The sequence below is a fragment of the Shimia litoralis genome, assembly GCF_005518135.1.
Classification (GTDB): Bacteria; Pseudomonadota; Alphaproteobacteria; order Rhodobacterales; family Rhodobacteraceae; genus Shimia_E; species Shimia_E litoralis.
The window spans coordinates 1-46,106 of the sequence record NZ_SULI01000023.1 but is presented as its reverse complement, the minus strand read 5'-3'; the positions used below and the strand labels follow the sequence as shown (position 1 = coordinate 46,106).

The window sequence follows — 46,106 nt, the reverse complement described above, 5'->3', positions numbered from 1 at the left end:
AATAATCACCGCACACGCGGAGATTTGAAAAGGGCCACCTTAGGGTGGCCCTTTTGCGTTAAACGGGTGGCTTACGAGTTGCGTGGGCTGGCCGCTCTCTCATTGCTGACCAAAATCTATAGATGGGCTTGGCGAGGTGGCACAATCTCAGGTGGGGGTGGTGAATCCCTGGGCCTTAGACTGCGGTCATTCGGTGTGGTGCTTACGTATTTGCCCGCGTGCGGCCCTCAGAAGGCCGATAACACGTCGTGACGCATCGATATGGGTGCGCAGGTCATGGATTTGTTGTCCGATGATCTGGAGGCTCTCCGTGGGATCGCTGTTGAGATCCATTGCCGCAAGCAACTTCTTGAGCTCTGCAATTGGCATGCCGGCCGCTCGAGCATGCGTGACGACGTCAAGTTGCGACACGAGATCTTCTGGATAGTCCCGATAGTTGTTGGTTTCGCTGTCTCCGGGCTGCGATGAAATAAGCCCCTGACGTTCATAAAAGCGGATTGTATCGCGGCTGAGACCGGTGCGCTGTGCAAGTGTTCCAATTTTCATACCAGTTCCTCATGACCATTGACTTATGTCCACTGTACTAAGCTACGAATTGGAATCGGTAAAGTCTCGGATGCCGGTAGGTGGTTGGGTTCATCACCGTTTGGGCGGTCGCGCCGATCAGGCTTTCATGCCAAAATCCCAAATGGGGCAGCGCAATAGAGCTGGTTACGGCAAGTTGTAGAGAGGGAGGGAGAGTGGGAAACAAGATGTCTCATCAAGTGGTATTGGTGGAGCCTAGCGGGATCGAACCGCTGACCTCCTGCATGCCATGCAGGCGCTCTCCCAGCTGAGCTAAGGCCCCAAAACCAACAAGCCTTTCAGCCTGTGCGCGCCTATCTAGGCGTTCGCTGAGGCGGGATCAAGCGAAAAATCCCGCCTCAGAAAAATTAGTTGTCGTCGTCTTCTGATGCGACGTCTGCGATCTCTTCCAACGAGACATTTTCATCGTCATCGTCTTCTAGAACGTCATCGCCAAGGTCCAGATCGACGTCATCGTCGTCCAGTACATCAGCGTCGTCGCCAACGTCTGCTGCTTTTGCCTTGAGCGTTGCCGCATCTTCAGCGTCTGCCGCAATCATCCGGCTCTTGCCAGCTTCCATTTCGATCACTTCGCCTGTGTATGGGCTGACGATCGGGTTCTTGTTCAGGTCGTAGAAACGTTTGCCTGTTGTTGGGCACACGCGCTTGACGCCCCATTCTTCTTTGGGCATGGGTAATCCCCTTTAGATTCTCATGAGTCATGTCGACGGTTCGGGCCAACTGCCATAAGAGTAGCGGTATGTCAAAGGGTATAACGTCAGAGAACCTGCAGGAGCGTGTATGACGCAACATTTTCTCCCCGGTGAGCCGGAAATATTGCTGGTTCTACGTCGGTCGACCCGTGCGCGGCGCATTAGCCTGCGCGTGTCTCGGTTGGACGGGCGCGTCACGTTGACGATGCCGAATGGTCTTCGCGAGAGAGAGGCCTTGGACTTCGCATACGAAAAGCAAAACTGGATTCGTGCGCAGCTTGAGCGGCGTCCCGATCAGGTGTTGGTCACGCTTGGTGCAGAGGTGATGGTCGAGGGGCGCCAGCTGGCCATCGTTGCCGGCACAGGCCGGCGCGTCACGGTTGCGGGTGGCGAGATTGCCGCCCCAGGCACCCGTGAGCGGTCTGGCGCGCGCATACAGGGGTTCCTGAAGCAGCTTGCGCGTGAGCGGCTTGTCGCAGCCTCTGATCGCTATGCACAGCGGCTGGGCAGGCCATATACGCGCATAACCTTGCGAGATACGCGATCGCGCTGGGGGTCGTGTTCGTCGTCAGGTGCCTTGATGTTCAGCTGGCGGCTGGTGATGGCGCCTGCCGCGGTGCTTGAATACGTCGCGGCGCACGAGGTGGCACATCTTGCGCAGATGAACCACTCTGAAGCGTTTTGGCAGACGGTCGAGGCTATTCATGGCCCATATTCAAGCCAGCGGGCTTGGTTGCGGCAAAACGGCGAGATATTGCACCGATACAGGTTTGGCGATTGACGTCTTGACCATTTGTGATCACATTCGACGGATGTTATCATCGCCACGCTCCCAAGATCTATCCAGTTCGGCCCATGATCGGGTTTACCGGCGTTTGCGCTCGCGCATCATGCACGGCGAGATCGAGCCCGGGCAGGCCCTGACATTGCGCGGCATCGGCAAAGAATTCGAAGTCTCGATGACGCCCGCCAGAGAGGCTGTGCGCCGTTTGGTGGCCGAGGGTGCGTTGTTTTTATCCAACTCGGGCCGCGTGTCGACGCCAGAGCTTACAGGGGATCGCATCGAAGAGCTTGCTGCGCTGCGGGCCCTGATCGAGGTCGAGCTCGCCAGCCGCGCCCTGCCGCGTGCCCATATGGCCCTGATTGATCGCTTGCAGGCGATTAACACGAATGTTGCCCATGCTGTCGAAGATCGAGATTCGGTTGGCTATATCCGCAGTAATCTTGAATTCCATCGCACGCTGTATTTGCGCGCGCAGGCACCTGCGATGCTGGCGATGGCGGAAACTGTCTGGCTGCAACTGGGGCCTACAATGCGGGCCCTGTATGGGCGTTTACGCAAGACCGAACCGCCGCATTTCCACCGCCTGATTATCGCCGCTCTCAAAGCGGGTGACGAGCCAGGATTGCGGTTGGCTGTGCGTTCGGACGTCACGCAAGGCTTACGTATGTTGGCGCGCTGAGCAACCGCAGCTTAACACTGATGAAGCTGCGGCGATGGCGATTCTGACAGCCAAATATTAGGCGGCCAGACCCTTGCTGCCCATTTCAAGGAACTTTTGACGGCGGCTTTGGACAAGGTCCTTGGGGCTTTGCTTGTCGAGCTCTGACAGCATCTGTTCGATGGCTTTGCCCACAGATTTGATGGTGTTCATCGAATCCCGATGTGCGCCGCCACGCGGTTCTTTGATAATTTTGTCCGCGACGCCAAGCTTGTTCAAATCCTGTGCGGTCAGGCGCAAGGCTTCGGCGGCTTCGCGCATCTTCTCGGAGTCTTTCCACAAGATGGATGCGCACCCCTCTGGCGAGATAACCGAATATACCGCATGCTCGAGCATGGCGAGGCGGTTGGCTGTCGCAAATGCGACGGCCCCGCCAGATCCGCCTTCGCCGATCACGACGGACACAAGCGGTACGCCAATCTGGAGACATTTTTCGGTGGACCGTGCAATGGCTTCGGACTGGCCGCGCTCTTCTGCGCCTTTTCCGGGGTATGCACCGGGGGTATCAACCAGCGATATGACGGGCAGACCAAATTTGTCGGCCATTTCCATCAAACGAATGGCTTTGCGATATCCTTCGGGGCGCGCCATGCCAAAGTTGCGCTCGATGCGTGACTTGGTGTCGTTGCCTTTTTCATGGCCAATCACGACCACTGGTTTGTCGTTGAAACGTGCAAGACCGCCCATGACCGCATGATCATCGGCAAAGTTTCTGTCCCCTGCCAGTGGCGTATATTCTGTGAACAGGGCTTCGATGTAATCTTTGCAATGTGGGCGCTGTGGGTGACGTGCCACCTGGCATTTGCGCCATGGTGTCAGGTCTTTGTACAGGTCGTCCAGCAACTCGGAGGCTTTGCGATCCAGCGCTTTGGCCTCGTCTGCAACGTCCATTTCTTCGTTTTGGCGTGCCAAGGCACGCAGCTCTTCGGCTTTGCCTTCAATTTCGGCCAGAGGTTTTTCGAAGTCAAGATAGTTGGTCATGAAGCTCTCCGCTGGGTATGCGCAAAGCTATATGACCCTGCGTCGCGGCAATTGCAACTGTGCGCTAGCCCAGAACGACAGGATAAAGCGACAAGACCAGCAAACCAGACATGCTCCAATTGAATAACCTAAGGCGCGCCGGGTTGTTGAGTATATGCCGCATCTGTTGACCCAGCAGAGTCCACACACTGACTGAAGGCAGGTTGATTATTCCGAAAATACCCGCGACCAAGGCGACGGCCCAAAGCGAACGGTCGGGCGCATACAGGGTGATTGCGGTCAGGGCCATGGTCCAGGCCTTTGGGTTGACCCATTGAAAAAGCGCAGCTTGAATAAAGGTAAAAGGCGTGCCGCCGGCCGTTTTTCCATCTGGTGCACCGGCATTGGCAATTTTCCATGCAAGCCACAAAAGATAGGCCACGCTGGCCACCTTGAGAATGGTATAGAGCGGCGGGAACATGTCAAAGACGCCCATCAGGCCGACGCCAACCAGCAAAACCATCACAGTAAAGCCGATACCAATGCCAAGCATGTGCGGGATCGAGCGCGCAAAGCCATAATTAGCCCCCGATGCCATCAACATCAGGTTATTTGGCCCCGGAGTGATTGAGGATACAAATGCGAAGGCGGCAAGGGCTGAGAGTATGTGGTAGGTCATGAAGGCAAGGATAGGTGGAAAACCTTGGCATTGAATTGCGTTATTGTGTGCATTTCAGGATATATTGCAATATATCACGAACATGGATCGGATTAACGAAAATATATTGCGTCACCTTTCGCGCGATGGACGGATCAGCAACCTTGACCTTGCAGAGCGCGTCGGGTTGTCACCGTCGGCATGCTTGCGCCGCGTGCAGGAACTTGAGCGCAGTGGCGTGATCAAGGGATATCGTGTTGTCTTGAACCACAGCGCATTGGGTACGGGATTTATTGCCTATGTGACTGTGGGGCTGAATACACACACCAAGGCCGCTCAGGAAGCATTTGAGGCTGCGATTGCGCGTTCTCCCGAGGTGCGTGAATGCCACAATGTAACTGGTGCATTCGAATATATCCTCAGGGTCGAAGCATCAGACCTGACGGCTTACAAAGCCTTTCACACTGATGTGCTTGGTGTGATTCCACAGGTGGCGTCGATCACGTCTTATGTTGTGATGGGGTCCCCGAAAGACGAGCGCGCCTGAGCGCCACCAAGCTGCGCAGCCACTATCACTCTGACACGGTGCCTATGACGGCGCGCAGAGCAGATTCGGGGGATGTCAAAACAGGAATGCCCAAATCTGAAAGGTTCCGCGCTGCCGTGGCCATGCTGGCTTGTGCGAGCACAACACATCGGGTGTCGTTCTGCGCGACATACGCGCGTACAGCGCCAGCGATGCAGGCCGCAAATGCTGTATGCTCCGCGGCCTCAAACAGTGGCCAGAACTCGCCGAGGTCCAGTGTACGGATTTCAGCCGGATTTTCGACGGCGTCTAGCGCGGCTTGAAGCAAGGTTCGAGATGTGTCCGCGGTGCTTGCCAATGCATACACCAAGAGAATAGGGCCTGACGCTTGGGCCGCCTGTTGCATCATTGGCCGATCAATCCGTATCGCTCCCGCAGTCTCAGCAATTTCCCCGAGGGTTGTACAGGTGCAAATCACAGGGGCGTGCGTGCTGTGAATCGTCGTGCACACATCATCAATCAAGGTCTGGGTGATGCCTTGCGTACGGGCATTCTCTAGCAAGTCTTCTCTCACGATTTGGGTCAGGGTCAGCTCGGGCGCGATTTGATCGCGCAAGGCCTCAAAGGTGGCAACATGCACAGGTGATGTATGCAGCAGTGCGATCTCTGGCATCAGTATTCTCCCAAATCTTATCGTCATGGGAAATACGCGAGACCCGTCGCAAAATGCAACAGGCGGAGCCAGTGGCCCCGCCTGTGTCGTCTTAGGGATCGCCTCAGGTTAGCTACCAGCGATCAATTCTGATTGGGCTACGATGACTTCGGCTTGCTTGATGGATGCAATATCGACAAGGCGGCCTTTGTAAACGGTGGCGCCTTCACCATTGGCTTTGGCTTGTTCCATGGCTGCAAGAATCTCGCGGGCTTCTGCGACGGCTTCTTCGGATGGGGTGAACACGTCGTTTGCAAGAGCGATCTGCTTGGGGTGGATGGCCCATTTGCCAACCATGCCCAATGTTGCCGAGCGTTTTGCCTGTGCGATATATCCTTCGTCGTCCGAGAAATCGCCAAAGGGTCCGTCAACCGGCAGGATGCCATGGGTGCGGCAGGCGGCAACAATCGCGGCTTGGGCCCAATGCCACGGGTCTGACCAATGCTTGGCGCCGTCACGCAGCATGTAATAGTTTTCCTGTGTGCCACCGATGCCTGTGGTTTGCATGCCCATCGAGGCGGCGAAATCTGCTGCGCCAAGGCTCATTGCCTGCAAACGTGGTGAGGAGGCGGCAATGGCTTCGACGTGAGCAATGCCCGCAGCCGATTCGATAATCACTTCAAAGGAAATCGGTTTGGTCCGACCTTTGGCGCGCTCAACGGCAGTCACAAGAGCATCAACGGCATACACATCTTCTGCACAGCCGACTTTGGGGATCATGATCTGGTCCAGACGGTCACCTGCCTGCTCCAGCAAATCGACGACGTCACGATACCAGTAAGGCGTGTCTAGGCTGTTGATGCGCACAGACATGTATTTGTTGCCCCAATCAATCGTATTGAGAGCTTCGATGATGTTGGCGCGCGCGACGTCTTTGTCGGATGGGGCGACCGAGTCTTCCAGATCGAGGTTGATGACGTCAGCCGCAGAGGCCGCCATCTTGGCAAACAGTTTTGTGTTGGATCCTGGGCCAAAAAGCTGACAGCGGTTTGGGCGGGCGGGGGCGTTTGGCTGAAGGCGGAAGCTCATATCGGGCGGACCTCTTTGAAATGAAGTTGCGTGTTTTTCGTGCGTAGCGTTATTAAATTGCGCGCCTGTGTGCAAGCTTATTTTGCGAGTGCGGCATAAGTTGCGCCGCGTTGCGGCGCGCCTCTTTGGTGTCGCTGTGATGGTTCGAGCGGAGGTGGAGGTTTCTATGCAAGTATCTCTTGGAATTCGGCCAGATGGTCGAAGAAACTTGCAAATAATCACGAAATTTAGGTGATATAGAAACGAAATTCACGCGCAATCATCAGAAAATCCCGATAATGACATAAGGATTCTCGCGATGATACAGACCCCATATCTGCTGTTCCTGGGTGACGCGCCCGACCAACTTGCAGCGAAAGTTGCACAAGGCATTAAGGATTGGCGCCCAGACAACGCTGTTGGACAATTCCGCATGGAAGGGTGCAATGCTGATTTGGGGCTGACTGATATGACATTGGTTCAAGCCAAAGAGGCAGGCGCCAAGACGCTTGTGATCGGTGTGGCAAATCGAGGTGGCGTGATTTCTGCCGCTTGGAAAAAGGTGCTGGTGATGGCTTTGGAAGAAGGCTTTGATCTGGCGTCTGGGCTTCACAACTTGTTGTCAGACGAACCTGACTTGGTCGCTGTCGCAGAGGCATGCGGGCGTGCGTTGCATGATGTGCGTGTCCCCGAGGTCGAGTATCCGATCGCGAATGGCATCAAGCGCAAGGGCAAGCGCGTCTTGGCGGTTGGCACAGATTGTTCTGTCGGCAAAATGTACACAGGTCTTGCGCTGGATGCCGCCATGCGCGAGCGTGGCCTCAAATCGACCTTTCGGGCCACCGGTCAGACAGGCATTTTGATCACCGGTGACGGTGTGCCTTTGGATGCCGTTGTCGCGGACTTTATGGCTGGCTCGGTTGAATGGTTGACGCCTGACAATGATGATGACCACTGGGACATCATTGAAGGGCAGGGATCCTTGTTCCACGTGTCCTATTCTGGTGTGACGATGGCGCTGATCCACGGGGGACAACCTGATGCGTTGATCTTGTCCCACGAGCCAACCCGCGAGCATATGCGCGGCTTGCCTGGATACGCGTTGCCAACCTTGGAACAGGTGCGAGACATGGCGCTGTCGTTGGCGCATGTTGCTAATCCGGCCTGCCAGGTTATCGGCGTATCGGTGAACACACAGCACATGAGCGACAGCGAAGCCAAGGCATATCTTGCTGAGGTCGAAGATCGCATGGGTCTTCCCGCCACCGATCCGTTCCGCTTTGGATCAGAGAAACTGGTTGACGCGCTCACTGCGCTGTAATCTTTCGTACAATGTGTCAGAGGCGCCATATGGGGCCTCTGAAATTTACAAACGGATAAGGGGTGGGTCTTTGGAGATTTCAGTCACGCGAGATGTGTTCAAGCTGGCACAGGTGTTTACGATTTCACGAGGGTCACGCACCGAAGCACAGGTTCTGACAGTCAAAATCAGCGTTGGCGGCGTCACTGGTTGGGGCGAATGCGTGCCCTATGCCCGCTATGATGAAACCCTTGAGAGTGTCACAGCCCAGATCGCAGCGCTTCCTGACAGCTTTGATCGCGAGGCGTTGTATGATTTGTTGCCAGCGGGGGCAGCCCGCAACGCGGTTGATTGTGCATTGTGGGATTTGGAAGCCAAACAAGCTGGTAAACCCGTTTGGGAATTGGCTGGGCTAGAGGCCCCAAAGCCAGAGATCACGGCCTATACCCTTTCGCTGGATACGCCGGAAAATATGCGTGCTCAGGCTGCGGAAAATGCATTTCGCCCTCTGCTCAAGATCAAGCTGGGCACGCCTGATGACATGCCGCGTCTCGAGGCCGTGCGCGCGGGTGCGCCGGAGTCGACGATTATTGTGGATGCGAATGAAGGCTGGTCCGCGGACGTCTATGCCGATCTGGCACCGCATTTGGTGCGTCTTGGTGTGGCGCTGGTCGAACAGCCACTGCCAGCCGGTGATGATGATGCGCTGATCGGGATGGAACGCCCTGTGCCCGTTTGTGCAGATGAAAGCTGTCATGACCGAACCAGTTTGCCCAAATTGGTCGGTAAATATGATGTGGTGAACATCAAGCTGGATAAGACCGGCGGTCTGACCGAAGCGCTGCGTCTTCGCGATGCGGCATTGGCGCAAGGTTTTGATGTCATGGTGGGGTGCATGGTTGGATCATCTTTGGCTATGGCACCTGCGACGCTTGTGGCGCAAGGTGCGCTGGTGACAGACCTTGACGGGCCGCTCTTGTTAGCCGAAGACCGCAACATACCATTGGAATTTGACGATGCCGGAGTGCACCCGCCCAAAGCGGACCTCTGGGGCTAAAGGAGACGCGAATGACCCGGACTGTATATGTAAATGGCGAATACCTGCCTGAAACCGAAGCAAAGGTTTCAATTTTTGACCGTGGTTTCCTGATGGCGGATGCCGTGTACGAGGTCACAAGTGTTCTTGGCGGCAAGTTGATCGACTTTGAAGGCCACGCGGTGCGTCTGAAGCGGTCGCTGGATGAATTGGATATGCAGGAACCCTGCACCAAAGATGAACTTCTTGCGATTCACCGTAAGTTGGTCGAGCTCAATGACATCGACGAAGGCATGATCTATTTGCAGGTCACGCGTGGAAGCGACGGCGATCGCGACTTTGTGTTCCCTGATCCGGAAACAACCAAGCCCACGATTGTTCTGTTCACTCAAAACAAGCCGGGCCTCGCTGACAGCCCTGCCTCGAAAAAAGGCGCCAAGATTATCTCGATCGAGGATATTCGCTGGGGACGCCGTGACATCAAAACGGTGCAACTGCTGTACCCGTCCATGGGCAAGATGATGGCGAAAGCAGCAGGCGCGGATGATGCGTGGATGGTCGAGGATGGCTATGTCACCGAAGGCACTTCAAACAATGCGTATTATGTGAAGAACGGCAAAATTATCACGCGGCCTCTGTCCAACGACATTTTGCACGGGATTACCCGCAAAGCTGTCCTGCGCTTGGCGCAAGAAGCGCAAATGGAAATCGAAGAACGTCTCTTTACGATTGATGAAGCCAAAGAGGCTGACGAAGCCTTTACGACTTCTGCGAGCGCATTCGTGATGCCTGTTGTTGAAATCGATGGGGCGATGTTGGGTGATGGAACTCCGGGGCCAATCGCAAAGCGGCTCCGCGAGATTTATCTTGATGAAAGCCGCAAGGCAGCGATTTGATCACCACACATATGTGAGCGCAAACAAAGGCGACGCGATTCGCCTTTGTTTTTCTGTGTGTTGCCGTATGGGCAACTTTTGTGCGGTGTCCGTCGTAAAAATCCCGCGACATTGATCTAAAACCCGCCGACGCTTGCGCCGAGTGCTGGACTTTTCACGTGGTGGGCGCTACGCGTTCCGGCAAAGCTTGTCGAATGGTGCGCAAAAATACGCGTGGCACTGAGGGGCTTGTGTGAATGCTCCGATAGGACAGAGGTTTTCTCTTTTGTCTTTCAGGAAGATTATGAAAGGCAAAAGTCCGTTGAATAGCATGACGCCCCCACCGGCCATCGAAAAAAAGAGCGCTCAAGATTGGGTGCGTACCCTTGCGAAATACCGCGAGCCGAACACAGCACGCAGTTTTCTTGAGATTGCAGTGACCATGGTTCCGTTTTTGGCGCTTTGGGCCTTGGCGTGGTGGTCCTTGTCAATCAGCGGTTGGTTGGCTCTGGGGATTTCGGTCATCAACGCGGGCTTTTTGGTGCGTTTGTTTGCAATTCAACATGACTGCGGACATGGATCGTTCTTCAAAAACCGGCAAGTGTCTGACTGGGTCGGGCGTGGGCTCGGTATCTTGACGGTCACGCCATATGATGTGTGGCGCAAATTCCATTCGGTTCACCACGCGTCTGCGGGTAACTTGGAACGTCGTGGATGGGGCGATATCATGACCCTGACCGTTGCGGAGTACGAGGCGCTGTCCAAGTGGGGCCAGCTTAAATACCGTATGTACCGCCATCCTTTTGTGTTGTTTGTGATTGGTCCGATTTACGTATTTATCTTTGAAAATCGTCTACCGGTGGGCCTGATGAATGCGGGTTCAAAATATTGGGTCAGCTCGATGGGCACAAATGTTGGTATTGCGGTTCTTGTGCTTGGTATTTTGTACTTCGGTGGTGTGGCACCGTTGCTTCTGATCTTTTTGCCAACCGTGATTATTGCAGCGGCAATTGGTGTATGGCTGTTTTATGTCCAACATCAGTTCGAAGGCACAACGTGGAAGCACGAAGAGGACTGGCAGGTTCATGATGCGGCTCTCCGCGGTAGCTCGAACTATATTTTGCCTGCACCGCTGCAGTGGATGACGGCAAACATTGGGATTCATCACGTGCATCACTTGTACGCACGCATACCGTTCTATCGGTTGCCGCAGGTGCTTAAGGACAACCCCGTGTTGGCCACAGCGCAATGCCTGACCCTTCGCGAGAGCTTCTCCTGCGTAAAACTCAATCTTTGGGATGAACAGAGCCAGCGTTTGCTGTCTTTTGCTCAGGCGCACCAGATGCGTTTGCAGGCCGCTTAATCAAAACGGTACCCGGATGCAGTGACGCCACCAAAGATATTTTTTTGGTGGTAAATCCGTGTAGCTTTGGCGTCTTCAGCAGCCCCGAGTGCGGCGAAAATAGGTACAAAATGATCCTCTTGCGCGTGACACTCACGGGCATAGGGGGCGGTTTCCCAATCCAGTAGCGCGTTGGTACGCATGTCGGCCGGTTGGGCCAGAGCATGCCCAAGCCACACGTCAAATGCCTCTGAAGGCACCTTGGCTGCAGGCCCGAACGCACGCAAATTGTGATAGCTCAGGCCAGAGCCGATAATCAGCACACCTTGGTCCCGTAACGGCGACAGTGCGCGACCCAATGCGAAATGGTCTTGTGGATCATATGAGTGGCGCATGGAAACTTGCAAAACCGGGATGTCGGCGTCGGGGTACATGATCGACAGGGGCACAAAGGTGCCATGATCATATCCCTGCCTGTCGTCCATCCGCACCGGCAAGCCCGCTGCAGAGATCAGGTTGGCCGTGTCTTGTGCGATATGTGGCGCACCCGGGGCAGGATAGCTGACGTCATAGGTTTCGTCTGGAAAACCAGAGTAATCATAGATCATGGGTGGTTGTGGGGATGTCATCACCGTAAATGCATCTGCTTCCCAGTGTCCAGAGATGCATAGAACGGCACGTGGGCGTTCCCCGAGCTGTTGGGGAATGGCGGCAAGCGATGCTTCAAGCGGGGCGAATTCGGCTCGCCAATCCGGCATCCAAGGCCATGGTCCGCCACCGTGCGAGATAAAGTATGTGGGTAGGCGCGACATGCGACAATCTCCTGGATAGGTGTTTGGTAAATCCTATCCCGTGCATGTGCGAACGCATAGCTGTGCGCATGCACATCACTTGTGCACGCGCAATGTCATGAGGGTGGTTTAGCCTTTGGCGTCACCAACATTTTCGGCGAATGCGACCTTGAATGCGGCCTGCTTTTCGGGGCTGGCATCTGTTTGGTATGTGGATTTCCATTCATCCATCGTCATCCCATAGTACAATTCGCGGGCCTGCATTTTGTCCATCTCAATGCCGCGCTCGTTTGCCGCCTCTTGGTACCAGCGCGCCAGACAATTGCGGCAAAAGCCTGCCATATTCATCAGGTCGATGTTTTGTACGTCCGTGCGCTTTTCCATCAAATGCTCGCGCAGGGTGCGAAATGCGGCGGCTTCGATCTCGATTTGAGTTTGAGCGTCGATATCCATGGTAAATCTCCGGTGGTTGTGGGCTAAAGCGTGCGTTTGCGATATGTGGCGCGATCCATGTCGACGGGCTCGACGCTGAGGCTGCCAACATCTGGCAAATGCGCGTCCATGATATCAAGCAAGGATTGCGCCAACTGTGCCTTGGCCTCGGGTTCGCGCCCTGACAATAAACGCACAGTGAGATGCGCAAACGTGTTTGGTGTTGTTGCGCTCTGGTGGTTTTCGCAGCAAATCGTTCGCACTTTGACCGCATCCGGGTTGGCGATGAACACAGGGCTTTCGCAGGCGGCCTTGAACAATGCTTTGCTTACGGCGTTCAGGTCGTGTGAATGGGTCAGGTCGGGTGAGTGTTCCAAGACAAGATGTGGCAATGCTAGAGTCCTGACATGGCAAGAGTGTCGGTGAGTGCGCGGGCTAGACGATCTGCCCAAGCGTGTTGACCTGCAGTGTCGACGATCAGGTCTTGGCGAATTTCGACAAGCGCATTCAGCCGCCCATCTCGCAAGGCGTGCCGATCCACCGAGTCGCCGGGCAAGTGACCCGCATACGGCTCGTTATCGCCAACCGTTAAGTCGGGCTCTTGCAGCAAGCGTTCTATCAGAGGCACGCCGAAACGTTCATCTTGCGTGGCGTGCAGAATTCCGACTTCCCAAGGCCGAGGCGCTCGGCCATTCAATTTGGGAGAAAAGCTGTGCATCGCCACAATAATAATGTCGTCCCGTGCTGCAGCCAGCGCACCAACTGCCGCGTGGTAGGGGCGATAGTACGCTTCTTTTCTGCGTGTGATTTCAGCTTCGTCAATATGACGATTGGCTGGAATGATTGTTCCGTCATAGAGGTGCATTACCAGCGTGGGGTCTTCTTCACCCCTGTTCGGGTCGATCACCAGTCTTGAAAAGTTTGAAGCCACAACTGGGGCATCCAGCAACTCGCCCATACGCAATGATGTTCCAAGCGCGCCGACATCATATGCAATGTGACGCTGCATGTCGTGGGGGTCTAACCCCAGGTCCCCCCCGTTTACGAGATCGGGAACGTGATTTGAGGCATGGTCGACGGTGATAAGCCAGCGCGATTTACGCTCTGCGCCATGGATATAGAAGGGGGGATATGACATGTGCGTGTAACTTCCTTTGCACAAGACTTAGGGCAGTTGCCGACCAATTGGAATTGGGCGATAAGGAACAAAACGAGGTTAGCGGTAACAAAATTGCCGCAAAAGCGGAAGACGCAGCATGAGACGACTTAGAAATGTGAAAATCGTTGCCACACTTGGGCCGGCAAGCGAAACGTATGAAATGATCCGCGCGCTTCACGAAGCTGGGGCGGATGTCTTTCGTTTGAATATGAGCCACGGTAGCCACGATGAAATTCGCGAGAAGCACCGCATTATTCGCCAGATCGAAAAAGAGCTGGAAAATCCGATTGCCATTTTGGCCGATTTGCAAGGCCCAAAGCTGCGTGTGGGTGTGTTTGCCAAAGACTCGGAAGAGCTTGAAAATGGCGCTACCTTCCGGATGGATCTTGATGAGTCCGCAGGTGATGCAACACGTGTGTGCCTGCCGCACCCTGAGATTTTCGCGGCTCTCGAGGTTGGCAAGACACTGTTGGTCAACGACGGGAAAATCCGGTTGCGTGTTGAAACCTGCGGCACGGACTTTGCAGACTGCGTTGTGGTGAACGGCGGTACGATTTCCAATCGCAAGGGCGTCAACGTACCGGATGTGGTTCTGCCACTCGCCGCGCTTTCGGAAAAAGACCTTGATGATCTCGAATTCGCCTGCGGGTTGGGCATTGATTGGTTGGCGCTTAGCTTTGTTCAGCGCCCAGAAGACGTGCATCAGGCCCGCAAGCTCGTGCAAGGGCGCGCGGCAGTATTGTCGAAGATCGAAAAACCAAGCGCTGTAGAAGGATTTGATGCAATCCTTGAGGCATCTGATGGTATCATGGTTGCCCGAGGAGATTTGGGTGTTGAGCTGCCTGTGTCTGCGGTGCCTCCAATTCAGAAGCGGCTGATCAGAAAATGTCGCAAAGCGGCCAAACCCGTTATTGTGGCCACGCAGATGCTAGAGAGCATGATCGAGAGCCCAATGCCCACACGCGCCGAAGTTTCGGATGTGGCAATGGCGATCTATGAGGGCGCCGATGCTGTGATGCTTTCTGCGGAATCCGCCGCGGGTGCGTTTCCTGTGCAAGCAGTGGAGACGATGAACAGCGTTGCCATCGAAGTTGAGCAAGACCCGACATATACACAGATCATGGAAGCCTCGCGTCAGGTGGACCGTGCAAGCGTTGCCGATGCCATCGTGTCGGCTGCGCGCGAAATTGCGGAAACCACTCCGATCAAAGCGATCTGTTGCTTTACCGAGTCGGGCACCACGGCCTTGCTGACGGCGCGCGAGCGTCCGCGTGTTCCGATTATCGCGATGACCTCACTGCGTGGTACAGCCCGACGCCTTGCCCTAAGCTGGGGGATCAAATGCGTGATTGTGATCGAAGTCAGCCGCTTTAAGTCCGCGGTGGTGGGCGCTGCACGCGCTGCCACGACGTTGGGCTATGCTGACCAGCAGGATCAGATTGTCGTTACGGCGGGTTTGCCGTTTAATGTTCCGGGCACTACCAACATTCTTCGGGTGGCTCCATGCGATGAGCGTTTGATTTACAACATGGAAAAAGAGTAGCGTCGCCTGCAGGCAGGGGAATGCAAACCATATGAACACGGACTACATACTGGCGATTGGAATGCTAATTGGGGTTTTTTCGATTCCTGCTATGATGTCGGCTTATGCTGACGAGCGTCCGCCGCGGGCCTCGATGGCGGCGTTCATTCTGGCCCTGTCATTGATGGTTCTTGCGTATGTGCGCCAACCGGGCGGATACACATTGACGGATTTGCCGAACGTGGTTGTCACGGTGATTGCAGATATCATCAATTAACCTCTTGCCGAACTGAAGTTTGCGACGTATACGGCGCTTCTTACCGCGCGACCGGCTTAAGTGGCATGCCGAGTCGTGTTTGAACCGACGACTAAAAAGGAGACGGAAATGCCCAAAATGAAAACGAAGTCGAGCGCCAAAAAGCGCTTTAAGGTGACTGCAACTGGCAAAGTTATGGCCGGACAAGCAGGCAAACGCCACGGCATGATCAAGCGTACGCGCAAGTTCATCCGTGATGCACGTGGCACGACAACTCTTTCTGCCCCCGACGCCAAAATCATCAAGGGCTTTATGCCCTACGACCGCTAAGAGGAGATTGAGATATGTCCCGAGTTAAAGGTGGAACAGTCACCCACGCCCGTCACAAGAAAGTCGTAAAAGCCGCTAAAGGTTATTACGGTCGCCGCAAAAATACCTTTAAGGTCGCAACGCAGGCGGTAGACAAGGCAAACCAATACGCAACACGTGACCGGAAACAGCGCAAGCGCAATTTCCGCGCATTGTGGATCCAACGGATCAACGCTGCTGTCCGTTCGCATGACGAAGCGCTGACATACTCGCGCTTTATCAATGGTCTGAACCTGGCCGGCATCGAAGTCGACCGTAAGGTTCTGGCTGATCTGGCCGTCCACGAGCCCGAAGCATTCGGTGCAATCGTTGTTCAAGCTCAGGCTGCATTGGCTGCCTAAGCACTTGCGATACGAAGAATTTGAACCCCGTCAGCGATGCTGGCGGGGTTTTTTGTTGCCTAATGCTATGATGCCCATGCAGTGGCTGCGTACCGATCTATTTGGCGCGCGGGGCAAACATGATGGGTGCAAAGCGCACTGCAAATAGGCCAAATCCCAAAATCCAGAACGCGGCAGAAAGATGCAACAGGGCCGGCGCGTCGGTGAGCACGGTTGCGGCAATGCGCAAGAGCGCCGCGATTGGCAGCGACGTCAAAAGAATGCGTTCCGCCCATCCAGACATAAGCGGGAGACCTGAATGGCCCAAACTTGCGCGTGTCATGACCGTGAGGGTCATCGTGCCGATCGCTCCGGCTGTCCAAGCGTGTAGGCCAGCTGTGATCGGAATTTCGGGTAGGAATGTGGCAAGACCCACCAGCAGAAATCCAAGCGGGATAAAGGCATAAGCCACATGTAGCATCATCAGCATGGGTTCGGGGCGCACTGCAAACATCCGCCAGCGTGATAGGCGAAGCAGTTGCATCGCTGCTGTCATCAGGAGTGCCGCACCGGTTACGGGCTGGTCGGGTGTAACGGTCCATATGGCCATAGTCGCTCCTGACGTTACCAGCGTGGCCGCGTCAAATGTCGAGAACTGTTTTGGGGCGGGGGACAAAGATCGCGCGTTCATCCAGTTGCGGGTAAACGCGGGAATGATCCGCCCGCCGATCAGGGATAGCATCATCAATATCAGGGCAAGCCCTGCGCGCACGCCATATCCAAAGCTGGCTGCGCCCTCGCGTGCGGCCTCAATGTGAAAGACCCCGTTTGCCAGTAGAAATGCTGCCACCAAACCAATGACCACATAGTTGCGGCGGTTGCTTGCCGCAAAAACTTCGCGTGCGGCCAACAACGTGAACAACAGGGGAAACAGCAGGTCTTGCGTTGCGAGAAAGACAGGACCCGCACCAATGTCGTAAGTTACCGCCCAACGCCCTAATGCCCACGCCACGATCAAGCCCCCCAAAGGAGCACCGGATATCGGCGTGCGGCCCGTCCAGTTCGGAATTGCTGTCAGCAAAAAACCACACAGAACTGTGTTGCCGAATCCGAACAGAAGCTCGTGAACATGCCAATCTAACTGGCTCCAAGGCATGTCCCAGCTCACGGTTCCTGAGATCATCAAAATCCAAAGCCCCAAGGACGCAGCCGCCCAAATTGTGGCTAGTAAAAACATCGGACGAAATCCGGCACTCATAAATGGAAATGAACTTTGCATGGGAAACCCTTCTGGTACGCGGCACCTGAATCACTCTGGGCGCAAGGGTTCACAAGAGGGCAAAAAGTCTCGGGATGCGGTACAAACAAAATTTGCCTTGGGATGGGCCTGTGAAAAACCCCAATTCGTCGCAAATCTTCCTCAATTTAAAAATATACCGAACTTTGGCGCCTCAAATGGGGGAGGGGCCATTGTGGTGATTTACAAGGTTTTGGGAACAACCTATGGCGCGGATCAGCGAACTACATTATTCGAACGCCTATGCGGCAAGCTCGGGGATCAGTGAATTCCTCGAGGTTGCTTTGGGCGTGAATGACGATCCTGCTGACTTCACCGTGTCGTTTTATCAAGCCGATGGAACCGTTGGGCTTGAGCTGCCTCTGGACCATCCTGATGTTCAGGTTAGTCTTGATCCAGACAATGGCGAGATGGTGTATGTCATTTCCGCCGACTATTTCAACATAGCGCTGACCGATCCAGATGGTGGAGGGTCAGGAAATTACGAGGCCTATGCTCTGACAGACACCGCCTCTGGGTATGTCGTCGATTTTTACGATATTGGGGGAGGCACCCAACAGATCACAGCCCTAGACGGTGCCGCAGCAGGCGCAACATCAGAGAACTTAACAGTTTTGGTGGGGCCAAATTCGACCACTACCACCTTACAGTTTAACCAACCTGATCCTGATGTGTTGACGCATGATACAATCGGGGCTGGCGATACCGGAATCGCATGCTTTGTGAAGGGTGCGCTTATTGATACGCCAGATGGTCCGCGTGCCATTGAAACCTTGGCTGTAGGTGATCAGGTGTTGACCCAAGACAATGGTGTGGCCGTATTGCGTTGGATCGGGAGCCGAACAGTGCGTGCAAAAGGTGAATTCGCGCCTGTGCGTATCGCCAAAGGCACCTTGGGCGCATTGCGAGATCATTACGTATCCCCCCAGCACCGAATGTTGGTGACAGGATGGCAAGCTGAACTATTGTTTGGCGAGTCTGAAATCTTGGTGCCTGCAAAAGCATTGGTTAACGATCAAACCGTGCGCATCTCTCCGCGGCACGAGGTCACGTATTTCCATCTCTTGTTTGATGAACATGAAATTGTCACAGCCGATGGGGTGCAGAGCGAAAGCTTCTATCCCAGCGAGATGGGGATGAATGGGATCGCACAACAGACCTATGGCGAGGTGATCTCCCTGTTTCCAGAACTCGCGCCACTTGGTGCGGGCTATGGTGCAACCGCGCGTTTGGTTGGCACAGTCCGAGAAGCGGGGCTGTTGGCGGTCTCCTAGGGGATGCCGGACTTGCATTCAGGGCCTGCAAAAGTTAGCAGGGCGGGAACAAATGCAAAGTCGATGGTGGACCCAAAAATGGAAGATCTGCGCAACAAGTATCTCGAAGCGATTGCCGGTGCTGGTGATGAGGCCGCGCTAGAAGACCTGCGTCTTCAGGCCGTCGGCAAAAAAGGCGAAGTGGCCTTGAAGATGCGCGAGTTGGGTAAGATGACCCCGCAAGAGCGGCAGATCATGGGGCCAAAGCTGAATGCGCTCAAAGATGAAATCAATAGTGCGCTCGCGGGCAAAAAGGCCGCCATGGCCGACGCAGCACTTGATGAGCGTCTGCGGACCGAATGGCTTGATGTGACTTTGCCCGGGCGTCACCGCCCCCAAGGCAGCATCCACCCGATTTCACAAGTGACAGAAGAAGTCACCGCGATTTTGGCCGATATGGGGTTCTCGGTGGCCGAAGGGCCGCAGATCGAAACCGATTGGTACAACTTTGATGCGCTGAATATTCCGGGTCACCATCCGGCACGCGCAGAGATGGATACGTTCTATACGCATCGTGCCGACGGCGATGATCGCCCGCCACACGTGTTGCGCACGCACACGTCGCCCGTGCAAATCCGCACGATGCAAGCCCAAGGCGCGCCGATTCGCATCATCGCACCGGGCCGCGTGTATCGCGCCGATTATGACCAAACCCACACCCCCATGTTCCATCAGGTCGAAGGCCTTGCCATCGACAAAGATATCTCCATGGCGAATCTGAAATGGGTGCTCGAAGAGTTCTTTGCGGCCTTCTTTGAAATTGATGGCATTAAAACCCGTTTTCGCGCGTCGCATTTCCCGTTCACGGAGCCCTCTGCCGAGGTGGATATTCAATGCAGTTGGGTTGATGGGCAGCTCAAGATTGGCGAAGGCGACGACTGGATGGAAGTTCTGGGGTCCGGCATGGTGCACCCCAAGGTACTGGCGGCTGCCGGCGTGGACCCGAACGAATGGCAGGGCTTTGCCTTTGGTATGGGGATCGACCGTATGGCGATGCTGAAATACGGTATCCCCGATCTGCGCGCGTTCTTTGACTCTGATTTGCGCTGGTTGCGCCATTACGGGTTCGCCAGTCTGGACCAACCCACCCTGCACGGTGGGCTGAGCCGGTGATACGCCAAGCTGCCCTGTGGAACCAAACCAAAGCTGATGCCGCGCAAGCGAGCGTCGCCGCCGTTACTCTATTTTTTGACCAAGCTTCGTTGCCGACCAAGCAAACAGCGACGAAACAATTGGGGATTAAACTATGAAATTCACTCTTTCCTGGCTGAAGGATCATCTCGACACAGAGGCGAGCCTTGACGAAATTCTTTATGCGCTCACCGATCTTGGTCTTGAAGTCGAAGACGTGACAAACCCAATGGACCGGTTGAAAGACTTTACCATCGGCAAGGTTCTGCATGCTGAAAAGCACCCCGATGCGGATAAGCTGCGGGTGTGCAAGGTGGCCACTGACGAAGGTGAGCTTCAGATCATTTGTGGTGCCCCCAACGCCCGCGAAGGCATCACAGTCGTTGTTGCAAAGCCCGGCGTGTATGTGCCTGGTATCGATACGACGATTGGTGTTGGCAAAATTCGTGGCATCGAGAGCTATGGCATGATGGCGTCCGAGCGCGAGATGGAATTGTCGGACGAACATGACGGCATTATCGAGCTGGCCTCGGGCGAAGTCGGCGACCGGTTTGTGGATTGGTTGGCGCAAAATGATCCGGCCAAAGTGGACGCGATGATTGATATTGCGATCACGCCTAATCGCCCCGACGCACTTGGGGTTCGCGGCATCGCACTGGATTTGGCCGCGCGCGGCCTTGGCACCATGAAACCAGCAAAGACAGCGGATGTTGCGGGCGCTTTCCCGAATACGATCAATGTCACGATCGCGGAAGATGCCCTGACGGACGGGTGTCACGTGTTTGCAGGGCGCTTGATCAAGGGCGTCAAGAATGGTCCAAGCCCCGAATGGCTTCAGGATCGGCTGCGCGCCATTGGCCTGCGCCCGATCTCGGCGTTGGTCGATGTGACCAACTTCTTTACCTATGATCGCAACCGTCCGCTGCACGTGTTCGATGCGGACAAGGTCACTGGTGACCTGCGTGTGCATCGCACTTTGGGTGGGGAAACACTCGTTGGGTTGGATGAAAAAGAATACACCTTTGGCGCGGGCCAAGTGGTTATTTCTGACGATACTGGCGTAGAAAGCATTGGCGGCATCATGGGTGGCTTGGCGACCGGCTGTACCGATGAAACCACAAATGTGTTTGTCGAGGCCGCCGTCTGGGACCATATCCAGATTGCGCATACGGGGCGTGCCCTGAAGATCAATTCTGATGCGCGCTATCGGAATGAACGTGGGATTGACCCAGCCTTTAATATGGAGGCGCTTGATCTTGCCACGCAGATGATCATCGACCTGTGTGGCGGCACCCCGTCAGAGGTTGTGGTCGCAGGCGAAGTTCCTGACGTGAGCCGCGCATACAAGCTGGATACGGATCGCGTGCAATCTCTGGTTGGCATGGAAATCCCTGCCGAGGAACAACGCAAGACGCTGTCCGCGCTGGGCTTTGTGCTGGATGGCGATATGGCACAGGTGCCAAGCTGGCGACCAGATGTGCAAGGCGAGGCAGATCTTGTCGAAGAGGTCGCGCGTGTCGCATCGTTGACCAAGCTGGTGGGCCGGCCCATGGCGCGCGTCAAAGCAGGTGTGCCCAAGCCTATTCTGTCGCCAATGCAGCGTCGCGAACAAATTGCGCGCCGCACGACCGCTGCGCTGGGCTATAATGAATGCGTGACCTATTCGTTCATTGATAAAGCATCCGCTGGCTTGTTCGGCGGTGGCGATGATGCCCGCAGATTGCAAAACCCGATCTCAAACGAAATGAGCGACATGCGCCCCGACCTTTTGCCGGGCTTGCTTCAGGCGGCTGCGCGCAATCAGGCACGCGGGTTCTCGGATTTGGCCCTGTTTGAATGCGGTCCGGTGTTCCATGGCGGCGAACCTGATGATTTGCGTGTGCAAGTCAGCGGCTTGCTGGTTGGGAAGTCATTGGCCAAAGATGTTCACGGTGAAAGCCGTGCGATTGATTTATTTGATGCTAAGGCAGACGCCGAAGCTATTCTTGCGGCCATGGGCGCGCCAACCAAGGTTCAGGTGCTCAGAGGTGCCGAAGCATGGTGGCACCCGGGTCGCCATGGCAAAATCTGCTTGGGTCCAAAGAAAGTGCTGGGCGTGTTTGGCGAATTGCATCCGAAAACGCTTGAGACGATGGGTGTCAAAGGGCCTGCTGTGGCCTTTACGCTCTATCCTGCGGACATCCCATTGCCACGCAAAAAGAACGCCACACGACCTGCGTTGCAACTGCGTGATCTTCAGGCTGTTGAACGTGATTTCGCCTTTGTGGTCGACAAAAATGTGGATGCGCTCAAGATTGTGAATGCCGCCATCGGGGCCGACAAGGTGCTGGTCGAAGAGGCGCGCGTCTTTGATGAATTCATCGGCGGGGCCTTGGGCGATGACAAAAAGTCGATCGCCATCACTGTGCGTCTGCAACCGACAGAGAAAACTCTGAAAGAAGCAGAGATCGAGGCCGTCGCGGCCAAGATCGTGGACAAGGTCACCAAAGCGACTGGTGGTATCTTGAGAAGCTAAATGAATTCTATGCCGCGCAAGCATATCCAACCGGATGCGCTGCGCGGTATCGACAAAGCCGAAGTGAACATCCCTTGGGCCCATGTGGAGGACGAAACATGACGTTAAAGGTATACCTGTCGGGAGAAATCCATACAGATTGGCGTGACCAAATCATCAGCGGATCAGCGGATCTTGATGTGGTCTTCAGTTCGGCCGTGACTGATCATGACGCAAGTGACGATTGTGGCGTGCGCATTCTGGGGCAAGAACCCGACAAGTTTTGGCACGATAACAAAGGCGCCAAGCTTAATGCGATCCGAACCCGCAAGGGGATCGCCGATGCGGATGTCGTCGTGGTGCGTTTTGGCGAGAAATACAAACAATGGAACGCTGCGTTTGATGCGGGCTATGCTGCTGCGTTGGGGAAATCCCTGATTGTATTGCATGGCGGCGATCATCAGCACGCCTTGAAAGAGGTCGACGCAGCTGCATTGGCTGTTGCCCAAGCACCATCCCAAGTCGTGGAAATTCTGCGCTATGTTGAGACAGGCGTACTGCCGGGTTAGCCTCGGGCGTGTGTTGCAGATGTGCGGGGATTGATGAGCCAATTTTCCCCTCTGATATTTGGGCGTACAGTGCAATATCGGCGTAGAAAGCAAACATGCTCACGCAGTGTTTGCTGAAACAGGTCTTGCATTGTAGCCAAGGCTGTTTCTATGACTATTCAAAGGTTTTCTAGGAGCGAACGATGGAAGATGTAGTGCAACAAGTCGGTGCGTTAGGGCCACTTGCGATGGCGGCGATCAAGGCGCTTATCCTGTTGGTGGTGGGCTGGACCGTAGCAGGTATTGTGAGCGGTTTTGTCCGGCGGCGGGTCAACGCGCGCCCCGAAATTGACAACACGCTGGGAAATTTTGCCGCCTCGATAGTGCGCTGGGTGATCTTGCTGATTGTATTGGTCGCGGTGCTGTCTCTCTTTGGTATCGAGGCAACCTCCCTGGTCGCTATGATGGGGGCTGCAACGCTGGCAATTGGTCTGGCGCTTCAGGGGACGCTTAGCGATCTGGCTGCCGGGTTTATGTTGATCTTGTTCCGCCCTTATAAGCTGGGTCAGTTTGTGGATATTGGCGGGACATCGGGCACAGTCAAAGACTTGAATCTTTTTGTGACCGAATTGGTGACACCTGACAACGTTCAAATCATTGTGCCAAACGGTCAGGCGTGGGGCGCGGTGATTACGAACTTTTCGCACCATGAAACCCGCCGCGTCGATTTGGTGTTTGGAATTGATTATGGGGATGATGCCGACCGTGCGATGCAGATCATTCTGGATCAGGCCGCTGCTGATGGGCGTGTTAAAACAGACCCGGAGCCATGGGTGCGTGTCACCAACCTTGGCGACAGTTCTGTCGATATTACAGCGCGCCTGTGGTGTGACGCTGCGGATTATTGGGAGCTGAAGTTTGGAATGACAAAAGCCGTCAAAGAGGCCTTTGACCGCGATGGCGTGTCTATTCCATACCCGCATACAGTGGAAATTCACAAAGACGCATAATCAGCGATTTCGATGTGAACACAGAACAGGGCATTGTACAAATGCCCTGTTTTTTTGTGCTTTATGCGCGAAAGGCTGGAATAGCTATCGTAGACTGCAGGCTTTCGGTCTACTGAGATCAGATGATGACTGATGATAGCTTTGAAATTTTTCTTGTAACGGCCCCAGGCCTTGAAGATGCCCTGTGCGCCGAGGCCCGTGAAAAGGGTTTTCAAGATGCGCAATCCACAGGCGGCGGTGTCACGATCCATGGGCGTTGGCCTGATGTATGGCGCGCCAATCTTGAGTTGCGCGGTGCCGCACGCATTTTGGCGCGGATCGGGTCATTCAGGGCGTTCCACCTTGCACAGTTGGATAAGCGGTCGCGCAAATTTCCATGGGGTGATGTGTTGCGGCCTGACCTGCCAGTGAAGGTCGAAGTCACGTGCAAAAAATCAAAAATTTATCATGCGGGTGCCGCGGCGCAACGCATCGAAAAGGCGATCACCGAAGAGCTGGGGGCACCTATATCGCAACAAGCAGATGTGCGGCTCAAGGTGCGGATCGACGATAATCTGTGTACATTCAGCGTGGATACCTCAGGCGAGTCCCTGCACAAGCGTGACCACAAAGAGGCGGTGAACAAGGCCCCTATGCGTGAAAACCTTGCCGCCATGTTCCTGCGTCAATGCGGGTTTGATGGATCAGAGCCGATTCTGGACCCGATGTGCGGGTCGGGAACGTTTCCCATTGAGGCGGCCGAGATCGCATTGGGACTAAACGCTGGGCGAACACGGTCTTTTGCATTCCAAGACCTGGCCACGTTTGATGCAGATGTCTGGCAAGAGATGCGCAGCGCAAAGCCAACGTCCGCGCCGACGATCAAGTTCTACGGCTCGGATCGAGACGCCGGGGCCATCAAAATGAGCCAAGCCAATGCCGAACGTGCTGGTGTTGCGGCCTATACAGAGTTCCAGATGCGTAGCATTAGCGAGCTTGAACCGCCCGAAGGCCCAAAAGGGTTGGTGATGGTCAATCCGCCATATGGGGCCCGGATTGGAAATAAAAAGCTGCTGTATGGCCTGTATGGGGCGCTTGGCAAAACGCTGCTAGAGCGGTTCTCTGGTTGGCGGGTTGGGCTTGTCACCAGTGAGTCGTCGTTGGCCAAAGCAACCGGTTTGCCGTTTCTGCCAACGGGTGCACCGATTGCAAATGGCGGGCTTAAGGTGCGTCTTTTCCAAACAAAGCCTCTTAAATAGGCAATTGTCATGTTGGGTTTTGAAGGCGGAAACCCACTGGAATCTATTAACAAATAGTTACGCGTGGGTCTGATGGGCCTGTTTCAGGCGCGTGTCCGCTTACTCTCCAAGTGTTTAAAGTTTGAAAACGAGCCCAATTTCTGGCACGTTTTGCGCTATATTTTAAAATTTGCTTTTTGAGTTATTGCAGTTTCGCTTTTTTGGAGGGTGGAAATTATGTGTGGTATTGTCGGTATTCTCGGCGCATCAGATGTTGCCCCAAACTTGTTACAAACACTTCAGCGTCTCGAATATCGTGGCTACGATAGCTCTGGGATCGCAACACTGTGCGAAGGCGCGGTGACGCGCCGACGGGCCGTCGGGAAAATTGCCGCGTTGGGTGATTTGCTGGATCGTCAACCTTTGGCGGGCCGTTCTGGCATTGCGCATACCCGCTGGGCGACACATGGGTCCCCAAATCAGGCCAATGCCCATCCGCATCGCGCGGGCAAGGTTGTGGTTGTCCATAACGGAATTATCGAAAACTACGCAGAGCTGCGTCAGGAACTTATGGATAGCGGCGTCATATTTACGTCGGACACCGATACAGAGGTCGTCGCGCAACTGTGCAATTCCTTTATGGCTTGGCAGAATGATCCATTCGAGGCAGTCCAGAAAACATTGGACCGTATTCGTGGCGCATTTGCGCTGTGTTTTTTGTTTGAGGGTCAAGATGACCTGATGATTTGCGCACGCAAAGGGTCGCCCTTGGTTGTTGGATACGGGGACCGCGACGAGGCAACAGGGATGCGTGAAATGTTTGTCGGGTCTGATGCGCTGGCGCTAGCACCGCTGACAGACCAGATTTCCTATTTGGAAGAAGGCGACGTCGCGGTTCTGAGCCGCAAAAGTGTCCAAATTTATAACCACCTTTTTCAGCCGGTAGAACGGGACGTTCGCCGTATCGAATTGGACGAAGTTCTGGTCGATAAGGGTGAGCACAAGCATTTCATGCACAAGGAAATTCACGAGCAACCTGCATCATTGGCACGCGTGTTCGGATCGCTGATTGATCTGCAAAAGGGCCGCCTGAGCGGTGACCTCGATAAAGTTGATTTTTCTGGCGTGCGCCGTGTGGTTCTGGTGGCTTGCGGGACCGCGTATTATGCCGCGTCCGTCGCCAAGTACTGGTTTGAGGAGTTCGCCGACCTTCCGGTGGAATTGGATGTCGCCAGCGAGTTCAGATATCGCAGCACGCCGTTGCGCGATGATGATATGGCCATTTTTGTCAGTCAGTCGGGGGAAACCGCCGATACGTTGGCCGCGGTACGCCATGTCAAAGGTCGTGTGCGGGCCGTGTTAGCAGTGGTAAATGTGCCCACAAGTTCGATCGCGCGGGAAGCAGATCACGTTCTTGAAATTTTGGCGGGACCGGAAATTGGTGTGGCGTCGACCAAGGCGTATGTCGGGCAATTGGCTTTGTTGGCCGCGTTGGCGTTAAAGGCCGGCAAAGACAATGGGCTTGTGGGCACCGATGCGGAAACAAGTCTGGCCGTGGCGATGGCCGCGCTGCCGCGCCTTGTCAGCGAAACCCTAAGCCTTGAGCCGATGGTGCAACAGGTTGCGGCGACGATGGTCAGTGCCAGAGATACTCTTTTCTTGGGGCGCGGTGTTTTGGCGCCGCTTGCGTTCGAGGCTGCACTCAAACTTAAAGAGATCAGCTATATCCATGCAGAAGGCTATGCGGCGGGGGAACTCAAACACGGGCCCATTGCGTTGATTGATGAACATGTGCCCGTCATTGTCTTTGCATCGTCTGGGCCGCTGTTTGAGAAAACCATTTCGAACGTCCAAGAGGTGATCGCGCGAGGGGCCAGAGTGACATTGATCACAGACCCCCAAGGGGCGGTTTTGGCAAAAGGTATCGGAGATCACATGTTGATCGTGCCTGCGGTGCGCGAGGAACTGGCCCCGTTTGTTCATTCCATTGTGGCACAGTTGCTGGCCTATCATGTGGCGGTTCTAAAGGGCACAGACGTCGATCAGCCACGCAATTTGGCAAAGTCTGTCACCGTTGAATAGGCTCTTCTTGTCGCAATTTACCTAGAGTTTCATGTCGCGGGCCATATTATTATGGGCCTGCGATGTTTGGAAACATTTGAGCAAGGTTGGCGTTGCAAAACTAAACCTTCTGACGATGTCCGGGGGCTAGTGCCGAATGTCGTGTCAGAACACGCACTGGGGAATTGTGCGTTTGAATGCCAATCGTTGTGGCAATGTTTCAAACGTCGTGCCCGTTGGGTTTGATGATAGGGCTCTCGAAAGGGGCCTGTCAGTCTAAAAAGGGATAGAATATGGCAACGTCGTCTGCGAACGAGTATCTGGATTTTTGGAAACAGGTTTCAGAAAACAACCCGTTTTTTTCGAATGTAGACCATGCCCAATTGGCGGATCTGTCTCGTCAGATGTCAACGGCGTACTCGGCCTTTGCTGCGATGTCCCCAACCGCTGCGGTGGAGTGGATGCAGGCCGGAATGGCCTATCAAAACGAGTTGGCCCAGCTTTGGTTCGGGGGGCTGACCCAATCCGATGACGCCAAGCCTGCTCCGTCCAAAGATCCGCGTTTTCGCGGCGATGAATGGAACGAAGGCGTGTTTCCGTTCCTGCGCAAGTCCTATGAAATAACCGCCAAGGCAATTGCCGACATGGCCGATTCTGCTGGGTTACCGGAACACGAGCAACGTAAGCTGAGCTTTTATGCGCGTGTGGCGGCCGATGCGATGGCCCCGTCGAATTTTTCAACAACCAACCCCGAAGTTTTGAAACGCGCACAAGAAACCAACGGCCAAAGCCTGATTGATGGCTTTCAAAATGTCCTGCGAGACTTGGAAAAAGGCTATATCACCACCAGCGATGAATCCGCGTTTGAATTGGGCGGAAATATTGCCACGACGCCCGGTTCGGTTGTGTTTCGCAACGAGTTGATCGAGCTTATTCAATACACACCTATGACCGCAAAGGTGAACGCGACGCCAATTTTGATCGTGCCGCCTTGCGTCAACAAATTCTATATTTTCGACATCAACGAAAAGAAATCGATGGTGCGCTATCTGCTAGAGCAGGGGAACAGCGTCTATATTATCGCATGGCGTAATCCGGGTCCTGAATTGGTCGACTACGGCTGGGATCAATATATTGAAACAGGCATTATTGCCGCGTTCGAGGCCTGCACTGAGATTGCCAAAGCGGACGATGTTCACATGTTGTCATGGTGTAATGGCGGCACAATGCAGCTCGCAGCGCTCTCGGTGTTCCCTGAAAAACTCGCCAAAAAAGTGGCCTCTGCGACGTTCCTGTCGTCGATGATTGACGCCTCTGATCCGGGTCAGCTTGAGGTGTTCATCGATACACCACAGATCGAAATGTACAAAAATCGCCTCAAGGCTGCGCAGGTTGCGCCAGGGCGTGATATCGCTCAGGCGATGTCTATGTTGCACGTAAATGACTCTATATGGAACTTTGTGGTCAACAATTACCTCAAAGGCCAAGATTCGCCGCCCTTTGATATTTTGCATTGGAATGCGGATACATCGAACCTGCCGTCAGCTTGGTTTACCTATTACATCGAAGAAATCTATGTCGCCAACAAGATGAAGGAGCCGGGGGCGCTGACGTTGTTGGGCAAGCCTGTGGATACGCGCAACATCAAGATGCCGTGCTATTTCCTTGCCGCGACGGGCGATCACATTGTGCCGTGGGAAACGTCTTATGTGGCCAAAGGGTTGGTATCCGGCGATTCCGAGTTCGTCCTGACAGACGGCGGGCACGTGTCTGGCACAGTGATCAACCATCCTGCCAAAAACCGCCGCAGCTTTATGACAGACGGGGATGCAGGTGCAGATGCCACAGGATGGCAGGCGTCAGCGACAAAAACTCAAGGTAGCTGGTGGGATCACTGGTTGGCTTGGTTGGACAAAAACGGATCGGGGAAAACGATCGCTGCGCCAAAATCATTGGGCAACAAGACGCATCCGCCGCTGGCTGATGCACCGGGGACATATGTCGTTGAAGATGTGGCGCAAGACGGGCGGTTGTTTTGATGGCCGCGTCTGCGGTGTCTGAACATGGCACAGGTCAGCACGATGGGGTTTTTCATACGGAAACCATCGAAGGGTTGGCCATTCGGGTTTATTGCCGCGCTGGAAAGACGTCTGAGCCACCATTGCTGATTTGCAATGGTTTGGGGCAAGCCGTCGAAATTCTGTATCCTCTGATTGAACAATTTCCCGATCGCACGATCGTGGCCTTTGATGTTCCCGGTGTGGGACGGTCTGAAATTCCAGAGAACGGCCTGACTATTCCGGAATACGCACGATTTCCGGCCCAGATCATGGAACGTCTCGGGCATGATCAGTATGACGTCTTGGGGATTTCTTGGGGTGGCAGCTTGGCCCAGCAATTGGCGCACGATCATCCAGACCGGTGTCGCAAGCTGATTCTGTCGATCGCCTCGGCTGGCGGATTAGGAAGCTGGTGGGGTTCTCCCATTGCGTTGTCAGAGATTTTCTTTCCGCTTCGATACGCCAACAAGGCCTATGGGAATATGATTGGTCCGTGGATGTATGGTGGCGAAGCCATCCTGCAACCGGAAATGTTCAAGGAATATGCCAAGCTGGCCATCGCCCCGTCGCGCGAGGGGTATTATGGTCAGGTGCGGGCAATTTGCGGTTGGACCAGCTTGCCTTGGCTGCACAAACTTAAGCAGCCCACACAGATCATTGCAGGGGCGCTTGATGCGCTTATCCCTATCGCAAACCAAATGCTGTTGGCGTCACAATTGCCTGATGCACGTCTCAAAGTGTACCCGGCGGGACATCTGTTGATGTACTCTCATCGTGAGGATGTCGGGCGCCTGATTACGCGCTTTCTTAACGAAGGCTAAGCCACTTTTCTGGTCAGGGTGCCGAGCCTTGATCGGGGTTGGCGTGCTGTCGTCGGTGCGCCCATTGATCCAGCGTCTTATATGCCCAGTAGTAGGCGCGCACAAATGGATCGGCCCATACGGGCGTATCCGGTGAGACCTTGTTGCGGGTGCTCATGAATTGAATGGGCATGCCTGACGAGATGTCGATGTCTTCGTGTGGCAAGACTATGTCGCCTTGCATCACTTTTGGCAGAACCAGCGCACTGAGCAGCGCCTGATCATGCATGTGACGTGCAATCTTTGCAGGCTTTGGATGAATAAGCTCGGGGCTTTCTGCTAAGCCCGCCCATTTCGCGATAAGAGCGTATACATCAGGCCGTGACGTGTCAAAGCCCGCGATGGTCGCCACACATTCGCGCATGGCGCGCACATCTTGCGGGATACCAAGATGATCCAATACATCTGGATCGCATCGTTCGGCCAAGCTGGCCTGACCATTCAAAAAATACGTGCCGTGCGCATGGATATGGTCCAGCATCTCGGCGGGCGACGATTTGGGAATGGTGGCGCTGTCCAGCCAAATCAATGGGCCGCGTGTGGTGTCTGCCATTTTCTGAATCAGCGCAGGTTTCCACGCATATGACCCTTGCTCGGGTTGGTAATGCGGCGGATAGGCATCAAAATCGAAATCGTGAAATGTCACCCACCCAAATCTGGCCTCAAGGCGTACGCGTTGTTCTGGTGCAAGGCCAAGGTCAAAGACGTGCCAATCCCCAAGCTGTGTCCACTTTTGGCGTTCTGCTGCGCGCAACAATTGATAGAGTGCGCGCCAGAAGCCTGCGTTGGCGCCACTTACAAATGTGACCGGTTTTGTGGACATCCCGGGGACTCCGCCTTGCAGAAAATATGCATCAGTTAATCACAGGTTTGTATAGGCTTTCCAGCCGTTTCACTATGTTGGCGTGACAGCTTCGATGTGGGCTGATAAAGCCACGTCAAGCAAGGAGCAACTGCGCGATGGTCTGGATAATCTTTGGTCTGCTTGGTCTCGCAGGGATCGGGCTTTGGGTGCATCACGTATTTGAAGGCGAGCGCCTGATTGTCGATATTTGGCGCGAATGGCGTCTTTCGCGCCATCCTCTGAAAGAATGGGATGCCAGATGGCAGGCCCGCGCGAAGAAATCCGACATCATCGTCAGCATGACAACGATCCCAAGCCGAATTGGCATGATGGATACCGCGCTCAAAAGCCTTTTGGATCAAACTCTGCCGCCGTCACAAATTTTCATCAATGTACCGCTGTATTCCAAACGCGAAGACTGTGCTTATGAAGTGCCGCCATATCTTGAAAATCTGGCGGGTGTCACCATCAGACGTTGTGAAGACTGGGGCCCTGCAACCAAACTCATTCCAACGCTGACCGAGGTCGCACCAGACCAAGCCATTCTGGTTGCGGATGATGACAGAATTTATCCGCGGGATTTGGTGGAAACCTATGAAAGGCAACTGGCGAAAACGCCCGATGTGGCGCTGACGATGGCGGGGTGGGATGTGCCCGATGATCTGGTGGATCGGCCCACGACCATTTGGTCAAATCTTATGATGCTGGCACCTGCACCAATCCGTGGATCACGCCTGCGCACGCCAAGAGAAATTGATATCATCCAAGGTGTGATGAGCTATGTGATGCGTCCCCGATTTTTTGATTTGCATGACATGACTGACTTTCAGGATACGCCCCGCGCCGGGTTCTTGGCGGACGACGTGCGCACAAGTGCTTTGTGTCAGGTGCCAAAGCACGTCGTGCCGACAAAGGGGCTAAGTTTTTTGCCAAAACGCAATTATGCAGAGTTCAAGCGCACGGCGTTGGCAAATCTAAATCGGGGAACGGGCGCGCTGGAAGATCGCAACAACACAATTGCGATCCGGCACTATGCGTCACGATGGAAATGCACGTCATCCGACAAATAGGTGACTGGCGAACTTGTCCGTAACCCGCTAGTTTGCCCAAGAAATTCAAGAGTATCGCGCAGTGACAACACCACCGAAAATTACATCACCCGATGAAAAGGGATTTCGTAAGCTGATCGAGCGGCGTGTCACGGTGTTGCGCTATCTTTTGGGGACGAGCAATGTTCTGACGGATCCCATTATCCTGTTGACCTTCCTCAGCAGCTTTGCGCGCTCGGGTATGATGTTCGGGATCAACGAAACGGCACGTACTGCTGACCAAGGCCTCGGATGGCCTGTTGCAATGCTGCTGTTTTGTGCGATTTCCATGCTTGTCATTGGCTATATTTCTCGGATTCGCATGCATGCGTTGATCATTCGCGTCAAAGAAAGCATGCGCCAGCGGATGACGCGAAACCTGTTGCGGGCCAATATCGACTTTCTGTTAACCAACCCGCATGGACGGGTTCATGTGGCGATGACCGAAGAGGTTGGACAGGTGTCTGGCGCGATCATCAATGTGATCGAAACCATCGAAGCAGTGGTTATCGTGCTGATCATCACGCCTTACATCTTTTGGATTAGCTGGACGGCGGGCGTTGCGACGTTTGTGGCGATGGCTTTGGGCACGCTTGGGTATATGTTGTTTGATCGGCCTGCGCGCGCGGCGATGTACAAGGCCTCTGCGGCAGGAGCTGAATTCTCCAACCGCGTTCGTGACATGTTGGCAGGATGGAAAGAATTGCGCCTGCGTCGGAGCCGCAGCGCCGCGCTTGAGGCGGAAACCATGGATGTGATCCGCAAGGTCAGCACCTATGCCAACGTTTCGGAACGTTTGTATGCCAAGAGCACGGCCGTGGGTCAAAGCGCCGTTATTCTGCTGTTATGTTATGTGGTGATTGTGGTGCCAATCCTGCCAGGAGGCGGGATAGATGTGATGTTTCAAATCTTGACCGTCATTTTTCTGACCAGTGGTCCGATTGAACAATTGTTTGGCGCTTTGCCCAGCATGTCGCGTGCGGAAAATGCCTATTTCCGTATCCAGAATGTCGAAGCGGACCTCTACGAAGCCGCCGCACAGGTCACGCAACGGGATGTGGCGCCTCGTGCTGGGTTCTCATCCATTGAAATGCGGGACGTATCCGCGCGTATCTCCGAACCAGGACGGCCGGCGTCTGAAGCGTTTGAGATCGGGCCTATCAACTTGTCGTTTAAACCGGGTGAAACCGTGTTTGTTTGTGGCGGTAATGGCTCTGGCAAAACCACATTGATGGGGTTGATCACAGGGCTGCGTAACCCCGACAAAGGCGACATCCTTGTGGACGGGGAAATCATGTCAAACGACATGCGCCACGGATACCGCGAACTGTTCTGCGGGGTCTTTAGCGATTTCCACCTGTTTGACCGCACCTTTGGCATGACGGCGGAAGAAATGGAGCGCCTTGATATGCGAATCAAGGCGCTGAACCTGTCAGATCGTGTCACGATGCAGGAAAACAAGTTTTCCACACTGTCCTTGTCTGCCGGTCAAAAGCGGCGGCTGGCATTGGCCGTTGCCTTGGCAGAGCAGCGCCCGATTATCATTCTTGATGAATTTGCCGCAGATCAGGATCCCGCCAACCGCGCCTTTTTCTATGACGTGTTGGTTCCCGAGCTTGCAGCAGGTGGGCAGTTGGTGATTGCAATTACCCATGACGACCACCAGTTTCACAAATGTGACCGCTTGATAAAAATGGCTGGTGGCAAAATCATCTCGGACGAAAAATATCTGCTCCCGACTGCGCATGAGGTCGGCTGAGATGTCGGCGTCGCGTCGCGCAGAGGTCGCGCTTTTGGGCATGGCTATTGCGTTCACGGGCTTTGTCGTCGTGGTCGTTAATGTGCTGATCTATTGGTCACGCGCGCAATTTAATATGCGTCATCCCGATTTTGTTCTCAGGCAGCCGCCGACAATCAGCAAGGCAATTTCTGATCCTATTATCGGTGAACCATTCGCAGGCTGGATGGCGATCAGCGCGCCGCTGTTGTTTCTTGGAATTATTGGCATCGCCCTTGGGCTGCTGCTCGATTTACGCCGTCAGAGTGGTCAAGGCTTTGGTGGGTTAAAGCGTGCTGTTGTGCTGGCGTGCCTGTTGATCACTTTGCAGGGCCTCGCTGCGATAGGAATGTACATCCTAAGCCACTATCGTCATGGCGGTATGCACATGACGGGCAGCTATTTGTTCTTTTTCTCGCAAGCATTTGTCGTCGTGGTTGGGGAACTGCTGTCGCGTGGAATTTCCCGATACCCCAATGGGAGTGTTGTGATTTCTGTGCGAATGGCGCGCTTTCGCAGGCGTTTTGTGTGGATGCCGATTGTGCTGGGTGTTTCGTATCTTGGGCTGTTTGTGCTCAAGAATTTTGACACTGGCGCGTTCTATGATCCGCTTTACCAGCTCTATGTTTGGACAGAGCCGATGCTATTATCATCGTTCTTGATTTATCTGCTGACGTTCCATGTCGATACATATTCGGCCATCCGGCGTCATTTACGGGCCTCTTGATCCAAGGCACGCAGCATCTGGGTGGCGCGGCGGAACCGCTGCAACGCGGTGAAATGTGACAGCAGTGCAAATATGGCCAGCCCCGCTGACACGATCCAGCCGGTGCTGGCGGACATGCTGCCAGCGATCAACAGCATTAGGCACAGAAAGATCACGCGCTCTAGACGCTCAAAAAAATCGGGCCAATTGTCGTTGCTCACGGGCATTTCGATGGCTGTACGGGCCTTGGCGTAACTTGTCATAACGCTGCCTGAAAACGCGGCCAGAGCAAGCGGCCATGCATCGTGTACATAGGCCAATGTCGCAAGCACAGCGAGCTCTTGATACCGATCGACCATGGCGTCAAAATATCCGCCTGCCTTGCTTTGCATACCGCGGCGGCGGGCCACAGCGCCGTCAAGCGCATCGAACGCAAAGGATACAGAGAGCGTCAGCCCATAGATGATTTCGGAGCCGTGCCAAAGATAGGCTAATGACACGGCTACTATCAAAAACAAACCAAAGGCCGTCACCTGATTAGGAGACCATCGCGCCTTGACCAATGGTGTGGCCATCGCTTCCCAAATTGGATCGATTTTGGATTTGATGAGGCCATCAATCATGGCGGCATTCCTTGTGTGGCGTTAATGGCGATAGCTGCGCAAGATGTCTTTTCTGATTTTGTCCAGCTTCTGATAGCGCGCTTCCAGTTGCTCTACGCGGGTCGGGTCGGGCGTATAAAGCGCAGAGCTGTGGGCGCGCAATCTTGCAGCAGCTTCAAATGCGGTGTCGGCCCATCCCATGGTGGGGGCGGCCAATGTGGCGGTGCCCAATACGCCGGCGTGGCGGGTTTCGCCGACACGAACCGGCCGGTTCAGGGTGTCGGCGACAGTTTGGGCAAAGGCGGCATTTCCTGCCACCCCCCCGACCATGCTGATGGGGCCGTCGGTGCGCACAGCTTTTTCGCGGATCACGCGTGAATAGGACCATCGGATATTCATGGCGACGCCTTCAACAGCCGCGCGTCGCAGCGCCCTGGCGTCGTGGTGCAACCCCAAACCGTGAAATACCCCGCGCAGCGCATCATTGTCGACCGGAACGCGTTCGCCAGCCAACCAAGGCAGGAAATATGGATCGTCCGGCACGGGCGCGCCCATGTCATCAAATGCGCCTGCCAGAGATTCGCCAGATGTCGTGCCACCACTCACGCGCACAGCCCATTCCATGGCTGACCCGGCATTTTCTTGTGAGGCGATCAAAAGGGGGCGATACCCCAGGCCGCTCGAGATGGTGGCATAGGAACTGGGCACGTTCAAAATCCGGCCTGGCATAAATCCGGAGATCCAGACACTGGTGGCGGCGCTAATGTGTAGGGCGCCATCCTCAACCTCACCTGAGCCAAGTGCGGCGGCGGTGACGTCAGATGTGCCACCCAATACAGGCAGGGCGCTGTTGAGGCCCAGTTCGGCAGCAGCTTGCGGGGTTAGGGTTCCCAGCACTTCGTCGGCGTCTACTATTTCGGGAAGCTTTTCAATCGGCAGGTTGGTCATCTTGGTCAGTGTCGAAGACCAACCCTGACGCCCCGAACGACTGTCCAACAACCATGTCATATTTGCGCTTTCCGCGCTTGTGGTGAAACGCCCGGTGGCACGGTGCAAAATCCAGTCTTTGACGTCCAAAAACCAGCGGGTGCGCGCAAAAATTTCAGGTTCGTGTTTCGCAATCCACGCCATCTTGGCTGTCGGGTCCATCCCGTTTTTGGCGGGGGCCCCGTTGGCAATGCGCAACCAGCGCGCCAACTTGCCAACCTGATAGCCAAGCACCGATGGAAAACCACCAATCAGGTCTTGGCCGATGGTGGCGGCGCGTTTGTCCAACCACGTGAGGCAGGGTCGCAAGGCATGGCCTGCTTCATCGACACACACGAGGCCACACATTTGCGAGCTTATGACGATAGCCCCTGCGCGGTCATGCAGATCCGGAATGTCCTTGCGCAGGTCGGCCAGCCCGCGGGCAAAGGCGGCCCACCAATCATCGGGTGTTTGTTCGGCATGCCCACCGGGGGCAAGGTCCAGAGGATAGGTGGCTGTGGCACGTTTGAGAAGGGTCAGCGTGTCATCTACGACACCGATTTTCACACCGGATGTTCCGAAATCTGCCGAAATGACAAGGTCGCCGGTATGCACGTAACTTATTCCTTTTTGTGATCGCGAATATCTGGCCTGCGATCTGGCGCAAGCTGGCATATTTTGGGCATGTTTTGCAATACGAGAAGCCCCTTGCGTCGACGTGAAACAGGCGAGATTATCCTCCTATCTCAACAAGAGGTTCAGGTGGCTATGACCAGCGCGCAGATGGATATCGTATTTACGTGGGTGGATGACCGGTTTGACGGCTATGCCGACACGATGCAGGGGTACATGGATGATGTGCGTGATACCAACCCCAATCGCACGCGCGACAATCTGGATCTGTTGAAATATGCCTTGCGCTCTGTCGAAGAAAATCTACCGGAATTTCGGCGGGTGTATTTGCTGAGTTGTCGACCTCAGGTGCCCGACTGGATGCGTCAGGATCACCCCGATCTGAGACTTGTGCATCATGACGAGATTATGGACCCCGCGATTTTGCCAACGTACAATTCTTTTGCAATTGTCAGCCACCTGCATCTGCTCCCCGACCTCAGCGAGACATTCTTGTATCTTGAGGACGATATGTTGATCCGGCGCCGTGGATTGCTAGATGCGCTTCATCGGTCGGGAATGCCTTTGTCGCTGTTTAAGGCAGCAAAAACACGCAGACTTGATGAATTGGACACCGCCAAAGACAGCCCGTGGAATTTGGCAATGGGCACGGCCAATGCAGCACTGGCGCGCGAGTTTGCTGACCGCCCGCGCCAATATACGATTCACGGTCCCCGATTGTTTCACAAGGCTGCATTTGCAGACATGGTCGAACGGTTTTCGCCAGAAATTACAGACACCCGTGCGTCACGCTTTCGATCTGGCACCAATGTGCCGTCGGAATACCTGTATCCTCACTATGCGGTGGAACAAGGCGAAGCCGTTGCAGGAACACAGGCCGAGGCCAAGGCCGTAGGTGGCTATGCATCGCTCGAAAACTTTGCGCCATGGACATGGTGGCAGCTGCAATTGCTTAAATGGCGGGACCCCTTTGTGGCCACACTGAATGACAGTTTTGAACATAACCCGAACCCGCGTGTCGAAAAGATGGTGCGCAATTGGCTAAAGACGTCATTTCCTGTGCCGTCACGTTTTGAGCGATAACGCCTTTTGGTACAGGTCCAGATATTGTGGGCCGACCGACGTCACATCAAAGTCATTGGCGCGCTTTGCAGCCCACCCCAACAGGGATTGTCGCAGCGCATGATCGCATGCGATCTCGACGATCTTCTCGGCAAGCGCAGTGGCGTCACCCGGAGGGACCAATAGATGTTGGCCAAGGTCGGTCATCACAGTGGAAAATCCCGCATTTGCTGCTGCGACCGGAAGGGTCCCTGCCGCCATTGCCTCGATCAGAACAAGGCCAAAGCTTTCACCATACAACGCAGGGGCTGCGAAAATATCCGCAGATGCCACCAGACGCCGCGCCTCCGAGAAAGACGGCGGTGTAATGAATTCCACATGCTTAAGACCCATGTCAGCGGCGGCGTTGCGCAAAGCGTCTTCTTGTGGCCCGTGCCCAGCAATGGTCAGCGTGGCAGACGGCAGAAGTGCGGCAATGGTTTGCCACGCCTCCAGAAGGACATGCACGCCTTTACGTTCTTCTAGGCGCCCCATGTACACGACGTGCAAACCATCCTGTTGAGGGGCCTGTGTTCCGGCGTCACGCCATGCCGATAAATCCAGCGTCGGAGCCAGAACATCGGGCACGGGCGTGGCCCCAAGGGCCTTCCATTGGGCTTGGGGGGCGGTCGATGGCACCACAATGCCCTGCAGGCGTTTGTTGAAATAGCGGGCGGCGCGCCGCAAAAACCACGCCATCGGATCAATGCCTTTTGCGTCGGGCAGCGTGGCATGAAATGTCGCGACCGTGGGCAGGTTTAACCGTTTCCACACCTGCCAAGGTAGCATCGGCGTCCACGGCGTATGAAGATGCACCACCTCGGCTCCCCAGCTTGCAAGGCTATCCTCGGAGGCTTGCAAATCGGTTCCAGAGGCGCGCGTGATTTCGAATTGGGTGCCATGCATGGACATGGTGCGAAACCGCCCAATTTCCAGAATATCACCGCCGTCTTGCGACCCGGGCGGGGCGACAATTCGCACCTCGTGCCCCGCGGTTTCGAACCACGTTGCCAGATCGCGAATATGAGTTTGCACCCCTCCGGGTCTGGTCATGGCATATGGGCTGACCTGAACAATTTTCATGTGCTGTCTTGCCTCGTAAACTGGTGCGGCACCTGCTCGCTTGCGCGTTGATCTGTCCTATCATAGGGTCCCCCCAAGTTTCGAGTAGTTTTGGATTTATTGAAAAAATGTCTGTTGAAAACGCGCTGATTATGGCGGCTGGACGGGGTATTCGCATGGGCCCGCGTGGCACGATGACCCCAAAGGGATTGCTGGAAATTGGTGGAACTGGGCTGGTTCAAAGATCGGTCAATCTTTTGCAAGCCTGCGGTGTTCCGCGTATTCGTATTGTAACCGGCCACCTTGATGACCAGTACCGGTCCTGTTTTGCGGGGGTGCAAGGTGTCGAGTTGATCCACAATCCTGATTTTGACACCACCGGAAGCCTGTTGTCGATGTTGCGCGGGATGGATGGACTTAGCGGAAGTGTGGCCTTGCTGGAATCCGATATCATCTATGAGGCACGCACATTGGCTCCTATTCAGCCTGAGGTGTCGACGATTGTGGTGTCTGGCGAAACGCTCGCGACAGACGAGGTCTATATCTGGTCTCGGGTGGGGCGCAATGGCACGCCGGTATTTGAAACAATGTCCAAAGATATTCAGGCGCACGCAGGCCCGCACTTTGGCGAGCTTGTCGGCGTCAGCTGTTTCACCCAAGGCGATGTCGCCAAACTGATCGATGCTGCACACGAGGTGTTCGCAGAGCAACCAAAGGCGGATTATGAGTCCGCAGTGGTGCACATGGCGCGGAACGTGGACATCGCGCTCGCACGGATTGATGATCTTGCGTGGACAGAAATGGATGATGAACCGATGTTTCAGCGGGCGATCAATACGGTCTGGCCGCAAATCCTTAAGAATGATGCGCAGAGCTAGCTGCGCATTTTCGGCAGACGCAAGAACCCTGTAATTCGCAGCTGCATCACAATCGCCAAGGCAGATGCGGCTGCGAGTGGGACAAAGCTGGCGGCGACTGGGCTGACGCGGTCAAATTCTCCGAGTGCCCAAAACACCTTGATAGAGACGACGCTCAGATATCCGATTGTGCCTAGTATCAAGAGGCGCCACGCAGAAATTTGCCGACCTTGAAACCCAGCCTGAGCCAGCGTCGCACCGAGAAACACAAATATTCCTGGCAGGAACAGCGCTGCATAGCGGCGCACGACCGCCGTTTTAGCATCAGCCGCCGCCCGCGATTGCGCGTGTGCGGCAATGGTGCGTAAAGCGGTGTCTGGAATGTAAAATCCCGGAATATCGAAGTACCGAAGGCTTTGCGCCGACACGGGAAAGTCAAGGTTGAGGGTCTTGTGCTCGGTGGGGCGTAAGAGCGCGTTTTCGGTGCTCTGCCACACCGTTGCATCATGTAGGACCCAGCTTTGGGTGTCTTGCGATAGTGTGGCAAGGGGTGCGATGGTGATCGTGTCAACGCTTTCGGTTGAGATGCCTTCAAACAACTGTATGCGCCGCAATTCTGGCGGATCGGTCCGCACCACACTCGCGCGTAAGGCGCGGTTTTCGTCGACGAACCAACGTAGCCCGATATCCCCTCTGTGGAAACGGCGGGCATAGCTGCCTTGTTGCAGATCGACTTGGGCAAAGACCGCCGCAGGGCGCAACCAGCCTTCAAACGCGACCTGAACACCGCCTGCTGCGAGACCGACCACCAGCAATGCGCTGTATGTCAGACGAGGCGATACCCCTGCTGCACCAAGGATAATGTCCTCCATGCGTTGATGCCGCAAAAGCTGTGCAACGAACGGGCCAATCAAACAGGCCAGCGGAAATAGCCGTGTCACAATATCTGTGGCGCGAAACATGATGTACCGCGGAAGAATACTGGCAAGCCCTGCTTCCTTGGCCATCTGTGATCCGCGTATGCCATCAAGCTCGGCTGCGAGGTCAATCGCAAGAGCCACGATCAATAGCACAAACATGGTAAAAGCAATGGCCCGCAGATTTGCCCAGACGATGCCGCGCGCCGCGATCCCTGTGTACATACGCGCCGTCATGACTTGGCCTTTACGGGTACCATGAGGGCTTCGCCGCGCAGCGCGATATAACCCAAGAGTGGCACGAGATAGACAACAACGGCGGAACCCCCCAGCAAAACCGGTGGCGCCGTGCCAATCAAATCCATTAGGATTGCACGCCCCAGAACGTCATAGACCATGACGGTTATTGCCGCGATGGGCAGCGTCAAATATCGCATGATTCCAGCGCCCGAAGTTAGGACAGCAATCACCGCCAAAAGAGCTGCCGCTGGCACCAACTGTGCCCGCGCCAGAACGCTGGCCATGCGTTTTTCATTCTCGGGGGCAAGATCCAGTATTTGTTCCGCCTTAGAGCGTCGTTGATCCGGCGGTGGTGCAATGTCATCTAGGCGAAATTCGAAATCCGCGTCAGATACTTGAAACGCGCTGATGGGACGAAACTTGCCATCTGCAGCACGTGCCGGGCTTTCGTATGCCTTGAGCGCCTTGAGCCGGATACGATGCGTCCCTGTGTCATCTGGCCCGACGATGTGCCAGTTGCGCGACTGCCCCGCCCGCCACGATCCGTCTGGCTGAGGTTGAAAGATAAACAGTTGGCCGCGCTCTTGGCTGTCATCCTTTGGTGGGGTGGCAATAAAGGACGTCCCTTTGATTGAGTGTTGATCGCGACGCGGTCCCGAGCGGGTGACGGTATCCAAGACATAATCTTTGCGCAGCTCTGCCAAGACGATGCGCTGGGCAAAGCGCGCTTTGGGGAGGACATAACCTGCGGTGGCGAATGAAACGACACCGCCGAGAACGCCAACCAGTAAGACAAACCCGACGATGCGAGACCAGCGTACTCCGGCAGTGGCCAAGATTATCAACTCGCCGGAATTACGAGCCTCTAGGAGGGCGAAGTACACCGCAATCAGCATGCCAATGGCCAAGGCCATATCGACGATTTCGGGGGATTTCAGCATCAGCAAGAGCGCAAGATGTTTTGGGTCTCCGCCATAGCGCATGATACCTTCCAGCAGCGACGTAAAACTGTCGGCCAGAAAAATTGCGACGACCAGCCCCAACAGCAGCAACAAACGCGCCAAAATAGGCGTTCCAAGCAGCGCTACGATGGGGCCAAAGCGGATCATAAAGCGATTGTGTGATCCATTCGTGCCGGAGGCAAGCCCGTCACACCATGGTCCACACTAAAAATAGCGCCGCCAATCCGCCACCGCCGGCAATCCAACTGTCAGCAATATCGAGCAATCCGCCTTGTTTGGGCAACACAATGGGGAAATCTTTGACCCCAGCCGCACGTTTTAGGCGCGACGCGGCAAGGTCTCCGATCACGCCAAGTGCCCCGGTGATCAGGGCGAGCGTCATGGCCGTTACGATTGGCATATCCGCAAAAGCCGCCACAATGGCCGCGGTCAGCATCAGAATGACCGCGCCCCCCAAAAGGCCCTCTACGGTTTTGCGCGGGCTCAGGACTGGAAACGCCTTGGTACGCCCGACCAATTTACCCGCCACATAGGCGTAACTGTCAAAGGTTTCGATGAGAATATATGCGACCAGCATTAAGGGTCTTAGGGTGTCGTCCAGTCCGGCCCACGCCAAAAGAGCCATGGGAAGAATTGGATAGACGAAGAGCTCGGACCATCTCCAGATCGATGTGTCCTTTGCCCCGGGTACCGCGACAATACGTGCAAACAGAAGGCACCATACCCCCAGTACGCCATAGGTCAACATTGGCCAAATCAGAACGCTGGCTGTGCAGATGGCGGAGATGCCTGCTGCGATGAGCGCCTGTTTCGTATCAAAGCGAATTGCGGCGGCCTCAAAACCCGTGCGCGCTGCGAGCAACAAAAAGAACGGCACCAATGCCCAATCCCCGATCACAAACACGGCCATCAAAGTCCCTGCGACGATCGTCATCGACAGGATTGCCTGAAACAGATCGCGTGCGACGTCCTTTTTGCCCGGAATCAAAAACACAGAACCGATCAGCACATAAGCAGCGGCCAGAAGGACCAATGCCGCCAAGGCAAGTTGATATACACTTAGGCCTGTCATGGCTCTTCCTTGCGAATGATCCGTTTTTGATGCCAACGCAACGCCGGGGCAATCAGGCTGGTCAGACGATGCAACGCCCCGATTTGGAAACCCGGCGTGACCACGAATTTGTCCTTGTTCATGCCCTCAATCAATGCCGCCGCGACGTCTTGAGCACTCCACAGCCCTCCGCCTTTGGTGATCTTTTGGGTCGCCACGGGTTTGGTGCGGTTTTCGGCGGCCAGTTGTGGCGTATCCGTGTCTGGTGGATAACATAGCGTGATGCCGATGCCCTTGTGGCCCAATTCAAGATGCAGAACTTCGGCGAGGCCACGCAGGGCAAATTTTGAAGGCGCATATGCGCCATAGCCATAAATTCCAAAAAAGGCTGCGCCAGATGATATCAGCCCAATCTTGCCACCGCCCGCCGTGATCATGGCATCGCTCACCGCGCGCGTGAAATATAGGCTGCCGAAATAATTGACCGCCATGTGTTCTTCGTGCAGCGCCAGCGACTGTTCTGTGAACAATCCCGGTTCGGCGATACCTGCGCTGGCGATCGCCATTTGGGGCGCGCCAAATATGTCCAGCGCCCGATCAATGGCCGCAAGCATGGTGTCACGCTCGCTGACATCCACAGGAAAGATTTCGATACGCCGAGACGGAGCGTCGTTCAGAATGCTGTTGCGCGCGGCGAGCAATTTATCCGGATCGCGGGCAAACAATGCCACGTCATGACCCGCACTGGCCAATTGGCGCGCCGCTTCAAGGCCAATGCCGCTCGAGCCGCCTGTCACAAAGGCCGCAGACATCAGGCTGTGGCCTCGTCTCCATTCGCAAACGCGAGCACCATGTCATGCGCGTCGGTGTCTTCAAATTGCACAGGCGGGTGCTTGAACAAAAAGGCGCTGGCGGCATCGACAGACCCTGACAATCCGCGATCAAGCGCAATACGCGCGAGCCGGATGCCTGCAAGGGCCTCAGCGGCGGCATTCGGACTGTCTTCGACATCAAGGCGAAGCTCGATATTGGTGCGCGCACCACCGAACAGCCGACCTTCTAGCCGCACATAGGCAACTTTGTGGTCATTCAGCCAAGGCACATAGTCAGACGGGCCAATGCGAATGTCTGATGTGTCCAACCGGTTTTCCATAGCGGCCTGCACGGCCTCGGTTTTGGATTCGCGCTTGCTGGCAAGGCGGTCTTGCTCTGACATGTTCAGGAAATCGGTATTTCCCCCGATATTAAGTTGATATGTCCTGTCGATCTGAACGCCGCGCATGTCGGCCAGATTGGCCAACGTGCGGTGGACGATCGTCGCGCCGAGCTGGGCCTTGAAGTCGTCACCAAGACACGGAACGCCTGCGGCCTTAAACTTGGCCGCCCACACCGGATTGGATGCGATGAAAACGGGAATGCCATTCACAAGCGCAACGCCTGCTTCGATGGCGCACTCGGCATAAAACTCAACGGCTTTTTGAGATCCAACCGGCAAGAACACGATCATGACCTGGGTGCCCGCTTCACGCAGCACGGCGACAATCTCGTCTTTGGTCAGTGCCGGCGCATCAGAAAGTCGGAAACTGCGATCTTCGGGTTTTGACAACATATGCGCCGCAACCCCATCCAAATCAGGACCGCGATGCACAAGTGCAGTCTGCTCTGAGACATCCTTGTGAAACACTTCGGTACAGTTGGGGGGCGCAAACGCGGCTTCGGCCAGAGACAGCCCCACTTTGCGGGCATCCACATCGAACCCTGCAACAAGCTCTACGTCAGATGGGGTATAGCCCGCGAGTTCGGGAAAGCTGACCCCGACGGCCTGATCGCCAAGAGCGCGGCAATACGATACGCCTTGAATAAGCGAGCTGGCGCAGTTGCCTACTCCGACAATTGCAGTGCGGATTGGGGTCTTGGTCGTCATTTGCGGATGTCTCCACCGGATACGGATACTAGATGTGTTACGAATAAGCCCGTATTGGGCTCGGATGTGTAAAGTCTCAGGCGGACGACTTTGGGGAATAACCCACTTTCGTCAAGGTCCAGAAACGCGGAAATCATACGATATTCCTGATTGTTGATATTGGCCCACAGTGCGGCCTTGTGTTTGTCGCTTTGGCGCAGGGTCACAGACAGTTTTGGCAGGGCTGCGAATTTCACCGAATGAGTTTTCCCATCGACATTCGGATGGGTGCTGACACCGTAGGCGAAAGATTTTTCGAGAAACGACAGCGACTTTACCGCGCCCGTCGTGTTGAACCGCCTCCAATAGGCGCTCATGGGGCGGTTCGAAGATAAGGTCCCGTCAGATGCAAAGTTGACTTTGTACACAACGGTGTTGGCATTCATGCTGCGTTGCACATAGAAAACTTGATCACTGTCTTGCGGTGTTGGGAAATCCGACCGTGCCTTTGGCAAAGACCGACTTGGTGTCGAAGACTGCAATGACAAATCCGGTCCCGCGTACAAATCCACCGGAGCGCTCAGTAAGAGCGCAAAAATGACCGCTATGTAGCTGCCGCGTAAAGATGTCAGCGCGAAAAAACTCATTCAGCACTTAGCCTTGCGTGTTGCGTCTGAAACAGCTGTGCCGCATGCGCCACTGCCACGACCACACGATCTAGATCTGCAATGGAATGCGCTGCTGATATGAAAAACCGGATGCGCGGCAAGTCTTTGGGGATGCCGACATGGATGACTGGAGGGGCATAAATTCCCTGCGCCATAAGGGTTTCGGCGACGAACATGCATTCTTCGGGCGACGAAAACAAGATGGGGACCACGGCCTCGCCAACGGCCATGCCCGTGTTCAGGTTTGCCGCTTTGGCAGCGTCAAGAAAATGGCACGAGTTGCTGCGTAATTTGGTGACACGCTGGGGCTCGGCGCGCAAGATGTCCAAGGCTTTGTGGGCGCTGGCCACTGTGGCGGGCGACAACCCGACCGAATACACAAATCCGGGCAGTGTGAACCGGAGCCATTCAATGACATTTGTGTCGGCGGCAATGAACCCGCCAGAAGAGGCAAAGCTCTTGGAGAGGGTACCGATTGTCAGCTCGATACGTTTTGGGTCCACGTTGAAATGCTCGCATAGACCACGCCCGGTTTTACCAAGCACCCCATAGGAATGGGCCTCGTCCAGCAAGAGCCACGCATCATGGCGATCTTTGATGTCCATCAGGCGCGGGAGGTCGGTGTGGACCTGTCGCGTTTTAGTGCCGCCCCAAGTGCTCGTTTAAGCCACCTTTCGTTCGAAGGCGACA

Annotated in this window: 47 protein-coding genes and 1 tRNA gene; 25 read left to right on the top strand and 23 right to left on the bottom strand. The window is 55.1% G+C overall.

From position 1 onward, the window contains the following. Positions 1-186: 186 nt before the first annotated feature. From FAP39_RS14630 to FAP39_RS14620, 3 genes are all read right to left on the bottom strand, one after another. The gene (locus tag FAP39_RS14630; RefSeq protein ID WP_138017123.1) at positions 187-546 is read right to left on the bottom strand and encodes a MerR family transcriptional regulator; all 360 of its coding nucleotides are present in this window, start codon (positions 544-546) and stop codon (positions 187-189) included. Between the two features lie 225 nt (positions 547-771). Then, positions 772-847: transfer RNA gene (locus FAP39_RS14625), tRNA-Ala, on the bottom strand. A gap of 85 nt (positions 848-932) precedes the next feature. After that, a complete protein-coding gene (locus FAP39_RS14620) occupies positions 933-1,256 on the bottom strand; it encodes a TIGR02300 family protein (RefSeq protein WP_138017122.1) in 324 nt (107 codons plus the stop codon). 109 nt (positions 1,257-1,365) lie between these two features. Between FAP39_RS14620 and FAP39_RS14615 the strand changes: the two genes are divergently transcribed. Next, on the top strand, positions 1,366-2,058 hold the full coding sequence (locus FAP39_RS14615; protein ID WP_138017121.1) for a M48 family metallopeptidase: 693 nt from the start codon (positions 1,366-1,368) through the stop codon (positions 2,056-2,058). Between the two features lie 31 nt (positions 2,059-2,089). Next, positions 2,090-2,740 (top strand): GntR family transcriptional regulator, encoded by a 651-nt coding sequence (locus tag FAP39_RS14610; protein WP_138017127.1) that lies wholly within the window; start codon positions 2,090-2,092, stop codon positions 2,738-2,740. 57 nt (positions 2,741-2,797) lie between these two features. Here the strand turns inward: FAP39_RS14610 and FAP39_RS14605 are convergent, their stop codons facing one another. Both FAP39_RS14605 and FAP39_RS14600 read right to left on the bottom strand, forming a co-directional pair. After that, on the bottom strand, positions 2,798-3,760 hold the full coding sequence (locus tag FAP39_RS14605; RefSeq protein ID WP_138017120.1) for an acetyl-CoA carboxylase carboxyltransferase subunit alpha: 963 nt from the start codon (positions 3,758-3,760) through the stop codon (positions 2,798-2,800). A gap of 64 nt (positions 3,761-3,824) precedes the next feature. Next, positions 3,825-4,418, bottom strand: a complete 594-nt coding sequence (locus FAP39_RS14600; protein ID WP_138017119.1) for a LysE family translocator — start codon at positions 4,416-4,418, stop codon at positions 3,825-3,827. Positions 4,419-4,500: 82 nt separating this feature from the next. Here FAP39_RS14600 and FAP39_RS14595 point away from each other — a divergent pair, with 82 nt between their 5' ends. After that, positions 4,501-4,944 carry an Lrp/AsnC family transcriptional regulator gene (locus FAP39_RS14595; RefSeq protein WP_138017126.1) on the top strand — a complete coding sequence of 148 codons (444 nt, stop codon included), beginning with the start codon at positions 4,501-4,503 and terminating at the stop codon, positions 4,942-4,944. Between the two features lie 25 nt (positions 4,945-4,969). Here the strand turns inward: FAP39_RS14595 and FAP39_RS14590 are convergent, their stop codons facing one another. After that, positions 4,970-5,596 (bottom strand): hypothetical protein, encoded by a 627-nt coding sequence (locus FAP39_RS14590; RefSeq protein WP_138017118.1) that lies wholly within the window; start codon positions 5,594-5,596, stop codon positions 4,970-4,972. 108 nt (positions 5,597-5,704) lie between these two features. Further along, positions 5,705-6,664 (bottom strand): L-malyl-CoA/beta-methylmalyl-CoA lyase, encoded by a 960-nt coding sequence (locus tag FAP39_RS14585; RefSeq protein WP_138017117.1) that lies wholly within the window; start codon positions 6,662-6,664, stop codon positions 5,705-5,707. Positions 6,665-6,962: 298 nt separating this feature from the next. On the opposite strand from FAP39_RS14585, the gene dgcN reads away from it, so the two are divergent. The 4 genes from dgcN to FAP39_RS14565 all read left to right on the top strand — a co-directional run bounded on the left by dgcN (position 6,963) and on the right by FAP39_RS14565 (position 11,217). Beyond that, the gene (gene dgcN, locus FAP39_RS14580) at positions 6,963-7,964 is read left to right on the top strand and encodes an N-acetyltransferase DgcN (RefSeq protein ID WP_138017116.1); all 1,002 of its coding nucleotides are present in this window, start codon (positions 6,963-6,965) and stop codon (positions 7,962-7,964) included. Between the two features lie 70 nt (positions 7,965-8,034). Further along, on the top strand, positions 8,035-9,000 hold the full coding sequence (dgcA, locus tag FAP39_RS14575; protein WP_138017115.1) for an N-acetyl-D-Glu racemase DgcA: 966 nt from the start codon (positions 8,035-8,037) through the stop codon (positions 8,998-9,000). 11 nt (positions 9,001-9,011) lie between these two features. Further along, positions 9,012-9,875 carry a D-amino-acid transaminase gene (locus FAP39_RS14570; protein WP_138017114.1) on the top strand — a complete coding sequence of 288 codons (864 nt, stop codon included), beginning with the start codon at positions 9,012-9,014 and terminating at the stop codon, positions 9,873-9,875. Positions 9,876-10,158: 283 nt separating this feature from the next. After that, positions 10,159-11,217, top strand: coding sequence for a fatty acid desaturase (locus FAP39_RS14565; protein ID WP_246059177.1), 1,059 nt, complete (start codon positions 10,159-10,161; stop codon positions 11,215-11,217). Here the strand turns inward: FAP39_RS14565 and FAP39_RS14560 are convergent. The 4 genes from FAP39_RS14560 to FAP39_RS14545 form a co-directional block, all read right to left on the bottom strand. Beyond that, entirely contained in the window at positions 11,214-12,008 is a 795-nt protein-coding gene (locus FAP39_RS14560) for a DODA-type extradiol aromatic ring-opening family dioxygenase (protein WP_138017113.1), read from the bottom strand. The two genes, FAP39_RS14565 and FAP39_RS14560, sit on opposite strands and share 4 nt — an antisense overlap. Before the next feature lie 108 nt (positions 12,009-12,116). Further along, the gene (locus FAP39_RS14555; protein WP_138017124.1) at positions 12,117-12,434 is read right to left on the bottom strand and encodes a DUF1244 domain-containing protein; all 318 of its coding nucleotides are present in this window, start codon (positions 12,432-12,434) and stop codon (positions 12,117-12,119) included. Positions 12,435-12,463: 29 nt separating this feature from the next. Next, a complete protein-coding gene (locus FAP39_RS14550; protein WP_138017112.1) occupies positions 12,464-12,811 on the bottom strand; it encodes a 5-carboxymethyl-2-hydroxymuconate Delta-isomerase in 348 nt (115 codons plus the stop codon). 2 nt (positions 12,812-12,813) lie between these two features. Next, positions 12,814-13,557: an N-formylglutamate amidohydrolase gene (locus tag FAP39_RS14545; protein ID WP_138017111.1), complete on the bottom strand. Its 744-nt coding sequence runs from the start codon at positions 13,555-13,557 to the stop codon at positions 12,814-12,816. Between the two features lie 118 nt (positions 13,558-13,675). On the opposite strand from FAP39_RS14545, the gene pyk reads away from it, so the two are divergent. From pyk to rplT, 4 genes are all read left to right on the top strand, one after another. Beyond that, positions 13,676-15,121 (top strand): pyruvate kinase, encoded by a 1,446-nt coding sequence (gene pyk / locus FAP39_RS14540; protein WP_138017110.1) that lies wholly within the window; start codon positions 13,676-13,678, stop codon positions 15,119-15,121. Between the two features lie 31 nt (positions 15,122-15,152). Next, positions 15,153-15,377: a hypothetical protein gene (locus FAP39_RS14535; RefSeq protein ID WP_138017109.1), complete on the top strand. Its 225-nt coding sequence runs from the start codon at positions 15,153-15,155 to the stop codon at positions 15,375-15,377. Between the two features lie 108 nt (positions 15,378-15,485). Next, positions 15,486-15,686: a 50S ribosomal protein L35 gene (gene rpmI, locus FAP39_RS14530; protein ID WP_138017108.1), complete on the top strand. Its 201-nt coding sequence runs from the start codon at positions 15,486-15,488 to the stop codon at positions 15,684-15,686. Positions 15,687-15,700: 14 nt separating this feature from the next. Beyond that, positions 15,701-16,066, top strand: a complete 366-nt coding sequence (gene rplT / locus FAP39_RS14525) for a 50S ribosomal protein L20 (RefSeq protein ID WP_138017107.1) — start codon at positions 15,701-15,703, stop codon at positions 16,064-16,066. Between the two features lie 97 nt (positions 16,067-16,163). On the opposite strand, the gene FAP39_RS14520 is transcribed toward rplT, so the two are convergent. Further along, entirely contained in the window at positions 16,164-17,303 is a 1,140-nt protein-coding gene (locus FAP39_RS14520; RefSeq protein ID WP_281280272.1) for an NnrS family protein, read from the bottom strand. 245 nt (positions 17,304-17,548) lie between these two features. Between FAP39_RS14520 and FAP39_RS14515 the strand changes: the two genes are divergently transcribed. The 9 genes from FAP39_RS14515 to FAP39_RS14475 all read left to right on the top strand — a co-directional run bounded on the left by FAP39_RS14515 (position 17,549) and on the right by FAP39_RS14475 (position 29,997). Continuing rightward, positions 17,549-18,616 (top strand): Hint domain-containing protein, encoded by a 1,068-nt coding sequence (locus FAP39_RS14515; RefSeq protein ID WP_138017105.1) that lies wholly within the window; start codon positions 17,549-17,551, stop codon positions 18,614-18,616. Positions 18,617-18,694: 78 nt separating this feature from the next. Next, on the top strand, positions 18,695-19,768 hold the full coding sequence (pheS, locus tag FAP39_RS14510) for a phenylalanine--tRNA ligase subunit alpha (RefSeq protein ID WP_138017104.1): 1,074 nt from the start codon (positions 18,695-18,697) through the stop codon (positions 19,766-19,768). Positions 19,769-19,901: 133 nt separating this feature from the next. Continuing rightward, positions 19,902-22,301 carry a phenylalanine--tRNA ligase subunit beta gene (gene pheT, locus FAP39_RS14505; protein WP_138017103.1) on the top strand — a complete coding sequence of 800 codons (2,400 nt, stop codon included), beginning with the start codon at positions 19,902-19,904 and terminating at the stop codon, positions 22,299-22,301. Between the two features lie 98 nt (positions 22,302-22,399). Beyond that, positions 22,400-22,849 carry a YtoQ family protein gene (locus FAP39_RS14500; RefSeq protein WP_138017102.1) on the top strand — a complete coding sequence of 150 codons (450 nt, stop codon included), beginning with the start codon at positions 22,400-22,402 and terminating at the stop codon, positions 22,847-22,849. A 182-nt stretch (positions 22,850-23,031) separates the two neighbouring features. Continuing rightward, the gene (locus tag FAP39_RS14495) at positions 23,032-23,838 is read left to right on the top strand and encodes a mechanosensitive ion channel family protein (protein ID WP_138017101.1); all 807 of its coding nucleotides are present in this window, start codon (positions 23,032-23,034) and stop codon (positions 23,836-23,838) included. 122 nt (positions 23,839-23,960) lie between these two features. Beyond that, a complete protein-coding gene (locus FAP39_RS14490; protein WP_138017100.1) occupies positions 23,961-25,076 on the top strand; it encodes a THUMP domain-containing class I SAM-dependent RNA methyltransferase in 1,116 nt (371 codons plus the stop codon). Between the two features lie 216 nt (positions 25,077-25,292). Beyond that, positions 25,293-27,137: a glutamine--fructose-6-phosphate transaminase (isomerizing) gene (glmS, locus tag FAP39_RS14485; RefSeq protein WP_138017099.1), complete on the top strand. Its 1,845-nt coding sequence runs from the start codon at positions 25,293-25,295 to the stop codon at positions 27,135-27,137. A 272-nt stretch (positions 27,138-27,409) separates the two neighbouring features. Next, on the top strand, positions 27,410-29,155 hold the full coding sequence (locus tag FAP39_RS14480) for a PHA/PHB synthase family protein (RefSeq protein ID WP_138017098.1): 1,746 nt from the start codon (positions 27,410-27,412) through the stop codon (positions 29,153-29,155). Then, complete coding sequence (locus FAP39_RS14475; RefSeq protein WP_138017097.1) at positions 29,155-29,997, top strand: alpha/beta fold hydrolase; 843 nt, start codon at positions 29,155-29,157, stop codon at positions 29,995-29,997. The genes FAP39_RS14480 and FAP39_RS14475 overlap by 1 nt, the downstream gene beginning before the upstream one ends. Before the next feature lie 13 nt (positions 29,998-30,010). Here the strand turns inward: FAP39_RS14475 and FAP39_RS14470 are convergent, their stop codons facing one another. Beyond that, positions 30,011-30,859, bottom strand: coding sequence for a hypothetical protein (locus tag FAP39_RS14470; RefSeq protein ID WP_138017096.1), 849 nt, complete (start codon positions 30,857-30,859; stop codon positions 30,011-30,013). A 137-nt stretch (positions 30,860-30,996) separates the two neighbouring features. Here FAP39_RS14470 and FAP39_RS14465 point away from each other — a divergent pair, with 137 nt between their 5' ends. The 3 genes from FAP39_RS14465 (at position 30,997) to FAP39_RS14455 (ending at position 34,472) form a co-directional block, all read left to right on the top strand. Beyond that, positions 30,997-31,950 (top strand): hypothetical protein, encoded by a 954-nt coding sequence (locus tag FAP39_RS14465; protein ID WP_138017095.1) that lies wholly within the window; start codon positions 30,997-30,999, stop codon positions 31,948-31,950. Between the two features lie 61 nt (positions 31,951-32,011). After that, positions 32,012-33,727: a cyclic peptide export ABC transporter gene (locus FAP39_RS14460; RefSeq protein ID WP_171006879.1), complete on the top strand. Its 1,716-nt coding sequence runs from the start codon at positions 32,012-32,014 to the stop codon at positions 33,725-33,727. Between the two features lies 1 nt (position 33,728). Then, on the top strand, positions 33,729-34,472 hold the full coding sequence (locus FAP39_RS14455) for a hypothetical protein (protein WP_171006878.1): 744 nt from the start codon (positions 33,729-33,731) through the stop codon (positions 34,470-34,472). On the opposite strand, the gene FAP39_RS14450 is transcribed toward FAP39_RS14455, so the two are convergent. Together FAP39_RS14450 and FAP39_RS14445 are read right to left on the bottom strand one after the other, a co-directional pair. Then, positions 34,454-35,074, bottom strand: a complete 621-nt coding sequence (locus FAP39_RS14450; RefSeq protein ID WP_138017092.1) for a CDP-alcohol phosphatidyltransferase family protein — start codon at positions 35,072-35,074, stop codon at positions 34,454-34,456. The genes FAP39_RS14455 and FAP39_RS14450 overlap by 19 nt on opposite strands. Positions 35,075-35,095: 21 nt before the next feature. Continuing rightward, a complete protein-coding gene (locus FAP39_RS14445; RefSeq protein ID WP_171006877.1) occupies positions 35,096-36,637 on the bottom strand; it encodes a xylulokinase in 1,542 nt (513 codons plus the stop codon). A gap of 153 nt (positions 36,638-36,790) precedes the next feature. Here FAP39_RS14445 and FAP39_RS14440 point away from each other — a divergent pair, with 153 nt between their 5' ends. After that, positions 36,791-37,738: a stealth conserved region 3 domain-containing protein gene (locus FAP39_RS14440; protein ID WP_246059179.1), complete on the top strand. Its 948-nt coding sequence runs from the start codon at positions 36,791-36,793 to the stop codon at positions 37,736-37,738. Here the strand turns inward: FAP39_RS14440 and FAP39_RS14435 are convergent. Further along, positions 37,721-38,839, bottom strand: coding sequence for a glycosyltransferase family 4 protein (locus FAP39_RS14435; protein ID WP_138017089.1), 1,119 nt, complete (start codon positions 38,837-38,839; stop codon positions 37,721-37,723). The two genes, FAP39_RS14440 and FAP39_RS14435, sit on opposite strands and share 18 nt — an antisense overlap. Positions 38,840-38,946: 107 nt before the next feature. Here FAP39_RS14435 and FAP39_RS14430 point away from each other — a divergent pair, with 107 nt between their 5' ends. Then, entirely contained in the window at positions 38,947-39,696 is a 750-nt protein-coding gene (locus tag FAP39_RS14430; RefSeq protein WP_138017088.1) for a phosphocholine cytidylyltransferase family protein, read from the top strand. Here the strand turns inward: FAP39_RS14430 and FAP39_RS14425 are convergent. From FAP39_RS14425 to FAP39_RS14395, 7 genes are read right to left on the bottom strand one after another with little or no spacing between them, the layout of a single operon-like run. Further along, positions 39,693-40,829: an LptF/LptG family permease gene (locus FAP39_RS14425; RefSeq protein WP_138017087.1), complete on the bottom strand. Its 1,137-nt coding sequence runs from the start codon at positions 40,827-40,829 to the stop codon at positions 39,693-39,695. The two genes, FAP39_RS14430 and FAP39_RS14425, sit on opposite strands and share 4 nt — an antisense overlap. Then, positions 40,826-41,941, bottom strand: a complete 1,116-nt coding sequence (locus FAP39_RS14420; RefSeq protein WP_138017086.1) for an LptF/LptG family permease — start codon at positions 41,939-41,941, stop codon at positions 40,826-40,828. The genes FAP39_RS14425 and FAP39_RS14420 overlap by 4 nt, the downstream gene beginning before the upstream one ends. A gap of 40 nt (positions 41,942-41,981) precedes the next feature. After that, positions 41,982-42,866, bottom strand: a complete 885-nt coding sequence (locus tag FAP39_RS14415) for a phosphatidate cytidylyltransferase (RefSeq protein WP_138017085.1) — start codon at positions 42,864-42,866, stop codon at positions 41,982-41,984. After that, a complete protein-coding gene (locus FAP39_RS14410) occupies positions 42,863-43,657 on the bottom strand; it encodes an SDR family oxidoreductase (RefSeq protein ID WP_138017084.1) in 795 nt (264 codons plus the stop codon). Before FAP39_RS14410 ends, FAP39_RS14415 begins: the two co-directional genes overlap by 4 nt. Further along, positions 43,657-44,769, bottom strand: a complete 1,113-nt coding sequence (locus FAP39_RS14405; protein ID WP_138017083.1) for an inositol-3-phosphate synthase — start codon at positions 44,767-44,769, stop codon at positions 43,657-43,659. Before FAP39_RS14405 ends, FAP39_RS14410 begins: the two co-directional genes overlap by 1 nt. Beyond that, entirely contained in the window at positions 44,766-45,395 is a 630-nt protein-coding gene (locus FAP39_RS14400) for a DUF4833 domain-containing protein (protein WP_138017082.1), read from the bottom strand. The genes FAP39_RS14405 and FAP39_RS14400 overlap by 4 nt, the downstream gene beginning before the upstream one ends. After that, a complete protein-coding gene (locus FAP39_RS14395; RefSeq protein ID WP_342777195.1) occupies positions 45,392-46,024 on the bottom strand; it encodes an aminotransferase class I/II-fold pyridoxal phosphate-dependent enzyme in 633 nt (210 codons plus the stop codon). The genes FAP39_RS14400 and FAP39_RS14395 overlap by 4 nt, the downstream gene beginning before the upstream one ends. Positions 46,025-46,106 lie beyond the last annotated feature (82 nt).

What these genes read in the sequence shown, in the direction of transcription:
- FAP39_RS14630 (WP_138017123.1), bottom strand. Translation starts at nt 546, where the DNA reads ATGAAAATTGGAACACTTGCACAGCGCACCGGTCTCAGCCGCGATACA.
- FAP39_RS14620 (WP_138017122.1), bottom strand. Translation starts at nt 1,256, where the DNA reads ATGCCCAAAGAAGAATGGGGCGTCAAGCGCGTGTGCCCAACAACAGGC.
- FAP39_RS14615 (WP_138017121.1), top strand. Translation starts at nt 1,366, where the DNA reads ATGACGCAACATTTTCTCCCCGGTGAGCCGGAAATATTGCTGGTTCTA.
- FAP39_RS14610 (WP_138017127.1), top strand. Translation starts at nt 2,090, where the DNA reads ATGTTATCATCGCCACGCTCCCAAGATCTATCCAGTTCGGCCCATGAT.
- FAP39_RS14605 (WP_138017120.1), bottom strand. Translation starts at nt 3,760, where the DNA reads ATGACCAACTATCTTGACTTCGAAAAACCTCTGGCCGAAATTGAAGGC.
- FAP39_RS14600 (WP_138017119.1), bottom strand. Translation starts at nt 4,418, where the DNA reads ATGACCTACCACATACTCTCAGCCCTTGCCGCCTTCGCATTTGTATCC.
- FAP39_RS14595 (WP_138017126.1), top strand. Translation starts at nt 4,501, where the DNA reads ATGGATCGGATTAACGAAAATATATTGCGTCACCTTTCGCGCGATGGA.
- FAP39_RS14590 (WP_138017118.1), bottom strand. Translation starts at nt 5,596, where the DNA reads ATGCCAGAGATCGCACTGCTGCATACATCACCTGTGCATGTTGCCACC.
- FAP39_RS14585 (WP_138017117.1), bottom strand. Translation starts at nt 6,664, where the DNA reads ATGAGCTTCCGCCTTCAGCCAAACGCCCCCGCCCGCCCAAACCGCTGT.
- dgcN (WP_138017116.1), top strand. Translation starts at nt 6,963, where the DNA reads ATGATACAGACCCCATATCTGCTGTTCCTGGGTGACGCGCCCGACCAA.
- FAP39_RS14570 (WP_138017114.1), top strand. Translation starts at nt 9,012, where the DNA reads ATGACCCGGACTGTATATGTAAATGGCGAATACCTGCCTGAAACCGAA.
- FAP39_RS14565 (WP_246059177.1), top strand. Translation starts at nt 10,159, where the DNA reads ATGAAAGGCAAAAGTCCGTTGAATAGCATGACGCCCCCACCGGCCATC.
- FAP39_RS14560 (WP_138017113.1), bottom strand. Translation starts at nt 12,008, where the DNA reads ATGTCGCGCCTACCCACATACTTTATCTCGCACGGTGGCGGACCATGG.
- FAP39_RS14545 (WP_138017111.1), bottom strand. Translation starts at nt 13,557, where the DNA reads ATGTCATATCCCCCCTTCTATATCCATGGCGCAGAGCGTAAATCGCGC.
- pyk (WP_138017110.1), top strand. Translation starts at nt 13,676, where the DNA reads ATGAGACGACTTAGAAATGTGAAAATCGTTGCCACACTTGGGCCGGCA.
- FAP39_RS14535 (WP_138017109.1), top strand. Translation starts at nt 15,153, where the DNA reads ATGAACACGGACTACATACTGGCGATTGGAATGCTAATTGGGGTTTTT.
- rpmI (WP_138017108.1), top strand. Translation starts at nt 15,486, where the DNA reads ATGCCCAAAATGAAAACGAAGTCGAGCGCCAAAAAGCGCTTTAAGGTG.
- rplT (WP_138017107.1), top strand. Translation starts at nt 15,701, where the DNA reads ATGTCCCGAGTTAAAGGTGGAACAGTCACCCACGCCCGTCACAAGAAA.
- FAP39_RS14520 (WP_281280272.1), bottom strand. Translation starts at nt 17,303, where the DNA reads ATGAGTGCCGGATTTCGTCCGATGTTTTTACTAGCCACAATTTGGGCG.
- FAP39_RS14515 (WP_138017105.1), top strand. Translation starts at nt 17,549, where the DNA reads ATGGCGCGGATCAGCGAACTACATTATTCGAACGCCTATGCGGCAAGC.
- pheS (WP_138017104.1), top strand. Translation starts at nt 18,695, where the DNA reads ATGGAAGATCTGCGCAACAAGTATCTCGAAGCGATTGCCGGTGCTGGT.
- pheT (WP_138017103.1), top strand. Translation starts at nt 19,902, where the DNA reads ATGAAATTCACTCTTTCCTGGCTGAAGGATCATCTCGACACAGAGGCG.
- FAP39_RS14500 (WP_138017102.1), top strand. Translation starts at nt 22,400, where the DNA reads ATGACGTTAAAGGTATACCTGTCGGGAGAAATCCATACAGATTGGCGT.
- FAP39_RS14495 (WP_138017101.1), top strand. Translation starts at nt 23,032, where the DNA reads ATGGAAGATGTAGTGCAACAAGTCGGTGCGTTAGGGCCACTTGCGATG.
- FAP39_RS14490 (WP_138017100.1), top strand. Translation starts at nt 23,961, where the DNA reads ATGATGACTGATGATAGCTTTGAAATTTTTCTTGTAACGGCCCCAGGC.
- glmS (WP_138017099.1), top strand. Translation starts at nt 25,293, where the DNA reads ATGTGTGGTATTGTCGGTATTCTCGGCGCATCAGATGTTGCCCCAAAC.
- FAP39_RS14480 (WP_138017098.1), top strand. Translation starts at nt 27,410, where the DNA reads ATGGCAACGTCGTCTGCGAACGAGTATCTGGATTTTTGGAAACAGGTT.
- FAP39_RS14475 (WP_138017097.1), top strand. Translation starts at nt 29,155, where the DNA reads ATGGCCGCGTCTGCGGTGTCTGAACATGGCACAGGTCAGCACGATGGG.
- FAP39_RS14470 (WP_138017096.1), bottom strand. Translation starts at nt 30,859, where the DNA reads ATGTCCACAAAACCGGTCACATTTGTAAGTGGCGCCAACGCAGGCTTC.
- FAP39_RS14465 (WP_138017095.1), top strand. Translation starts at nt 30,997, where the DNA reads ATGGTCTGGATAATCTTTGGTCTGCTTGGTCTCGCAGGGATCGGGCTT.
- FAP39_RS14455 (WP_171006878.1), top strand. Translation starts at nt 33,729, where the DNA reads ATGTCGGCGTCGCGTCGCGCAGAGGTCGCGCTTTTGGGCATGGCTATT.
- FAP39_RS14450 (WP_138017092.1), bottom strand. Translation starts at nt 35,074, where the DNA reads ATGATTGATGGCCTCATCAAATCCAAAATCGATCCAATTTGGGAAGCG.
- FAP39_RS14440 (WP_246059179.1), top strand. Translation starts at nt 36,791, where the DNA reads ATGACCAGCGCGCAGATGGATATCGTATTTACGTGGGTGGATGACCGG.
- FAP39_RS14435 (WP_138017089.1), bottom strand. Translation starts at nt 38,839, where the DNA reads ATGAAAATTGTTCAGGTCAGCCCATATGCCATGACCAGACCCGGAGGG.
- FAP39_RS14430 (WP_138017088.1), top strand. Translation starts at nt 38,947, where the DNA reads ATGTCTGTTGAAAACGCGCTGATTATGGCGGCTGGACGGGGTATTCGC.
- FAP39_RS14425 (WP_138017087.1), bottom strand. Translation starts at nt 40,829, where the DNA reads ATGACGGCGCGTATGTACACAGGGATCGCGGCGCGCGGCATCGTCTGG.
- FAP39_RS14420 (WP_138017086.1), bottom strand. Translation starts at nt 41,941, where the DNA reads ATGATCCGCTTTGGCCCCATCGTAGCGCTGCTTGGAACGCCTATTTTG.
- FAP39_RS14415 (WP_138017085.1), bottom strand. Translation starts at nt 42,866, where the DNA reads ATGACAGGCCTAAGTGTATATCAACTTGCCTTGGCGGCATTGGTCCTT.
- FAP39_RS14410 (WP_138017084.1), bottom strand. Translation starts at nt 43,657, where the DNA reads ATGTCTGCGGCCTTTGTGACAGGCGGCTCGAGCGGCATTGGCCTTGAA.
- FAP39_RS14405 (WP_138017083.1), bottom strand. Translation starts at nt 44,769, where the DNA reads ATGACGACCAAGACCCCAATCCGCACTGCAATTGTCGGAGTAGGCAAC.
- FAP39_RS14400 (WP_138017082.1), bottom strand. Translation starts at nt 45,395, where the DNA reads ATGAGTTTTTTCGCGCTGACATCTTTACGCGGCAGCTACATAGCGGTC.